Origin of the sequence: Pararhizobium capsulatum DSM 1112, assembly GCF_030814475.1 — a bacterium.
Classification (GTDB): Bacteria; Pseudomonadota; Alphaproteobacteria; order Rhizobiales; family Rhizobiaceae; genus Pararhizobium; species Pararhizobium capsulatum.
Map to the genome: position 1 here is coordinate 1418533 of NZ_JAUSVF010000001.1, position 55746 is coordinate 1474278.

A 55746-nucleotide genomic window follows, 5' to 3' on the forward strand; every position below is an offset into this window, starting at 1 on the left:
CTTAACGCACGCAATGCGAGTTTAGCTTGCGTCTGACGATAAGCAACTGCTTCACGGGTTGAAACCAGAAGATGAATTTGGGAGAGGGCGAAGATGTGATGGGAGTGGGAGGACCGTTGTAGAGTGCCTGCAAGTTCCCCGCCTGGGCCCTGCAAGCTGGCCAGTCCTCCCGGCCCCGCGAGAAGGCTTATCGCACAGGCCGCTTTTGCCCTCTATCCGTGTACCTTGGGATTGACTTTTGATTTTCGGCGGCTGCGATTCGACATCCTCAAGGTTATGCGAATCGAAAAAGTCGTTGATAGCGCCATTAAGGCCGTTTTGAGAAGAATTTTCCAGTTGGACAAATTATCCGAGAGCCTTATTGCAAAGCCTCGCTAAATATCGTTCCATCCGGCCTTGACCGGACGCAACGTCGTTCAGCGTCAAAAAAATACGAGAACAAGAACAAAGCTGGGAAGCAAGCTCATGAAAAAGCTCTCTACTCTTCTTGCGGCAACCGCAATCGCCACGCTGATGGCCGGTTCCGCATGGTCGAAGACATTGGTTTATTGCTCTGAAGCATCGCCGGAAGGTTTCGACCCGGGCCTCTATACCGGTGGTCAGACATTCGACGCTTCGTCGCGTACCGTCTACAACCGCCTCTTCGAATTCAAGCATGGGGGAACGGAACTTGAGCCGGGCCTCGCTGAAAGCTACGAAGTTTCGGCTGATGGCACCGAGTACACCTTCAAGCTGCGTCCGGGCGTCAAGTTCCAGACCACCGAATATTTCACGCCGACCCGCGAACTGAACGCCGACGACGTGATCTTCTCGTTCGAGCGCCAGTACAAGACCGACAATCCCTGGAACAAGTATGTTGCCGGCGCATCCTGGGAATATTTCTCGGGCATGGGCTTCCCGGACCTGATCGATTCGATCACCAAGGTCGATGACCTGACCGTGAAGTTCAAGCTGAAGCGTGCTGAAGCGCCGTTCCTCGCCAACCTCGGCATGGATTTCGCTTCGATCATGTCGAAGGAATATGCCGACAAGCTGGCAGCAGACGGCAAGATGGAACTCTTGAACCAGCAGCCGCTCGGCACCGGTCCGTTCACCTTCGTCGCTTACCAGACGGACGCTGCGATCCGCTATAAGGCCAACCCGGACTATTGGGCGGGCAAGGAAAAGATCGACGACCTCGTTTTCGCGATCACGACCGATGCTGCGATCCGCGCACAGAAGCTGAAGGCCGGCGAATGCCAGGTTATGGCTTATCCGAACGCGGCCGACGTTGCCGAGCTGAAGAAGGATGAGAACCTGACAGTTTTGGAGCAGGAAGGCCTCAACGTTTCCTACCTTGCTTACAACACGCTTGTTGCACCGTTCGACAAGCCTGAAGTCCGCAAGGCGCTCAACATGGCCGTCAACAAGCAGGCGATCGTCGATGCCGTGTTCCAGGGAGCCGCTACGGTTGCCAAGAACCCGATACCGCCGACAATGTGGTCGTATAACAATGCCGTCGAAGACGACAAGTACGATCCGGAAGCAGCCAAGAAGATGCTTGCAGACGCTGGCGTCAAGGATCTCCATATGAAGATCTGGGCGATGCCGGTTGCTCGTCCGTACATGCTGAACGCCCGCCGTGCAGCTGAACTGATGCAGGCTGACCTTGCCGCCATCGGCGTCACTGTCGAAATCGTCTCCTACGAATGGGCCGAATACCTGAAGCTCTCGTCCGCCAAGGACCGTGATGGCGCAGCTATCCTCGGCTGGACCGGTGACAATGGTGATCCGGACAACTTCCTCGACACCCTGCTCGGTTGCGACGCTGTCGGCGGCAACAACCGTGCTCAGTGGTGCAACAAGGACTTCGACGACCTGATGACCAAGGCAAAGGCAACCGCTGATGTCGCAGAGCGCACGAAGTTCTATGAAGAGGCTCAGGTCATCTTCAAGAAGGAAGCGCCCTGGAACACGCTCGACCACTCGCTCGTCTTCGTACCGATGAGCAAGAAGGTCTCGGGCTTCGTCATGGATCCGCTCGGCATTCACCGCTTCAACGGCGTGGATATCGCTGAATAAGAGAGTATAAACTCTGTCTGCCGCATCCGCGGCGGCAATTCCGGCGGCCCGAATATTCGGGCCGCCGGTTTTTACTAATTGGACTAAACGCCCATGTTGCGCTTTATTTTCGGACGGCTCGCCGTCCTGATCCCCACATTCATCGGGGTTTCCATTATTGCATTCTCGTTCATCCGCCTGCTGCCCGGAGATCCGGTCATGCTGATGTCGGGCGAACGCGTGATGTCTCCCGAGCGTCATGCCCAGATCATGACCGACCTTGGCCTCGACCGTCCGATTTACGTCCAGTATTTCGACTATCTCGTGAACCTGTTGCATGGCGATTTCGGAAGCTCGATCGTCACCAAGCGGGCGGTTCTTGACGATTTCCTCCAGCTGTTCCCGGCGACCGTCGAACTCTCGCTGTGCGCCATCATCCTGGCCGTCGCGCTTGGCGTTCCGGCAGGCGTTCTGGCTGCGGTCAAGCGCGGCACATGGCTCGATCAGACCGTGATGGGAGCAGCACTTGTCGGCTATTCCATGCCGATCTTCTGGTGGGGGCTGCTGCTTGTCATCTTCTTCTCCGGTTATCTCGGCTGGACACCGGTCTCGGGACGCATCTCGCTGATGTATTTCTTCCCGCAGGTCACCGGCTTCATGTTGATCGACAGTCTGATCTCGGGACAGGCGGGGGCGTTTAAATCGGCCGTTACCTACCTGATCCTGCCGACCATCGTGCTTGCGACCATTCCGTTGGCCGTCATTGCCCGCCAGACGCGCTCGGCGATGCTGGAAGTGCTGGGCGAAGACTATGTGCGCACCGCCCGTTCGAAGGGCCTGTCGTCTTTCCGGGTCGTCGGCGTGCATGCGCTCCGCAACGCCCTCATTCCGGTCATTACCACCATCGGCCTGCAGGTCGGCGTGCTGCTGGCCGGCGCGATCCTGACCGAAACGATCTTTTCCTGGCCGGGCATCGGCAAATGGATGGTCGATTCCGTCTTCAAGCGCGACTATCAGGTCGTGCAGGGCGGATTGATGCTGATTGCTGCCGTGATCATGATCGTCAATCTCATCGTTGATGTGCTTTACGGCCTCATCAACCCCCGCATCCGGCACTAGGAGGGTCTGATGGCTGTTGTAGATACAAACTCCGTTCCTTCGTCCGGTACCGCTCCTCCATCTGGTCTGGCCGAATTCTGGTTCTATTTTTCCCGCAACAAGGGTGCTGTGATCGGCCTTGTGATCTTTACGATCATCCTGGTGCTGGCAATCTTCGCGCCGCTTGTCACGCCGCATAGCCCCAGCATTCAGAATCGCGACGTTCTCCTGTTGCCGCCGGCATTGGCCACGGGCGGTCAATGGACCTATTTCCTTGGAACCGACGCCGTCGGGCGCGACATCCTCACCCGCCTGATCTATGGCGCGCGTTTCTCGCTGTTCATCGGTCTGGTGGTCGTGACGCTGTCGGTCGTCTCCGGTGTGCTGATCGGCCTGATCGCCGGCTACTTCCGTGGGCGGGTCGATACCGTCATCATGCGCGTCATGGACATTATCCTGGCGTTTCCGTCGCTGCTTCTGGCCCTCGTGCTGGTCGCGGTTCTCGGCCCCGGCCTGCTGAACGCCATGATCGCCATCTCGCTCGTCAACCTGCCGCATTTCGTACGCCTGACGCGGGCTGCGGTCATGACCGAGCGCAGCAAGGACTACGTCGTCGCCTCCAAGGTCGCCGGCGCCGGCACCATGCGCCTGATGTTCCTGACCATCCTGCCGAACTGCCTTGCGCCGCTCATCGTCCAGGCAACGCTCGCCTTCTCGGCTGCGATCCTTGATGCGGCAGCCCTCGGCTTCCTCGGCATGGGCGCCCAGCCGCCGACACCAGAATGGGGAACGATGCTTGCCGAAGCGCGTGAATTCATCCAGCGCGCCTGGTGGGTCGTGACTTTCCCCGGCCTCGCCATCCTCGTTACCGTTCTTGCCATCAACCTTATGGGCGACGGCCTGCGCGATGCGCTTGACCCCAAGCTGAAGAGGTCGTGATGTCCCTTCTCGAAGTTGAAAACCTGGTCGTCGAATTCCAGACGGCCTCCGGTCCCTTCCGCGCCGTCGATGGCGTCTCGCTGAAAGTCAGCGCCGGCGAAGTGCTGGCGATCGTCGGCGAAAGCGGCTCCGGCAAGTCTGTCTCGATGCTTGCCGCCATGGGCCTTCTGCCCTGGACGGCGAAGGTGACGGCCGACAAGCTGACCTTTGATGGCCGTGACATGCTCTCCATGTCCGACAGCGAGCGGCGCAAGATCATCGGCAAGGATATCGCCATGATCTTCCAGGAGCCGGTTGCCAGCCTCAATCCCTGCTTTACGGTCGGCTTCCAGATCGAGGAAGTGCTGCGCTTCCACACCGATCTCGACAGGAAGGCCCGGCGCGCCCGTGCCATCGAACTGTTCGAAGCCGTCGGCATTCCGAATGCGGAAGAACGTCTCAGCCATTTCCCGCACCAGATGTCGGGTGGCCAGTGCCAGCGCGTGATGATCGCGACGGCACTCGCCTGCAACCCTAAGCTCCTGATCGCCGATGAGCCGACCACGGCACTCGACGTGACGATCCAGAAGCAGATCCTAGATCTGCTGATGCGTATACAGACAGAGCGCGGCATGGGCCTGATCATGATCACCCACAATATGGGCGTCGTGGCAGAAACCGCCGATCGCGTCATCGTGCAGTACAAGGGCCGCAAGATCGAGGAGGCCGACGTCCTGTCGCTCTTCGAAAGTCCGAAGAGCGCCTATACCAAGGCGCTTCTCTCGGCTCTGCCGGACAATGCGACGGGCGACCGCCTGCCGACCATCGCGGAATTCCTGACCGACCAGCAGATCTTCGAAGGAGCCGTGCGATGACACCCGTTCTCGAAGCGCGAAACCTCAAGCGCGATTATCAAATCCCCGGCGGTCTTTTCAAGAAGGGCCGGACCGTGCATGCGGTCAAGGGCGTGAGCTTTTCCGTCGAGCAGGGCAAGACGCTTGCAATCGTCGGCGAAAGCGGCTGCGGCAAGTCCACGCTTGCACGCATCGTCACCATGATCGACCCCGCGACATCCGGCGACATGCTGATCGACGGCCAGAAGATCGATATCGCCCACGAGGTCCTGACATCCGATATGCGCCGCAAGGTGCAGATCGTCTTCCAGAATCCGTATGGTACGCTCAATCCACGCAAGAAGATCGGCGACATCCTCAACGAGCCGCTGGTCATCAATACGGACATGAAGGCCGCCGATCGCAAGGACAAGGCGATGGCCATGCTGAAGAAGGTCGGCCTTGAAGAGAAGCATTACGGGCGCTATCCGCATATGTTCTCCGGGGGGCAGCGCCAGCGCGTGGCAATCGCCCGGGCGCTGATGCTCAACCCTCGGCTTCTGGTGCTGGATGAACCGGTTTCGGCGCTCGACCTTTCGGTGCAGGCCCAGGTCTTGAACTTGCTTGCCGACCTGCAGGACGAGTTCCAGCTGACCTACGTCTTCATCAGCCACGACCTCTCGGTGGTGCGCTACATCGCCGATGACGTGATGGTCATGTATTACGGCGAAGCCGTGGAGTATGGCAGCCGCGAGGAGGTGTTCGCAGATCCCAAGCACAGCTATACCAAGACGCTGTTTGCCGCGACGCCGCGCGCCGATGTCGAAAGCATCAAGGCGCGTCTCGCTCGCAAGAACGCGGCCTGACTGATCAGCACAGGCGCTCTTCCAAAGCGCCTGTGCATCTCTTCTGACATGTTGGCCTGCTACGGTCTTTCGTGTAAACGAACCCCGCCGCTCTGAAGTCTGCCTTTGGCGGCGGGCGTCGATCCGCAGCCGGAGCCCGTCCGGCCGTCAATCCCGAGGAATGAGATCATGGAAATCAAACGTTTCGAAACCGGTCCGCGCATGAGCCAGGCTGTTGTCCACAATGGCACCGTCTATCTGGCCGGCCAGGTCGGCAATGCCGGCGATGACGTCGCGACCCAGACCGAGCAGGCGCTGGCCGAAGTCGATCGCCTTCTGGCGCTTGCCGGCACGGACAAGACCCGCATCCTCTCGACCACCATCTGGCTAGCCGACATTGCCGACTTCCCGAAGATGAATGCCGTCTGGGACGCCTGGGCGCCGCAGGGCAACACGCCCGCTCGTGCCACCGGCGAAGCCAAGCTTGCAGCACCGGAATATCTGGTCGAAGTGATCGTCGTCGCTGCTCTTTGATACCTTTGCATCCTTGCAGGATGCAGAGCAAATGATCGCCCGGCATGCCTCGCGCTGCCGGGCTTTTCTTTGGTATTCCCGGGCTGTGAAACGGCGTTCCGTTAACCTTTGTTAAAATTCCCTCAAACCCCTGGAACAAAGGGGATGGCGTCGCGTTGTAGATTCGAATTTCCAATATGAAAATCGAATCCGATGGAGGTATGTGCCATGCTTTACTGGCTTCCCAGAATTTGCCTGTTTGCCGTGATTGGTGTCGTGCTCGCCCTCGGTGCGTTGCCCGCCACCTCCGAAGATATTGCCAATACCCTGATCGTCGTTCTTCTCGGCCTCGGCCTGTTCTCCATTACTGTTCAGGTATTTCCGCCCGAAAGGCATTGAACGGCAACGGGGTTTTACTGAATCTTGTTTTCTTTTCCCATGTAGACTGTACTCTCTTTCACAAGGGATGCCGGTACCTGAGCAGGGAAGCCCCTCGGCGGGTTATGGCCGGCGTGGAGGCTTTCTCCGTGCTGCGCAATGACTGTGCATGGGAAAGGAGGGGCGATGGCAACCGTGCCGACGGGATTTTCCCGGACCGTGCCCTTGAGCCTGTTTGCGGGAGCTCTCCTGCTTCTTGGCCTCGTGCTGGCGGCACTCGTTTTTGCCTCCATGACCCGGGAAAATTCCTCTGAGGCGCTGGATGCGGCGCAGCTCAACAACCGCACTGTTCTGCTCCTGAGCCTGCTGCAGGACGCTGAGACCAGTCAACGCGGCTACGTGCTGACTGGCAATCAAATCTATCTTCGAGATTTTCAGCGGGCGGCCGCACTGGCCAATCTTCAGTTCGTCAGCTTGCAGCACGATCTCGGTGATGTCGCGATCGGAACCGAAACTATCCGTCGTCTGGGAATGCTCGTCGCCCGCAAGCTTGATGCGATGAAGCTGACGGCAGATCTCGAGGCGGCGAAAGAGCATAACAAGGCTCTTTCCGTCGTCACCGCTGGCGATGGTGAGCGCCTGATGCTGGAAATTCGCCAGATCATTACCCGCATCGATGCGATCACCAACAATGTGGGGTTCCAGCGAAGTCGGGATTTGACCGATGCGACATGGATGCTGATTGCCACCATTGCCATCGGCGCTGTGTTGCTGGTCCTTCTCGTCGGCGGCGCCATGCGCCTGGTCATGGGGCATTCTATCCAGATCGAAGGTGCAAGAACCGCGCTTGCCGAGCACAATGACACCCTCGAAGCCAGGATCCGACAACGCACACAATATCTCGAACGTGCGAACCGGGAGCTGCAAAGCTACAGCTATATAGTCAGTCATGATCTGCGCGCCCCACTGGTCAATATCATGGGATTTACATCGGAGTTCGAGCGCGCGGCTGAAGTCTTCAAAGCCTTCCTGCATACCATCCCGCAAGGCAGTGGAGGTGAGATGGAGCGGGCGGCACGGGAGGCCGTTGAGGTCGATATCCCCGAAGCCCTTGGTTTCATCCATTCCTCGACGAAACGAATGGATGAGCTGATCACCGAAATCCTGAAACTGGCGCGGGCCGGCAGCCGGCAGTTTCACCCTCAATCGGTCGATCTCAAGGGGCTGTTTGCAGAGATCGTTGCAACGTCCAAGCACGGCGCCGATGAGACCAACGCGACAATCGAGATCGCGCAGGATTTACCGGTCGTGGAGTCCGACCGACTTGCGTTGCAGCAGGTTTTTGGCAACCTTGTCGAAAATGCCTTGAAGTATTCGGCCCCTGGACGACCCCCCATCATAAAGGTGAAGGGCAAGATTGTCGGAGAAGAGGCTATCATCGAGGTAGCCGACAATGGCCGGGGTATCGCCGAACAGGATCTCGAACGGGTTTTCGAACTCTTTCGTCGATCCGGTCAGCAGGATCGACCGGGCGACGGTGTCGGCCTTTCGCATGTCAGAGCCCTGGTTCGCCGTCTCGGCGGTGACGTGACTGTCCGCTCCACGCTGGGAACGGGGACCACCTTCACCGTCACGTTCGCGGCGAAACTTCGGCAGGAGGGGAGGGAGGAAAATGACAACGGTCCAGCAGGTCACCATCATCATGGTAGAGGATGACGAAGGCCATGCTCGCCTGATCGAGAAGAATATTCGGCGGGCAGGTGTCACCAATGAGATCCTTCCGTTTCTTGATGGTTCGTCTGCGCTTACGTATTTTCTCGGCGAGGATGGAACCGGAGCGCGTCATGAGGGCAGGCCGCTGCTTCTGCTGCTCGACCTCAATCTGCCTGATATGACCGGCATCAGCATCCTTGAGCGGCTGCGCAAAAGCGAACATCTGAAGAGGATGATGGTCATCGTGCTGACGACCACGGATGACCCTTCGGAAATTCACCGCTGCTATGATCTGGGCGCCAATGTCTATGTGGCCAAACCCATGCAATACGAAGCATTTGTCAATGCGATCCGGCAACTGGGGCTTTTCCTGTCGGTGGTAACGGTGCCCGAGGTCGCATGATGAGTGAAACCGAAACGGTTGCCGCAATGACCGTTCTCTATATCGATGACGACGAGGCGCTGGGTGTGTTGGTCCGCAGGAACCTTGGCCGTCTTGGATTGACCGTGGTGAATGCGACGGACGGCGCAAGCGGGCTGGCACGGCTCGATGAGGGGGGTATCGACGCCGTTGCGCTGGATCACTTCCTGACCACCGAGACCGGTCTCGATGTCCTGCACCAGATGACCACCCGTCCGGATCATCCCCCCGTGGTCTATGTCACCGGTGTCGGGGAAACCGCGGTCGTTGCAGAAGCCTTGCGGCGAGGGGCCGTGAACTGGATCACCAAGGACATATCATCCGAGTTTTTCGGCCGCCTTGCCGAGGCGCTGCGCGACGCTTTTCGGCGGCATCGGGCTTCCGCTGACCATTCCTGAAAAACCGGTGTTTGTGCAACGTCTTCCTGCCGATGGCACGTCCGCGGAACATTTTCGCGGCCGGGGCGTTTAGGGGGCGTCCATGTGGATGAGAGGACTGAAAACTCTGTCCTGATTCACATCTTTCGAACATCGGCAGCGGATGCAAACGGGCAGGACTTCCTGATGGAGGCCGTCGGGATCGCGTGGCTTAGGATCGGAAGAAAAGCGGGTTGCGCAAAGGAGCGGGAAGCATGGGGGCGTTGTTTTCGCCGGAACGTCAGTTCAAGACCAAGCGCAAATATGCGGAAATCGAGTCTGAGGTTCTGTCCACGGATCTTCCTCCGGTTCCACCTCCGAAAACGGGGCTTGATCTTGTCGTCGCCTGGAGTGTCGTCGGAACCTTTATCATCCTGGCATCGGCGGTCATCTACCTGATGGAGACGATCCTGATGCCGATCACACTTGCGATCGTCGTCGGCATGGTTCTGGGGCTCGCAGCGGATCGGCTTGTGAAGTTCGGGCTGCCGCCGGCCCTTGGCGGCATCCTTCTCGGTCTTGTCTTCGTCGTCGGCCTGTTCTTCCTGATCAATGCGCTGATCGAGCCGTTAAGCTCGCTCGCAGGGCAGGCCCCGGGTATGATCGAGCGCGCCATGGAGCGCATCCTTCCCTATTTCGAGCGTTTCCAATGGGTCCGCGTTGCGCTGGAAGGTACGGATGACAAAGCACTGGCGGATATGGCAATTCAGAATGCCGGTTCGATGCTCGGCATGGTCGCCTCCGGCCTGACGCCGGCCTTCGTTCAGACAATGATCTTTCTTGCGGCGCTCGGGCTCTTTCTTCTCGGCCGCGCACAGTTGCGAAAAACCATTATTCTCGCCTTTGCAACACGCGAACGCCGCCTTGCGGCCATCCGCATCATGAATGCCATCGAAAGTTCCGTCGGGTTCTATTTCTCGACCGCCAGTGTGATCTACATGGCGCTCGGCTCGATCACGGCTTTCATCGCCTTTGTGGGTGGGTTTACCATGGCGCCGCTGTGGGGCCTCTTCGCCTTCGTCTCCAGCTTCATCCCGTATCTTGGCGTGACAGCAATGACGATCGCGCTCCTCTGTGCCGGGTTGATGACCCATGACGCCCTGCTGCTGGCCATGATCCCCGCTGCCGCATTTTTCCTGCTCCATCTGGTCATGGAAAATCTCGTGACCCCGGCGATCCTCGGGCATCGGCTGGAAATCAATCCCTTCATCATCTTCATCGCGATCATCTTCTGGACATGGATGTGGGGTGCTGTCGGCGCCATGCTTGCCATGCCGCTGTCGCTGATCGCGATGACCATCTTCGAGGAGGTCCGGCCGCATCCGCCGGAACGGCAGTTGCCAGCCTGATCCTTCTCCTGTTCCGCGTGATTGAAAGTCTGTGAATGCCGCAATCGATGGACATGCCCCAGAACCAGGACCAGTCTGATCTGCATACGGGGCAAACGCCTTGGGGAGTTGCTGGTCGGCGCCCTTTCATCAAACCCCTCCCGGAAAGCACCAAGGCGGATGTCCTCATTGTCGGCGGCGGCATCACCGGGTCGATGATCGGCCAGCATCTCGCCGCCCGTGGTCTGGATGTAGTGATTGCCGATCGCGAGCGACCGGGCTTCGGCAGCACCGCCGCCAGTACCGCGATGCTTTTGTGGGAGATCGACAGGAGCCTCGGCGACCTGACGCAACTCTACGGCTTCGATCACGCCGCGGAGGTGTATAGGCATAGTTTGGCGGCGATGGCGGGCTTGAGAAACCTGGTGACCGGGCTCGAACTGGACTGCCGCTTCGTACCGCGATCTACACTCTATATCGCGGCCGAAGAAGGCGATGCTGCAAAGTTGCTCGACGAGCACCGTCTCCGTTCACGGGCAGCGCTTCCAGGCGATTATCTCGGTCATGCAACGTTGTTGTCCGGGTTCGGCATCGATCGAGCGGCCGCGATCTATTCACCCGGCGCGGCGGAGGCTGATCCGCTGCTGCTTTCCTGGGGACTTCTGGAACGCGCTATGCAATCCGGCGCCCGCCTGATCGATGCCGAGATTACGGCCTATGATCACGGGCCGAAGTGCGTAGTTGTACAGGCCGACGATGGCAACGTCATCGAAGCCCGCCATGTGGTCCTCGCGACCGGTTATGTCATGCCCGATTTCCTGAAGAGCGACCTGCACAAGACAGTTTCAAGCTACGCAATCGCCACCGTTCCGCAGGCAAAAGACAAGCTTTGGCCGGCCGAAGCATTGATCTGGGAAGCGTCAGAGGATTACCTCTACGCGCGCACGACGACCGATGGTCGGATCATCATCGGTGGCGGCGACGACGATACGACGGATCCTGAAAAGCGAGCGAAAAAGCTCGTCGCAAAGACCGATCTCCTCGTCGAGAAACTTTCGCGGCTTTGGCCGCGGGCGCTTCCCTCGGTCGATTACAGTTGGTCGGGCGCCTTTGGCCAGACAGTCGATGGCCTGCCGCTGATCGGGCCGGTGCCGTCGATGCCACGCATTCTTGCCGCCTATGGATATGGCGGCAATGGCATCACCTTCAGCTATATGGCCTCGCGCATGCTCGCAGCGCTGATCGCCGGCGAACGTCAGGGATGGTTCGAAGCTTTCGCCCTCGACCGTCCGCCAGGTTGATCTCAAGCCTTGTGGTGTGGTGCGTTGGCGTTCTCGTCGAAGAACAGCGCCTGGCTGATCAGTGCCTTCACCATCTCGGGATTGAACGGCTTGGTGACCAGGAATGCCGGTTCCGGCTTCGTGCCCGTCAGCAGTCTTTCCGGGAATGCCGTGATGAAGATGACGGGAACGGTCGCGTCGGCAAGGATTTCGTTGACCGCGTCGATGCCCGAACTGCCATCAGCGAGCTGGATATCGGCAAGGATCATCTTCGGCTTGGCCCGGTTGAAAAGAGCGACCGCTTCGGCGTGGGTTCGGGCGACACCCGCAACGCGGTGGCCAAGGCTCGAGATCATGTCTTCGATATCCATGGCGATCAGCGGCTCATCCTCGATGATCATGATGTCGGTTGCGACCTGCCTGGAAATGTCCTGAGAGGCGCGTTCCAGCAGAGCCTCGGCTTCGCCTTCCGAGATGTCGAGAATTTCGGCGGTTTCGCCGGTGGAAAATCCCTCGACGGAAGCCAGAAGGAAAGCCTTGCGGGCAGCGGGTGAAATCTTCGCCAGATTGGCGGCAGCCCGGGTTTCCCAACGGAAAGGCGACGGCGTTTCCGGAAGTGTGATGGTCATCTTGTCGAGCTGGCCGCAGAACAGCTTGAACACGCTCACGCGATCGTTCGGACCCTCGGGGAAGAGCGAGATATCGGCGATCAAGGCTTCGAGCATGGCGGCAACATAGGCATCTCCGGATGCCTGGGACCCGGTGATCGCACGCGAGAACCGGCGCAGATACGGGAGATGGGCGGCGATGCGCATTGAAAGTGACATTCAAGACTTCCTTCAGTATGATGCCGGAGAATTTCCGAGGCCGGCGTCCAAGAATTGCTTCTTGCAATGGTTTGAACATGTTTTCTGGTTTATGGGAAGTTTTGAAGCATAGGTAAACGCTGAAAGGGCGCTGCCGCTCCCCATTTGCATATGGAATCATACAATGCCGAAATGGGTGTGTGGAAGTGAGCTTGGTCTATGAGTGACGTTCCAAAACAACAGCGCATGACAGCCGGTGGCGCCCGCGGCCCACGGTCTGATTCCAACACCCAGATCGCCTCCAAGCTCAAAGCCCTTTATAGCGCCGTCGAGCAGGAACCTATCCCTGACATGTTCCTTGATCTTCTCGAACAGCTGGACCGTGCGGAACGGCTTACCAAGCGCTGACCGCGCGTCCCTGTTACGTCCCGATTTCAACCATAAAAAAACGGGCCGAAGCCCGTTTTGTGTTTTGTTGTGCGTGAGATCAGCAAGCTGCCTCATAGCGGCGTCCATACCGGTCGCGGTAGAGGCAGCGGCCCGGCTCGTTTGCATTGCCGATCAAGGCGCCAGCGACGCCGCCGACAGCGGCACCAACTGCCGCACCGCGGACATTTCCGGTGGCGACGCCACCGATGATGGCGCCGGAGGCTGCACCAATGCCCGCGCCCTTTTCGGTCTGCGTGCAGGCGGCAAGCGGCAGAATGAGCGCGACGGCGAGAATGATCTTCTTCATGACGGGTTTCCTTTACTGGGTCACAAATCGCTGGGGTAGGTAGAGGCCGTAGCCGTGAGATCAGATGCGTCCCATAAGGACAAGAATGAGCAGGATGATCAGGACGAGACCGAGGCCTCCGGATGGTCCGTAGCCCCACGAGCGGCTGTAGCCCCAGTTCGGCAGGGCGCCGACGAGCAGCAGGATCAGGACGATCAGGAGAATGGTGCCTAGCATGGTGTTTCCTCTTCGGGGTTCAAGGCCTTAGCGGCGGTCTTTCTGTCACGAAAACGCTGTCGGTGCGGTTTTGTTCCCGAGGTCGTTAGGCGGATAGGGAAGACTTACGGAGGAGGGTGCGGGCGTGAGGTTTCCGCGCAGAACTGTCCGGGATGTGAGCGGCCCGAAAAGCATGAAATTGGCAATCAGCCGGTCCACCTTTTCGCGGGCTTCCGCCATCGGCAGATGGCCGACCTTCCCGAGGATGACCGTCTGCACGCGGCGCAGACCGCCCGAGAGGTGCAACTGATGTGCCGGCGGCACGATCCTGTCGTGAGCGCCGATGATATTCAGCACGGGAACGTCGATATCCTGCACCTCTGAAAGAACGGATGTCGACGACATCCACGAGACGAAGGCGGCGATCTCATCGGGATGGGAACTGAGAAGACCCGTCCTCACCTGTTCCATCGCAGCCAGCGTCTCCTCGGTTTCCCAGGACAAGGCGGGATCGAAAACGCATTCCAGTGAACCCCAGCGGAAACTCTCGCGGGTGGAAATCCATCGTGTGAAAAGCCTGGCGAACAGCACGCGCCCCAGCAACGGTAATCGCAAAATCTTTGCCGCGATCCGCTCCTGTCCTTCGAAACGCCCACACGCAAAAGCGCCCATGAGAATGAGATTGGAAACAAGATCCGGACGATGGCGTGCGAGAAGCAGCGACACGAAGCCGCCGGTCGAGTGGCCGATCAGCGTCACCGGTTCACCGTCGAAGTCGCGCTCGATCGCGCGGGCATAGGCATCAACGATGTCGCTGGTTCGCAAGGGCGCCGTCCTGCCCTCGAGTGACCAGGGGCTGTGTCCCGGCAGCGGATAGGCAGCGGCTCGTCCTTCGCGAACGATGGTTGGAGCAAAGCAACTCCAGAAGGAGGGCGACATAACCATCCCGTGGATCAGCACGGTCTTCATGCCTGCGTCTTTGGAAAGCCATAGGGTCGGGGGTTCACGCAACATGGAAAACGCTCTCTAAAAAAGCGCCCGGTTCAAAGACGGTTCTGCTGTGGTGAACATGCGAAGGCAGGTCATTCCGGCAGGAGGACATTCTGCGCGATACGCGGATTGCCCCTACGCGTAACTATGGATCGGACGTGCGAGCGAAACGCATTAAATTGTCAAAAGTTCCCGGTCGCGACACCGCGAAATTTCCGGAACCTAAGCGGTCCATCTCCGTTTTCTGATCAAGAAATGCGCCATCAACCCAAGCTGCCGGTTCGATTGTCGATCCGGCGAGGGACCCGGAAAATGGAACATGTTGCAGCAATCCTGATGCTCGTTGGCTGTGGTTATGGAAACGTCGATTGCCGCGAGCTTCCCGCCTCGAGGGTGGGATACGAGACTGCCGAGGAATGCCAGTCAGACCTGAAACCGGTCGTCGCCGGGGTTCATAGCGCGGCACCCGTTATCTACGCAAAATGCGCTGCCGTCGACCCGGCCCTTTTCATCGAGGATTCCGAAAATGCGCGGGTCCTCTGGACGGTAACACCGCAGGACGAGCTCCGCGTGAGCATCAAAGTTGAGGAACCGGAAGTGCCGCTCATGATCGCAACAGCTGAGCATTGATGGGGAACCAAACGACTTTGCACCGCGTTTTACACGCATCAACCAAGGAGAAAAGACATGAACTGGGATATGATCGAAGGCAAGTGGACGGAATATCGCGGCAAGGCACAGGCCCAGTGGGGCAAGTTGACTGACGATGACCTGGATGTCGTGAAGGGTCGCCGCAAGGAGCTGGCTGGCCGGATTCAGGTTCGCTACGGCGTCGAAAAGGAAGAAGCCGAGCGCCAGATCGACGAATGGTCTTCACGCCATTAACGCATGTCGCGCAAAAGTGTGCAGCGGTTTTGCGATAACAACATGCGCAAAAACAAGAGTTGGATCGTGGGAAGCGCATCTGAAAGATCGCGAAACGCTTGAACGCCGATTTCGGCTCGATAGATCCCTTTTTAAGAGGGCATGTGACGGCGTCCGGATTTCGTCCGGACGCCGCTCGCTTTTTGAAGGAAGCTTTCCCGGCTTCAGCCGGTCAGTGACGGGAACAAAATCCAGCACCTGCCGTTAGAAATTTGAAGGACGGGCGCTCTGTCGCCCGTTGAACCCGCCGCGTGTGTACATGCGGCTCTTGTGCATGAAGGAGTTTCCCATGTTTCGCACACTGCTCGCGACAACCGGCCTCACTTTGGTTCTTGCCGCTTCTCCACTCACATTCACTTTTGCGCAGGAAGCAACTGCTCCCGCTGCCGCTGTTTCAGACCCAGGCACTCCCGAGGATAATGCGGCCACGTTCCCCGGCCAGTTGCTCGCGTCGTCGCTTCTCGGCAAGACCGTTTATACGGGCGTCGATGAGGAAGGCGAGGCAATCGGCGACGTCAATGATGTCATCATCAACCCCACCGGAGGAACCGAGGCGTTGGTGATCGGCGTCGGCGGATTTCTCGGCATCGGAGAGAAGGACGTCGCGATCGGGTTCGACCGGATGAGCTGGTCGGATAAGGAAGGACACCGCATCCTCGTCGTGACCGCGACCAAGGAGCAGCTGATGGCCGAGCCCGCCTTCGAGCGCAAGCCTATCATGGATGCCATGGTCTCAACGCCGGCGTCCGATCAGACGGCTGAAAATCCGGCGGCGACAACCCCGGATCCATCGCAGACGGTCATGACGGAACAACCGGCGAGCGGGACGACGCCACAGATGACGGATCCAGACCTTGTTCCCGGAGTTGATCCTTCCACCACCGCCAGTGCAACGCCTGCACCGGAACTCTCGCCGGTCGATCCCGCGCTCTTGAGTGCGGAGAAGCTGATCGGCACCGAAGTGAAGGTGGCGGATGATACCAAGGTCGGCGAGATCGGCGATGTGATCCTGGGCAAGAACGGCCAGGTCGAAGCGTATATCGTCGATGTCGGAGGCTTCCTGGGCATGGGAGCAAAGCCTATGGCGATGAGTGCCCAAAGCGTTCAGGTGATGGCGGATGCAGATGGTGCCATGACCATCTATTCGCCTTTCACCAAGGCTCAGCTCGAAAGCCAACCGGCCTATGATGAACAGGCATACAAGGCCAATCCCTCCTCGGTGTTGCTTGCCACACCGGCCCAGTAAGACGCCGCCACAACGAGGAAAGCCCGGCCGCCGCCGGGCTTTTTTGCAAGAGGGTTTCAGGCAAAGAAAAAGGGCAGCCCGGGCTGCCCTTTTCTGCTGGAATGCGAAAAATGCGCTTAGCGGCGAAACCGCTCTTTTGACGTATTTTCCACCATTTCCAGTTCTTCGAGAAGTTGCGCGAAAGTCCCATCTGTCTTCGGAATGCTATCGTCGAAGTACATATCACGTAACGTATTGCCGATATGCAGGTTCTTTTCACGCATCCTGGCAGGTTGGCGCAAAGAGGCCGACGCTGACTTCCAGATGTTGGATGTGGATACGGTCATTTTCCTGTCTTTCATTTTGCGGTTCGCTTTCACAACGCGCCTGCAATGCCGAGGTTCCGAAAAACTCATGGCCAATCCGTGTCAAACTGGGGCACTTTTTCTGGTCATGGTTAACCAATACTTACCGGCCGTGGACCGGGATCGGGGCTTCTTGGTCGTCCCGCGAGGCGGATATGGAACAAACGGGGCGTCGGGGCGTTGTCTGTCAGAATGATAACCAAGGAGAACCTCAATGCTTTATTACGCTCTCGTCTTCCTCGTCGTCGCGATCATTGCCGGTGTTCTCGGCTTCGGTGGTATTGCCGGCGCCTCTGCTGGTATCGCGCAGATTTTGTTCTTTCTGTTCCTGGCCTTCCTGGTCATCTCGCTCGTTGCGGGCCTGATGCGCCGGACTTAAAGTCTTCGGGAACTGGGGAAAACCTAAAATCTCAAAAGGAAGCGATGGTCGCCATCGCTTCCTTTTTTTGTTGTCCAAACGCTTCCCGGTTGCGACTTGATGAAGGAGATCGGCTTGGCTATGGATTGAGGGAATATCGTCCGTGGAGACGTGTCGGCCGTGCTGCTCGGTTTCCTCGATCGGATAATCAACACGTTGAAGAAATAGTCCTTGCGGATGCAAAGATCAGGATGGTCTCGATGAAGGCGGATATCGTCGTACTGGGTGCAGGTATTGTCGGGCTTTCAACGGCCATTCATCTTGCCCGGCGCGGCAAATCGGTCGTTCTTCTGGACCGGCGCGGCGCAGGCGAGGAAACGTCCTTCGGCAATGCCGGCCTCATCCAGCGCGAGGGTGTCTTCCCCTACGGTTTCCCGCATGATTTCGGGGCCTTGTTCCGCTACGCGCTGAACAACACGATCGATGCGCACTATCATTTCCGAGCTCTGCCCGGCCTTGTTCCTTTCCTCGCGCGCTACTGGTGGCATTCCGGCTTTACCCAGCACAGCCGCATCGCGCGATTGTACGCACCGCTGATCGAGAATTCTATCGCCGAGCACGAAGACCTGATCAATGCATCTGGCGCCGGCGAACTCATCCGCAAGGACGGCTGGATGAAGGTGTTTCGCACCGAGAAGGCCCGCGACGCGGCCTACAAGGAAGCGGAATCGCTCTCGATCGCCTTTGGCGTCAATCACCAGAAGCTTTCGGCCAGCGAGTTGAAAGTCCTGGAGCCCTCGATCAAGGTTGATCTTGCCGGTGGCTTGCGCTGGACAGATCCGTGGTCGATTCGTGATCCGCATAGTCTGAACAAGGCCTATCTCGCCTATTTTCAATCGCTGGGCGGGCGGCTGGTGTCGGGGGATGCGGCGACTTTGGAACATGTGCTGGAAGGTCCGGGCTGGCGCGTGGCGACACCGGAAGGTCCGCTTGAAGCTCGTGAGGTGGTCGTTGCGCTCGGTCCCTGGGCCGATACCGTGACCCGCAAGCTGGGCTATCACTTTCCGCTCGCCGTCAAGCGCGGCTATCACATGCATTATGGTACGCAGGAAGGCGCGCACCTCAACAACTGGGTGCTCGATGCCGAGAGAGGATATTTTCTCGCACCGATGCTCCGCGGCATCCGACTGACGACAGGCGCGGAATTCGCCTTCCGGGATTCGCCGAAGACGCCCGTTCAGCTCACCCGGGCCGAGCCCGTCGCACGCGAATTCTTCCCGCTTGCCGAACGGCGTGATGAAGAGCCGTGGATGGGCGCGCGCCCCTGCACGCCGGACATGATGCCGATCATAGGCAAGGCGCCGCGTCACCAGGGCCTATGGCTCGCCTTCGGGCACGCTCATCACGGCATGACGCTCGGCCCCGTAACCGGCCGTGCGCTCGCCGAAGCGATGCTTGGAGAAAAGACGGTTGTCGATCTGAAGCCTTATCGGCCGGATCGTTTCCTGGCCTGATCCGGGTCGCGCCTGCGCCCCGTACAATCGATCCTATTAGAGTTTGTCAGGGAAAAGTGGAAACCGGTTTTCCCGAAAAGAAAAATGAAAACAAAAGAATCTAGAGGATGTCCGGTTCAATCTGAACCGGACATCCTCTAAAAAACGATTTTTCTCAAAATCGCAGGAACCTTTCCTGTTCTGGCCCGTTTAAGGCGTTGGCTCGTGACGAGATGCGGGCGTGTTGCCATGGGCGGCAACCAGAGGAAATGACCGGGATACCCGGTGGCGGGAGCAGTATTTCATGAAAAGGCAAGCAATGGTTCACGGTGGCGAAGCCGTGGGCGCGCTGATTCCGGATGCGGGTCGTTTTCGGTTTGTCGCCGTGAAGTTCAGCGTATGGGCTCTGGACGGCCGCTTCTACGATAGCCCCGAAATGGCGCAGCGTGCAGTAAGCGCGCATTTTGCCGGCGATCTGCCGGGATTGGCCGCAGTCGAATCCCTGTCGGAAGACGCAGTGGCATGATCCTCCTGCCGGAAAACATCATGGATCTTCGTAACCTGAGGCGCTGATTTCGAGACTGTGCTGCCCGGGATCGGTGTTGAAAAGCAGTGCGCCCGAGACGTTCGACTGTGCCGGCACATAATCGAGTGTCACTTCCCGTTCTTCGACCAGCTGTGTACCGTCGAGAAGACGCCCTGTTACCGGAACGGCGGCGGCAGTACGTCGACCGTCATTGTAAATCGTAAACGCGAGGCGATAGCCGTTTCCCGTCTTGTGGGTATTCGCGACTTGCACACGAAGTTCCGGCAGACCGTCCTGTTCTCCCGGTGCCTGAAAGGCGATCCAGGCAATCATTGCCAGAACGATCAGTGCCGAAACGGCGCCGGTCGCCCACTCGATCCAATGGGCGTCCCGGTCAACGACCCGCCTCGATCGCGTCCTGTCGTTGGAGTCATTTGTATCGCTCATCACATTCCTTTCAGGCTGCGGGCCAGATTGCGGGCGTGATGCCATCAGATGATCAACCGGGCTGCCGATGCGCCGATCGCGCCCGGAAATGCCAGGACGACCATGGCCATGATCGCCGGAGTCAAATTGCTTCCATCCAGCCGTTCAAAGGTCCAAAGCGAATACAGGCTGATGAGAAGTGCGATCGTGTAGCCCGGCAGCGTGAAGCGAAAGAAGGCGTGCCATTTGGGCGTGTCATCCGAGATTTCATGACCGCCCTTGAAGGAGACCGCATAGACAAAAGCGTGCATGATGATGAGCGACGCGGCGATGACAGCCAAAGCGTGCCACGTTGTCATCTTGTAGGAGATCAGGATCATCTCCTCCGTCGGCGCCATGTTCAGATTGAGAAACAAGGCCCCGACGGCCATCAGGAACAACTCGCCGCCATAGGTCGCCTTGTCGTCGTCGCCGCTTTCATGGGCGCTGCCAAGCTGGCTGCGGCCGAGCAGGGCACCCATGCTGGCCGGTATCGATTGCACGGCAATCTTGCCGATCACCTCCGACCAGGGCATGCCCGGTTCGAGAAGCCGGAAAAGACACAGGATGAACCCGCTTGTAAGAATACCAAGTGCATAGGCGATCACGGCGTCGCGAAAGTCGTCCTTCCATCCGAAGGTCTGTTCGAAACCAACCTTGTGGGCAATGCCGACCAGCAGGGGCAAGGCAACGAGGAGAAGCAAGACGAGCCGCCAGCGCTCCATGGTAAAGCCCAGCGCCCACATCTCCATCGTCATCTGCATAGGCAGCGCAAAGAGAAGGGCGCCGCCGATGCCGCGCCCCAATCCGATGACAAAATGCCGGGGTTTAAAGGCCTGTGGGGCTTCCGGCTGTCGAGGAGGAGTGTTTACCTCCCCGTTTTCGACTTCAGCGGCACGCGGGCGCTTTTTCCCGCGTTTTGCCTTTGCCGCTTTCTTGCTTGTCGTGCTGTCCTCAATCCTCGGCACGATTCCCCCTTCCGCCCGATTCTTCTCCTTTTGAAGGGAGAGACGTATCAATCGTCCCAATCCGACGGCAGATTGGCGTCCGCAGCGCGCAAGCCCAACCGGTTGTGAACAGCCTTGACACCAGCGATCCGCTGGATTGTAACACCAACAAGCCGGCGATCCTCGGCAGCATCGACCTCCCCTTCAAGGGTCACGACACCTTCGTCGATGCGGATCTCGAAGCCCGACATATCGACGTCGCCGGCCTCGAGGATATCGGTAATCTTCTGCTCCAGAACATCGTCGTCGATATCCTGCTCCGGATCGTCCTTCAGCAGATCTGGCCCTCCGCTGGAGCGGATGCGCGTTTCACTACCGGTCTGGTAACCGGGATTGCCGCTCTCATCGAAATTTTCCCGGGACGCGCCATAAGCGCCGTTGCCCGTCAAGGTATCGGAACCCGTACGGGCATCCGCATAGGGCCAGCCATCATCGATATCGCGCTCTTCATAGTCGCGATAATCCTCTTCCCGACTGGTCGGTTCATTGTCGCTGTTTTCGCGGGCGGCATGCTTCATTCTGTCCATGAGGGAACCTCCTGTAATGGCGATCGGTGAAATCTTTTAAGAAACGGATCAGACGGCGATTGGTTCATTCCGGAAAAAATTGAGATGAACGAGTTCTGCACGAGAAAGAGCGGAAGCCGTGGCTCCCGCTCCGTTCCTTTTTGGTGGGTAACCCGTGCTTTCGCGCGGATTAGTTGGCCGGAGCCGGCTCTGTCGTCTGCGGAGCGGCACCGGTAGCGGGCTGCTGAGCCGTGCCAGTGGCCGGAGCAGGCTGTGTGCCCGTACCTGTCGTGGCCGGAGCGGTGCCAGTGGCGTCAGGCGTGGTTGCCGGGGCCGTGTTATTCGTGGCCGGGGGCGTCGCACTGTTATCCGTTGCCGGCGGGGTTGCTGTGTCAGTCGTTGCCGGCGGTGTTGCTGTGTCAGTGGCTGCAGGCGGGGTAGCCGTATCTGTAGCCTTCTGTTCGCCGGGCAGCCAGAAAAGCAGGGCAAGAACAACACCGGCAAGAAGTACGATGAGCAGCGGCCACATGCTGCGGGACTGACGCGGCGGTTCTACGGCGGCATTGAGCTCACGTTGCCGCTGTTCAGCCGCAGTACGGTCGATCAAAGGATCGGTCACGGGCGCACCCGTCACCGGGTCAATACGCGGGGACGCCTGTTCGGCCGGCCACGAGGCCGGATTGATCGGGCGGCTGTCATTTGGGTCAAAACGCTGGTTCATGATGTTCACATCCTTTCGAAGCCTGAGTGTCGTGCCGGATAGGAAGGCAACTGGGGGATGAACGTGCGCGAACGGGGAAAGTTCCGACGCGCGGGAACTCGACCGTTTGGGGAATAAACTGTGTGAAGAGACGGACTTAAAAACGGGGCATCAATCGCCATCCGAAACAAAGCGGTAGCCGACGCCGGGCTCCGTGCGCAGGATGGTGGGATGCGTCGGATCGCGCTCGATCTTCTGCCGCAATTGACCGATGAAAACGCGCAGGTAATGCAGGTCTTCGCCATGGGCAGGTCCCCAGACGGACGTCAGCAACGTCCGATGGGTGACGACGCGGCCGGCATGGCGGGCAAGAAGCACGAGCAGGTCGTGCTCCTTCGGGGTCAACCGGATCGGCTGCTCGTCACGCGAGACCAATCTGCGCACGGTATCGATGACGAGCCCATCGACCTGGTAGATCGGAGTGGTGGTTTCCGCTCGCCCGCGATGGCGCAGCGCGTTGCGGATACGCGCGGTAAGTTCGCCGATGCCGAAAGGCTTTTCGATGTAATCGTCAGCTCCAAGATCGAGGGCCGCGATCTTTTCGCTTTCGCGATCCCTTGCAGACAGGATGAGGATCGGAATATCCGACCACCCGCGCAGGCTCGACACCACATCCTTCCCATCCATGTCGGGCAAGCCGAGATCGAGAATGACGAGATCGGGTGCAGTCGTGGCGACGGCCTTCAGGGCTTCGGCGCCGGTCGCCGCTTCCACCACCTCGTAGCCGGCTGCGCCGAGCGCAGGTTTGAGGAAACGTTGAATCTGCGGTTCGTCATCGACGACCAGAATGCGGGCGAGCGTCATGGTTTCTCCTGGGTCGTCACCGGAAGGCGTATCACCATGCGAGTTCCGCGCTTCTTGACGGCAGGGCTTTCGGCGTGAATGCGTCCCCCCATGGCCTCGATGAAGCTCCGCGCGATGGACAGGCCAAGGCCGGTGCCGGCCGCGCGCCCGTCGGTCTTGCCTCTGCGGTAGAACTTTTCGAAAATCCGGTCGAGGTCTTCGGGGGGAATGCCGCGACCGGAATCGGTTACGGAAACGAGAACGTCTCGCCCATCCCGCCTCGCAAATACCTGGATCGGTTCCTGACCTCCATATTTCACCGCGTTGTCCAGCAGATTGAACAGGACCTGGCCAAGCAGGACACTGTCGCCGGAAACGAGCGGCAGATCCTGGGCAATGCTTGTTTCGATCGCACGGTCGGGAAAATATTTGCGTGTCCGTTCCGCCGCCATCTGCACCACGTCGGACACATCCACCCAGTCCCGCTTCGGCTGGATGTTGCCGGCCTCGATGCGGGTCATGTCCAGAAGATTGGCGACGAAGCGGCTCATCCGGCTGCCTTCCTCCTCGATCGACTGCAGGAGATCGTCGCGGCTTTCGCCGCTCATCTTGTCGCCGAACTGGCGAAGGCTGGTAACGGCGCCCGTGATCGTAGCAAGGGGTGTCTTCAGGTCGTGCGAAATAGAAGACAGCAGGGCTTCCCGATAACGCTCCCCTTCCAGTTGGGCCGCGTGCGTCACGTTCGCCTCCGACAGCCGTGCCCGATCCATGGCAATCGCCGTCTGGTCGAGAATGGCGGACAAGGCGCGTTCCTCGCTGGTGTCGAGCCGCTCGGCTGTCTGTTCGATGCCGCAGACGCCGACTGCGCCATGCGGGCTGAGGAGCGGGCGAAATTCAAACCGGCTGTTGGGCAGGGTGCCTGTGCCGTTGCCGGCCCGCTCTTGCTTGTCGTAAGCCCAGCGTGCCGCCGTCGTGTCGGCAACATCGAGGTCCGTATCCGGAGGCCAGGCCGCCGCCACCGTCAGCTCCCCATTTTCCGGCATCAGAAGCACCACATTGCGTTTCAGGCTCGTCTGGAGTTGCGAAACCGTGGCCCAGATTGCGTCCTCGGCTTTTTCCGTGCCGGACAGCTTGCGGGAAAAATCATAGAGCCCCTGCAATGCGCTTGCCCGCACACGCGCGATCTTCGCCTGTTCGCGGATGCGCGACGCAAATCCGCCGGCAATCATGGCGACGGCGAAAAAGACGAAAAGTGCAAAAACCTCGTGTGGCGCGGCAATGGTGAAGGTGTAGCGGGGTTCGATGAAGAGGAAATTGTAGCACAGCGCCGACAGCACCACCGCCAGAAGTGCTGCCAGATAACCTGACGTCACCGCAGCTCCAAGGACGGCGAGCAGGAAGAGCAGCGAGATATTCGGCAGCCGGATGAAGATATTCATCAACACGCCGAGAAGCGCGGTTGCTGCAACGAAGGAGCCTGCGGTTATCGCGGCCTCCGGTAGGCGGTGACGATCGAGAAGAGGGGTGAGGCTCGTCTTCTTCTTCGCCTGTTTGCGGTCCGGGGTCACGAGATGAACGCCGATGCCCGCCGCGCGGCGGGTCAGCGCATCGGGCAAGGAGCGGGAGAGAAATCGCGACAGACCGCGGCGGTTTTCTGCACCGATGACGATCTGGGTCGCGTGTTCCCGCCGCGCGAATTTCAGGATCTCGTCGACGAAGTCATTGCCGATGATGCGACGCGTTTCCGCGCCGAGCTGTTCGGCCAGGCGGAAGATCTGGTCAAGCTGGCCGATGCCTGACCGCGTATGGGCTTCGCGGTCTGCCCGCTCGACGGATACAACCGTCCACGGCGCATTCAGCCCAGTGGCGAGGCGGCTTGCCACGCGCACGACCTTTTCGGAAAGCGCGTCAGGCCCGACGCAGACAAGCAGGCGTTCGCCCGTCGCCCACAGCCCCTCTATTGCGTTCTGCTTCAGATAATCGACGACCTGATCGTCGACGCGATCGGCTGTGCGCCTCAGCGCCAGTTCCCGCAGCGCAGTCAGGTTGCCGAGCCGGAAAAACCGATCGACGGCGCGGCTGGCGCTTTCCGGCAGATAGACCTTGCCCTCCTTCAGCCGCTCGATCAGCTCGGTTGGCGGCAGATCGACAAGCAGAACCTCGTCGGCCCGGTTGAGGACAACATCAGGCACCCGCTCGCGCACGGTAACGCCGGTGATCTGGGCGACGAGATCCGATTGGCTTTCCAGATGCTGGATGTTGAGCGCGGTCCAGACATCGATCCCGGCATTGATCAATTCCTCGATATCCTGGTAGCGCTTGGGGTGGCGGCTGCCATCGGCGTTGGAATGGGCCAGTTCATCGACGATAACGATGCGCGGATGGCGGGCGAGCGCCGCATCGAGATCGAACTCTTCGAGCATCCGCCCACGATGGGCGACGCGTATCCGCGGCAATTCCTCAAGGCCTTCGAGCAGGGCTGCCGTCTCGCTGCGGCCATGGGTCTCGACCAAGCCGATGACGATATCGACGCCGTCGGTTTTCAGGCGCCGCGCGCGAGACAGCATCGCATAGGTCTTGCCGACCCCAGGGGCCGCCCCCAGAAAAACGGTCAGCTTGCCCCGGTGGTTCTTATCCATCAGGGCAAGCAATGCATCCGGGTCCGGCCTGCGGTTTCGTTCGCGGTCCTCGTCCGCCATGCGGTCTCTCACGTCTTCAGGGCATCAAGTGTCAGGTTGAGGTCTAGCACGTTCACGCGCGGCTCGCCGATGAAACCGAAGCTGCGGTCCTCGATTTTTTGTTCGACAAGCTTGGTGACGTCGCTTTCGCTCAGCCCGCGCGCCTTGGCGACGCGGGTGATCTGGGCGCGGGCGAATTCCGGCGAGATATGCGGGTCGAGACCCGAGCCCGAGGTCGTCGCGGCGTCGGTGGGGACAGGGGTTGCGATGCCGGTTGTCTTCAACCGTTCGACATCGGCGGCAACCCGGTCGCGCAGCTTGACCGAGGTCGTGCCGAGATTGGAGCCGGAGGAGGCGGCTGCGTTATACGGATCAGGACCCGTGGCCGAGGGGCGGGGCCAGAAATATCGGTCCGTGGTGAAATTCTGTCCGATGAGCGATGAGCCGACAACGACGCCATCCCTTTCGATCAGGCTGCCGTTTGCCTGGGCCGGCATGACGGCTTCGGCGATCCCGGTCACGGCCAGTGGATAGCCGATGCCCGTCAGGGCGGTGAGGGCAAGGGTGAGAACGATGGCTGGGCGAAGATGGTTGAGCATGATTACACCAGATGAAGAGCGCTGACGGCGATGTCGATGATCTTGATGCCCGCAAAGGGCAGGATAAGACCGCCGACGCCGTAGACGAGAAGGTTGCGGCGAAGCAGGGCAGCGGCACTCGAGGGACGATAGGCGACGCCCTTCAACGCCAGCGGAATGAGCGCCACGATGATCAGCGCGTTGAAGATGACGGCCGAGAGGATGGCCGATTGCGGCGAGGCTAGCCCCATGAGGTTCAGGGCGTCGAGAGCCGGATAGGTGGCGACGAACAGCGCCGGGATGATCGCAAAGTACTTCGCCACGTCGTTGGCGATCGAGAAGGTCGTCAGCGAACCGCGGGTCATCAGCAGCTGCTTGCCAATACCGACGATCTCGATGAGCTTGGTCGGGCTGGAGTCGAGATCGACCATGTTGGCCGCTTCGCGCGCAGCCTGGGTCCCGGTCTGCATCGCGACACCGACATCAGCCTGCGCAAGGGCTGGCGCGTCGTTGGTGCCGTCGCCGCACATGGCGATCAGGCGGCCGCCCTGCTGTTCGCGGCGGATATAGGCAAGCTTGTCTTCCGGTGTCGCCTGCGCCAGGAAGTCGTCAACCCCGGCTTCGGAGGCAATCGCCGCCGCCGTCACCGGATTGTCGCCGGTCACCATCACGGTGCGGATGCCCATGGCGCGCAGTTCGGCAAAACGTTCCTTGATACCGGGCTTGACTACATCCTTCAGATGGATTGCTCCGAGCACGCGCGAACCGTCGGCAACCGCAAGCGGCGTGCCGCCGCTGCGCGCGATCATGTCCACGGCGCGCCGGAACTCTTCCGGTGCCTGCTGTTCGCCCCGGCCGGCGAAGGCAAGCACGGCATCAACTGCCCCTTTGCGCAGCCGGCGGTCTCCTTGGTCCACGCCCGAAAGACGTGTTTCTGCGGTAAAATCGATGACGGCGTCGAAGCGGCGTTCCGGCATTGGAATACCGAACTCGCCCGTTGCAAGCGCCACGATCGAACGGCCTTCGGGTGTTTCGTCCGAAAGGCTGGCGAGCAGCGCCGCCTCGGCCAGTTCCGCCTGTGTCACGCCGGGAGCGGGCACAAAATTGCTGGCCATCCGGTTGCCGAAAGTGATCGTGCCTGTCTTGTCGAGAAGCAGCGTATCAACATCGCCGGCTGCCTCGACCGCACGGCCCGATGTGGCGATGACGTTGAACCGCACGAGCCTGTCCATGCCGGCAATGCCGATGGCAGAGAGAAGGCCGCCAATGGTTGTCGGGATAAGGGTAACGAGCAGGGCGGCGAGAACGGTAACGGAGATGACCGTGCCGGAGTAACCCGCAAGCCCCCAGATGGCGACGCAGACGAAGAGAAAGATCAGCGTCAGGCCGGAGAGCAGGATTGACAATGCGATCTCGTTCGGGGTCTTCTGTCGCTGTGCACCTTCGATGAGGGCAATCATCCGGTCGACGAAGCTCGATCCCGGCGCAACCGTGATCCTGATGCGGATCTCGTCGGAAAGGACCTGGGTGCCGCCGGTCACGGCAGACCGGTCGCCGCCGGATTCACGGATGACGGGGGCGGATTCGCCGGTGATGGCGCTTTCGTTGACCGACGCGACGCCTTCGATGACTTCGCCATCGCCGGGAATGATGTCACCGGCGGCAACAAGCACGATATCGCCGACCTTGAGACCGGTGGCCGGCACCGTTTCCGTTACACCGCCCGCGACAAGCCGACGGGCGACGAGTTCCGATTTGGTGCGCTTCAGGCTTTCGGCCTGGGCGCGGCCGCGGCCCTCCGCAACGGCTTCGGCGAAGGTTGCAAAGACGACCGTAAACCAGAGCCAGGCCGCAATCTGGCTGGAGAATACCGCGTCTGCCGAACCGGTGGCGAGATCGCGCAGGAAGAGCAGGGTGACGAGAGCCGCCACCGCTTCCGTGACGAAGATGACCGGATTGCGCAGCAGTTGGCGCGGATCGAGTTTGCGGATCGCGTTGCGCATCGCCTGCAGGAGGAGGGCTGGGTCCGAAATGCCCGGCGCTTTATGGTCTTTGGACATTGGGTTTCCTTCAGTAGGTTTGGCCGGCAAGCATCGCGAAATGTTCGACGATGGGGCCAAGGGCGAGCGCCGGGAAGAATTGCAGCCCACCAAGGATGAGGATGATGCCGATCAGCAGGCCGACGAACAGCGGGCCGTCGGTCGGGAAGGTGCCGGAGGAGGCGGGCGACTTGACCTTGGCGGCAAGCGAGCCGGCAATCGCCATCACGGGCACGACATAAGCGAAGCGGCCAAGCAGCATGGAGATGCCGAGCGTCGTGTTGTACCAGACGGTATTGCCGGCGAGGCCGCCGAAGGCCGAACCGTTGTTGCCCGCAGCCGACGTATAGGCATAGAGGATTTCGGAGAAGCCATGCGGGCCTGCCGTGCCGACACTTGCAAACGCGAAAGGAAGCATGGCCGAGACGGCGGTGAAACCGAGGATCACGAGTGGCAGGATCAGAACCGCGAGCATGGCGTATTTCATCTCGCGGCCCTCGATCTTCTTGCCGAGGAATTCCGGGGTGCGGCCGACCATCAGGCCCGCCACGAATACGGAGAGCAGCGCAAAGACCAGCATGCCGTAGAGCCCGGAACCGACGCCGCCCGGCAGAACCTCGCCAAGCTGTATCAGGAACATCGGCACGAGGCCGCCCAGTCCCGTAAAGGACCCGTGCATGCCGTTGACGCCGCCATCGGAAAGCCCGGTGGTCACGGCAGCATAAAGCGCCGTCATCGCCTGGCCAAAGCGAACGTCCTTGCCTTCCATGTTGCCGAGCGCCGGATCGACACCGATTGCGGTCAGGATCGGGTTGCCCTGGGCTTCCGCCCAGTAGGTGACGCCGACGCCTGCAACGAGCAGGACGGTCATCGCAGCAAGCAAAGCCCAGCCCTGGCGACGGCTGCCGACCATCTGGCCGAAGGCGTAGATCATGGCCGCCGAAATCGACAGCATGGCGAAGATGTTGAGATAATTCGAGAAAGCGGTCGGGTTTTCGAAGGGATGGGCCGCGTTGACGTTGAAGAAGCCGCCGCCATTGGTGCCGAGCTGCTTGATGGCTTCCTGACTTGCGACCGGCCCGAGCGAGATCACCTGCTGTGTTCCTTCAAGCGTGGTCGCCGTGACCGATGGAGACAATGTCTGGGGCAGGCCCGTGGCGACGAAGGCAAGCGCCACGACCAGCGAGAGCGGAAGCAGGATGAAGAGTGTCGAGCGGGTCATGTCGACCCAGAAGTTGCCGAGCGTGGAAACCTTCGAACGGGCAAGCCCGCGGGTAAAGGCCGCCGCCAGCGCCATGCCGGTCGCCGCAGAGAGGAAATTCTGCACGGTCAGCCCTGCCATCTGGCTGAAATGGCTCATCGTCATCTCACCGGCATAGTTCTGCCAGTTGGTATTGGTGACGAAGGAGACGGCCGTATTGAAGGCGAGATCCGAAGGCACGCCGGCAAAGCCTTGCGGGTTCAACGGCAGGAATGCCTGCAACCGCAGGATCGCAAAGAGCAAGACAAAGCCTACGAGCGAGAAGGCCAGCATGGCGATCGTATAGCCCAGCCAACCCTGTTCCTTGTTCGGGTCGATGCCTGAGGCACGGTAAAAGCCGTGCTCGATCGGGCCGAGAACGGCGGAAAGAAATGTGCGCTCGCCGGAAAAGACCTTGGCCATGAAGAGGCCGAGAGGTTTGACACCGACAAGCACGGCGAGAAAGAGGAGGCTGATCTGCAGCCATCCGATAATGGTCATCGATGGTACTCCGATCGATCAGAAACGTTCGGGCCGCAGCAGCGTGACCACGAGATAGACGCCGAGGCTGACGGCTACGGCAAGGCCGAGGAGGGGTTCAAGCATGATGCTGCCTCCTCAGAGCCGGTCGAGGGCGCGGGCATAGAAGGCGAGCACGATCAACGTGCCGCTGCCGAGCGCCAGAAAGATGAAATCAGACATATCCGTGTCTCCTGTTGTGCAGGAGGCTAATTAGGGGCGGATAAGGTCAGGTTTCGATTGGGAAGGTGTTCGATCGATGTAAGGAAAGTATAAGGACCGTTGGCCAACAGCACCGATCGCGGTAACGCGCAGGCCAGACCCAGGATATTCGACGACGTCAACGGCTCGTTTCAGTTGCGCGCGGTACCCAAAAACATACGCGGGCCCACCGCGTTGAAGCAGCAGGCCCGCTCGTCGATGCGTCTGGATCAGACCGAACGCGTCAAACCGCCATCAACCTTGAGGTTCTGTCCGGTGATGTAGCCGGCGCCCTCGGAAGCAAGAAACGCCACCGTTGCCGCGATCTCGGCGCTCGTGCCGTAACGCTTCATGGGCACGCTGTCGCGACGCTCGTCGGTGGAGGGAAGGCTGTCGATCCAGCCCGGAAGCACGTTGTTCATGCGCACATTGTCGGCGGCATAGGTGTCGGCGAAAATTTTGGTGTAGGAGGCAAGGCCTGCCCGGAAAACGGCTGAGGTCGGGAACATCGCCGCGGGCTCGAAGGCCCAGGCCGTGGAAATATTGACGATTGCGCCGGATTTCTGCGCCTGCATGATGGGAGCCACCAGGCGAACAGGGCGAATGACATTCATCAGGTAAACGTCGAGGCCGGTGTGCCATTGCTCGTCGGTGATCTCGATGATCTGGGCGCGTGGACCGTGGCCGGCGCTGTTGACCAGCACATCGATCCGGCCCCACTTTTCCATCGTTGCTGCGACAAGGCGCTTCAGGTCATCGTTCGACTGGTTGGAGCCTGTGACGCCAATGCCGCCAAGCTCGGCGGCAAGCGCCTCACCCTTGCCGGAGGATGAGAGGATCGCGACCTTGTAGCCGTCCGCAGCAAGACGCTTGGCCGTCTCCGCGCCCATTCCGCTGCCGCCTGCCGTTATGATAGCCACTTTTTCTACTGACATCTTGAAAGCCTTTCGTCATAGCTCGGACCCGTGCACCATTGAGGGCGCGATGCAGGCTGACATAGCACTGCGCTCGCGCAGGTGCGAGCCAGTTGCTTTTTCATCTGAATGTAGAAAAACTATCGCATGAACGATTTCTCCCCTGCAAAATTTCCTCCCCTCAATGGCCTGCGCGTCTTCGAAGTTGCCGCACGTCACCTCAACTTCCGTCTTGCTGCTGAAGAGCTGGGGGTTACCCAGGGCGCCGTCGCGCAGCAGATCCGGGGTCTCGAAGCTGCCCTGGGCGTGAAGCTTTTTGATCGCCTGCCGCGCACGCTGGCCCTGACCGGCGAGGGGCGGGTGTATATAGCCGATATCAGCCGCGCCCTGGAAATCATCGCGCTGGCAACTGAAAAGCTGCGGCCGCAGCCGATCCGGCTGACGATCAGCGTCACCCCGACATTCGCCTCGAAGTGGTTGATTCCGAGATTGCCGGACTTTACCGGCCGCTACCCCAATCTCGACATCCACATTCAGGCGACGGATCGCATCTCCAGTTTCCAGGCGGACGGGATCGATCTGGCTGTCCGCTATGGCCAGCCGCCCTTCGGCGCCGGCCTGTCCGTCGATCTTCTCTTCGAGCAGGAGATCATCGCCGTGTGCAGCCCCAGGCTGGTGCAGGGTCGAAAGGCGCCGGAGACGGCGGGAGAACTGGCAAAGTTTCGGCTGCTTCATGACGCCCACAATTTCTGGCCAGAGTTCATCGAGACATATCTGGGCGGAAGCCCGGATGCTTCGTTCAAGGGTGTCAGCTTCAATCAGACGGCCCACGCGATAGAAGCCGCCATCGCGGGGCAGGGCATCGTCCTCGCCAACCGACGTTTTGTCGCAGCGGATATCAAGGAAGGACGCCTGGACAGGCTCTATGACAGATCGCTCCGCGGACGAGCTGATTTCTTCCTCATCCGGCCACGCTACAGAAAGTCGGAAGCGGTGGAGACCGTGATCGCCTGGATGCTGCAGGAGGCATCAGGGGACTGAGATAAGTTACCCGGTTCCCGACGGACAGAATTCTACGCCATCGATGCGCCCAAAAATCTGCTAGATCAGGAAAGATCAAATGTTTGGCTGGGGAACCTGGATTCGAACCAGGACTAACGGAGTCAGAGTCCGTGGGTCTACCGTTAACCTATTCCCCAAAAGGGCCATGCAAACAGCTTGAGTTTGCAATCAACGAATCTGCAGGCATTTGCCGCCTTGTCTCGGTTAGACAAGCTTGGTCTCGTTTCGTGGCGCCTTCTAACATATTCGCGCGGTCAGGCAAGAGGCTTTTTCGTGCAATGTTGAAAATCGACATTCGTGCAATGGTGTGAATGGCAAAGGCAGTTCTGCATACGAAAAAGATAATGCGGCATTTTCCCCCGTGGGACGCCGGTTGTTTCGTAGCGGCACAAATCCCCTGAAAAAGTATTGCATCTTCCGCTGACAAGGCGATCCGTCTATTGCGGATGCAAAAACGCCCAAAAATGAACCAGTTCTCGGTCTTGCGAATTAACCAATTCCCGCAAGATGGGTGTTGCGCAATCTTGTCAAAGACGCTTATATTTAATAAGTAGTTAAAAAAGCGCAAAAGGCCACAAGGCCAGCGTATTCCAGGGCAGTGGAGCACTTCGATTAGGGAAACTGGCCGTGGCGGTTTGTGTATTCATCCGCAAATCGAGAGAGTTTTTTTGAATTAAGATTTTTTGGGGTCGGGCGATCGAACTTTCCGCTTCTTGGAAGAGGTAAGCACCGGTCTGATAGTCAAAAATTCCAGAGGTATTGGAAGCTATGACGGAAAATATTGTATTGCATCATTCGTCTGCCATGGCGCTAGATGGTTCTGTTCTTGCGCCGACGTCATCAGGACGTGGAGAGGTTTCGGTTTTGCGTAAAATGCGCGGTGCCGAGGAAAGTAATTTCTACATAAACCCGGCAGACGCGCCGACCAAGGCTGGTCAGCTTGCCGTGAAGCGCATGATGGATATTGTCGGTTCGTTTGCAGGGATCGTTCTGCTTGCGCCGCTTCTTCTCCTGGTCGCAGCGCTGATCAAGCTTGAAAGTCGCGGTCCGGTCTTCTTCCGTCAGATTCGCACGGGATTGAACGACGTTCCGTTCGAAATTCTAAAGTTCCGCTCCATGTATACCGAGCAGTGCGACCATTCCGGCGTTGCACAGACGACGGACAACGATCCACGCATCACCCGGCTCGGCAAGATCCTTCGCAAGACCAATCTCGATGAAATTCCCCAGCTCTGGAACGTCCTGATCGGCGATATGTCGCTGGTTGGTCCGCGCCCGCATGTTCCCGACATGCTGGCAGCCGGTCGGAACTACTCCGATCTGGTGCAGGGTTATGAGTACCGTCACCTGATGCGGCCGGGTCTCACCGGCCTTGCTCAGGCCCGTGGCCTGCGGGGGCCGACGACGCATCGTTGGCTCGCGATCCGCCGGATCGTTTGCGATGTCGAATACATCCGCAATTTCTCGCTGATACTCGATATCAAGATCGTTATCCGCACCATTATTAGCGAACTGCGAGGCGGCACGGGCTTCTAAAGCATGTCGCGCAAAAGTGCGCAGCAGTTTTGCGATAACGATATGCGCAAACAGAAAGAGCTGAAGCGTGGGAAGCGAATCTGAAGGATCGTGACACGCTTTAAGCAGCGTATATTGGGCGAAATTTGAAAAGCCGCGTGTCAGAAGTGACATGCGGCTTTTCTTTGTGGAGAAGTCTTAAATATCCAGATCGGCAGGTCAGCTCTTGTACGTCATGTACCACTCCACAAACCTGCGCACGCCGTTCTCGACGGTGATGGCGGGCGTGAAGCTGGTGAGTGCTTTGAGCAGGTCCGGGGAGGCAAAGGTGCGGGGAACGTCCCCCTGCTGCATCGGCAACATGTTGCGTATAGCAGACTTTCCAACGGCCTGCTCGACGATCTCGACGAAGGTCATCAGCTCGACCGGTTCGCCGCCGCCGATATTGACCACCCGGAATGGCGCGTGTTTCGACAGCGTGTCTGTGACGCCTGGCGCGGTCACGCGATTTGCCTCGGCCGGCGCATTTGCCGAGAGCCTGATGATCCCCTCGACAATGTCGTCGATATAGGTGAAATCGCGGCTCATCTTGCCTTCGCCATAGATGTCGATCGGCTGGTCCTTGAGGATCGCATCGACGAACTTGAACAATGCCATGTCAGGCCGGCCCCAGGGGCCGTAGACGGTAAAGAAGCGAAAGGCCGTCGTCGGCACCTTGTAGAGATGCGCGTAGGAATGCGCCATCAGCTCGCTGGATTTCTTGGTCGCCGCGTAGAGCGTCATCGGCTCGTCGGCCCGGTCGCTTTCGCTGAAGGGTATTTTTTCGTTGGCGCCATAGACGGAGGATGTCGAGGCAAGCAGCAGGTGCCGCGGCGCGACCTGCTTGGCGAGCTCCAGCATGTTCCAGGAGCCGACAAGGTTGGCATCGACATAGGCCTTGGGATTTTCCAGGCTGTAGCGCACGCCGGCCTGGGCAGCGAGATGAATGATGATCTCCGGCTCGGCGATCTCGGCGGCGCGCTTCAACGCGTCCGCATCTTCGAGCATGCCGATCACCGGCTTGAAGCCATTGGAACGCGCCAGAATGGCGTGGCGTTTTTCCTTCAGGCTGACATCATAATATGGCGTCATGCCATCGAAGCCGACGACAAAGTGACCTTCGTCCAGAAGTCGCTTGGCAAGATGAAAGCCGATGAAGCCGGCGGTGCCGGTGATCAGGTAACGCAAGAAAATCTCCGAACGCGAAATTCAAGGCCTCAGAAGCGGATCATCGGATCAGACTAATTGTAGCGTTTGGAATGATCCTCAGGTGCCGCGGGGCGACGCTTCCGATATTCCTCTTGCCGGAAAAATCATTCCATATCAACCGAACTCTAGGGGGGTATTCAACCGTCTTAGTGGTCGCGGCCTCTCTCGTGACGCTTTGAAATAAAAAGAATTTGGCGAAAGCGGCATGCGCTGGTAAAGTCTGCCTAACGAAGATCAAGAGAGCACCTTGAGCGGCATCAGTTCCGCGCGGTGCGATGGACAGTTAAGTGAGAGACCCCGACAACGGCGAAAAGCCGTCAGTTTCCGGGGCGTCGGCAGCAGGACGGACCGAGGGGCAAAATGTGCCCCGTTCCGGCAAGGGCAAGCGTAGGCGCGGAAAACCGTCACGTGGGCCTTCTGCGAATGTCAGCCTTTCCGGTACTTCCGGCGAGGCAGGGCGTCCCGAATTGAAAGATGCGATCGGCGACGAGCCGGTTCGCAAGCGCAAGCGCAGGCGCCGTTCCAAATCCGCCACAGCTGCGAATGCAGGTGCGATCGGAAGGGATGTTGCGGAAAATGCGCAGCAGCCTCAGGGTGGCCAGAAGAATCCTTCCCCGAAGGATCATCAAGGGCGAAAGAATCGCAACCGGCGCGGTCTGCAGGGACGTCCTCTGGCCACGGCCGAGAAGCCGCGTGCTGCCGCGCAGGTGATGCGTGCCAATGCTTCGCCGGCGCCCGAGCCGCAGCGAGAATGGTCAACTGAGCGCTCGGCGGGCTTCCCGCCCCATGACAGGCGGCTTCATCGCCAGCCGGAGAGCGGGGCGAGTGACCATGGCGCACCCCTCTATGCGGCGCTTGATCTCGGCACCAACAATTGCCGGCTGCTGATTGCCCAGCCGACCCGGCCCGGGCAGTTTCGCGTCGTCGATGCCTTCTCGAGAATCGTCCGGCTTGGCGAGGGGCTGGGTGCGTCCGGTCGCCTGTCACCAGAGGCGATGGATCGCTCGATCGAAGCCTTGAAGATTTGCGCCGCCAAGCTGAAAAGCCGCAACATTCGCCGTAGCCGGTTGATTGCAACCGAGGCGGCGCGGGCTGCAGAAAATGGCGAAAGCTTCCTTGAGCGCGTTCTGGAAGAGACTGGCCTCGAACTGGAGATCATCAATCGCGAAACGGAGGCCCGGCTTGCCGTTTCCGGTTGCTCGTCGCTGGTCGGCCGTGAGACTAAGTCCGTCGTTCTCTTTGACATCGGCGGAGGATCCTCGGAAATTGCGGTTATCCGCATCGGCGAGAACCGCTCCAGCCGCCTTGCCAATCACATCACCCATTGGACATCGCTGCCTGTTGGCGTCGTGACGCTGTCGGAACGCCATGGTGGACAGGATGTGACGCCGGAAAACTTCGAGACGATGGTACGCGAAGTCGAAGGCATGCTGGCAAAGTTCGATTGCCCGGAAATTCACCTGCTCGATAATCCCGGTGATGAAAATGGATTTCATCTGATCGGCACCTCCGGCACGGTCACGACGCTGGCGGGTGTGCATCTCGATTTGCCGCGCTACGATCGCCGCAAGGTCGACGGTCTATGGCTTTCCGACAATGAGGTGTCGGCCATGCAGGCCAGGTTGTTGTCGTGGGATTTCACCGCTCGCGCGGCCAATCCCTGCATCGGGCCGGATCGCGCCGATCTCGTCCTGGCGGGCTGCGCCATTCTGGAAGCGATCCGTCGTCGCTGGCCGTCGGAACGCATGCGCGTTGCCGACAGGGGGCTGCGCGAAGGCCTGCTCACCGATATGATGGCCGATGACGGTATCTGGCGCCGTGGCCGTGGACGCCGTCATCCCCGCGGCGGCGCGCCGCTTGGTTCGCGCGAAGGAAACGCAACATGACAAAACCCCCGATCGGCGGAAACCGCACCGGGCGAAAACTCAGCCAGAAGGTCAAGAAGGGCAAGCTGAAGGCCTCTTCGCGTCGCTGGATCGAGCGTCATATCAATGATCCCTATGTGCAGCGTGCGCAGCTCGAGGGTTATCGCGCCCGTGCGGCCTTCAAGCTTCTGGAGATCGACGAGAAGCACAAGATTTTGTCGGGTGCCCGACGCGTCATAGACCTCGGTGCCGCCCCCGGCAGCTGGTCGCAGATCGCCGCCAATGTCACGCGTTCCACGGACGCCGATCCGCAGGTCGTGGCGATCGATTTCCTCAAGATGGACCCGCTTCCGGGCGTGCATATCTTCCAGCTCGACTTCCTCGATCCGACCGCCCCCGACCAGTTGATGGAGGCGCTCGGCGGCGCGCCGGATCTCGTCTTGTCCGACATGGCCGCGCCCACGACGGGCCATCGCCAGACCGACCATATCCGTACGATGCACCTCTGCGAGGTTGCCGCCCATTTTGCAATCGACGTTCTGGCCACCGGCGGCCATTTCCTCGCCAAGACCTTCCAGGGCGGAACGGAACGTGAGTTGCTGACGCTGCTCAAGCAGAATTTCAAGCAGGTCATCCATGTGAAGCCGGCATCGTCGCGGGCCGAATCGGTCGAGATGTTCCTGCTCGCCAAGGGCTTCAAAGGGCGATCTGGTGTTCAGAAGTCGGCGGAGGACGACGGACACGAAGATGACGCCGACGATTTCTACGCCGATCGGGATATTGCCGACGACGTCGAAGCGAACTGATACCGTGCTGCTCTATGTGACGATCGGTACCAATGATTTGCTGCGTGCCGGGCGCTTCTACGATGCTGCGCTTCGTCCACTCGGCTTTGAGCGGCGCAAAGAGGATGATGTGGAGATCGGGTATGCGATGCCGGGCGATAGCCGTTGTCGGCTTTGGATCGTAACACCCCATGACCGAAAGCTCGCCACGATTGGCAATGGCTCGATGGTCGCATTCGAGGCTGAAGCCCGGACCGCTGTCGACGAGTTCTATCGGGCCGCACTGGCGGCGGGCGGTACGGATGAAGGTGAGCCGGGACTACGGCCCTTCCACGCGCATTTCTACGCTGCCTACGTCCGCGATCCTGACGGAAACAAGCTCTCGGCGGTTTGCGAGAGGCCGCAAGCATAAGCATGCGAGCCACAGACTTCGACTCGATCAGCCGATGAAACGGATTTCACCGGCTGGTGCCTTGGCCTCTGTCAGTTCCCGACGATGCCTTTGTCGTCGCGGGTGATCACGATCAGCGAGGGGCGCGCCGGCATATCCGCGGCGAAATCCGGCCATGCCGTACCTGCATCGGCAATCGCGGTTGCATCTTCGTTGTCGGAGAGGCGCAGTTCGCCCGGATGCTGGATAGAAACGAAGACATTCGTTCCGTCTGGCGTGAAGGTGGGCGAGCAGCATTCCGAACCGACCGGCGCGATGTAGAACAGCTTTGGCAAGGCTCGTCCCGGGCCTTCCGTGTCCATCACATACATGGAGTCGGCGATGCCTTCCGGCGGCGGACCGTCGGTGGTAACCCAGAGGCGACCGGCGGGATCGACACCCAGATTATCGGGATCGGTAAACCAGCCCGATGCCGAGGTGCCCGGGTTGAACATCGCTTCGTCCTCCGCTTTGGCAGGATCGCCGCACAGCACGAAAACATCCCACTTGAACGTATCGGCGGCATGATCCGGCTTGTCCGGCGCGCCGGGCGGCACGAGTTCGAGCAGGTGGCCGTGCGGATTGGGGCCGCGCGGATTGGCGACATTGACGGTTTCGCGTTCATCGCCTCCGCCAGCCACCAGCCGGTCTTCGTTCTCGGTCATCGCGACATAAAGCTTGCCCGTACCGTGATGGGGAACGAAGCCTTCCGGCGCGTCCATCGGTGTGGCCCCGACAAGATCGGCAGCGGCGCGGGTATTCAGGGCCACGTCTGCCTGGGTCGCGAAGCCGGCTTCCGCCGTCAACGGACCGCTACCCGCAACCAGCGGCAACCATGTCATGGTGCCGTCACTGGAAAACTTGGCCACGGACAGGGTGCCTTCATCCAGCAGGTTCTTGTTGGCCGCACGATCATTCGGGTTCCACGGATCGCGGGTAACGAACCGATAGAGATATTCAAAATCATCGTCGTCACCCATGAAAACCACGACGCGACCGTCGGGCGCGACTGTCACCTGCGCACCTTCATGCGTCATGCGACCGAGCGATGTGCGCTTCACCGGTTTGGCTTCGGGGTCAAACGGGTCAATCTCAACCACCCAGTCGAAACGCATCCATTCGTTCGGCTCTTCCTCGAACTTGAAGCGTGGCTCGACGCGGCTGACGGAATAGATGTCGTTCTCGTCCTCGTCCCAGCCTTGACGCTCGACCAGTTCCTGGTTCGGAAGCGTCTTGTAGTCGCCGGCAAAGACATCCATTGCGCCTTCTTCGCCGGACAGCATCGTGCCCCAGGGCGTGATGCCGCCATTGCAGTTGGAGATCGTGCCGAAGACTTTCCGGCCTGTCGGGTCGGCCTTGGTCTTCAGGCGGTCATCGCCGGCAGCCGGACCGGAAATGTCCATCTCCGTGCTCATATGAACGCGCCGGTTGTATTGACTGTCGAGGACCTTCCATTCTTTGCCCGTTTTCTTGACCTCGAAAACGCTGACGCCAAGACAGCCCATCAGTGCGCGGATCTGGTTTTCGCTCAGCTTTTCGCGGTAGTCCTCGACGGTGAGGCCGGGAAACATCAGGTAGGGCGTCGCATATTCGTGGCTGACGACCATCAGCCCGTGGTCGGCTGTCATTGAGCCCTGTGGCAGCGGCAGAAATTGGGTGAAGTCGTTGTTGTAGCCGAACTGGCGTTCTGCTGCCTTGCCGTCGAGACTGGCGATATCAAAGGCGGGGCTATCCGTGAACAAGGCATCGCCCCAGCGCGCGACGATCTGGCGGCTATAGCCCTTCGGCCAGTGATCGGCGGTATCGCGAACCCGTTGCAATTCCTCGAAGGTCAGCGTCGATGTCGTTGCCGCCTCTGCACGAACGGTGGACAAACCATGCCCGAAAGCGGCTATCGCTGCTGATCCGAAAAGACCCTTGAGGACGGTACGGCGATTAACGCCTTCAGCGAGGATTTCGCCATAGGATGAGGAAAAGGCACGTCGTGGATTTGGTCGGGCGCGGGTCTTCTGACGGTCTGACATATTCACCTCCGGTTGATCTGACGAAGGCGATATGGCACGCGGCCATGAACGTGCTGTGACGCGAAACAGCCCCTTGAAAAATAAGGAATGGCAAGCGGGTCGGTATGCCGTCAGGTCGGCTGCGCTAAAACCCTATTTGACGCCCAGGGTTTCCGCGTCGAGCTCATCTTTACCCGTAATACGATGCCCGGAGACGGAAGCGCCGGCGGTTTTCGACATGCGGATGAACGGTATGATCGCGGTTAGCGTGATTGCTGAAATCACCATGAAGGCAATCTGAAAGTCCTGCAATTCCAGCTTCGAACCGCTCAGGGTCGATTCGATCTCGAGAATGCCGCCAGCGATCGCAACGCCCATGGCAAGGCTCATCTGCTGCAGCACGGCGCTCATCGAGGTCGCCTTGCTGGCGTCCCGGTCGGGGATGTCGGCAAAGGAAAGTGCATTGACGCTGGTGAAGAAGAATGAGCGTGCAAAGCCGGCGAGGAGCAGCACGCCGGTAATCATCAGTGATGGCGTTGCGGGCGTGAAACGACCATTGATGAAGGTGAAGGCCGCACCGAACAGGCCGGCGATGATCAATGTAGTACGGAAGCCGGCGAAGGTCAGCACCCGCTTGGCTATGACCTTGGTCGAGATGGCGCCGATTGCGCCGGAAAAGGTGATGAGGCCGGACTGGAACGGTGTCAATCCGAAGCCAACCTGCAGCATCAGCGGCATCAGGAAGGGCGTTGCACCGATCGAGATGCGAAACAGCGTGCCGCCAATTGCCGCCGCACGAAAGGCGCTATCCCGGAAAAGCTTGAGGTCCAGAAGTGGTGCGGGATGAGAGCGGGCATGCCGGACGTAGATAAATCCGGCGACGATACCGATCACAACGGAGATTGCCCCAATCACGGGTGGTAGCGCGGGTAGGCTCATCACCGAAAGGCCGAACATCGTTCCGGAAGCGGCGATGGCACTGAGGATAAAGCCGATGATGTCGAGCGGCGGCGGTACGTCGCTGCGGACTTCCGGCAAGTATATGCCGGACAAAATGAAGCCGATAATGCCGACTGGCACGTTGATCAGGAAGATCCAGTGCCAGGAAAAATAGGTGGTGATGAAGCCACCGAGCGGCGGACCGGCCAGCGGGCCGACCAGCGCCGGTATGGTCAGCAATGCCATGGCGCTGACCAGTTCGCTCCGCGGCGTGCTGCGGACCAGGACGAGGCGGGCCACCGGCGTCATCATTGCCCCGCCCATGCCTTGTAGGAAGCGCGAGATAACGAAAGCAAGGATGCTGTCTGCCACGGCGCAGAAGATCGAGCCGATGACGAAGACGACGATCGCCGCCCGGAAGATGCGCTTTGCGCCGAATCGATCCGCCATCCAACCGCTCAGCGGAATGAAAATTGCCAACGATACCATGTAGGCGGTGAGCGCAAGCTTCAACGTAATTGGCCCGACGCCGAGATCGTGGGCGATCGCTGGCAGCGATGTCGAAATGACGGTGGAATCCATCTGCTCCATGAACAGAGCGACGGCAAGGATCATCGGGACGATGCGATTCATGCGGGGCAGGCCTGGACGATTTGGGACACGTGTGTGGGAAGATAGGCTTTCTGAGATGAAAACGGCGGATGTGCAGTCACTTTGCCATCACTTCCCTGTGAGGGCCGCGGCAGGAACCTGTCTCGGCGCTATGTTCGTCGCTGCGTATAGTCGCAAAGGGCATTTTCGACAACGACGAACTCTGGAGGCATTTCGATGACGTCTTTTTCATCCGGCCGGCGTGATCTATTTAAGGTCACGGCAGGCAGCGCGCTTGCTGCTCCCTTCATTCTGTCCGGCGCGGTTCACGCGCAGGAACAACAAGCGGAAACGTCCATGAAACCCACTCCCGCCCAAACCAGCGGTTTCAACATCGGCGCCTTCAAGGTCACCGTCATCAGCGACGGCACGCGCCTCTTCGGCAATCCTCACGAGACTTACGGTACGAACCAGCCGAAAGAGGCCGTTGAGGAGCTTTTGCATGCCAACTTCCTGCCCACGGATAAATTCCTCAACGGCTTCTCGCCGACCGTCGTCGAGACAGGCTCGGATGTCGTGCTCTTCGATACAGGCATGGGCGAGGGCGGCCGCGAGGCGGGTGCCGGACATCTTCTGGAAGGCCTGAAGCAGGCCGGATATTCACCGGATCAGGTGAGTGTCGTTGTGCTGACCCACATGCACGGCGATCACATCGGCGGCCTGATGGAAGGCGGTGCACCCGCCTTCAAGAATGCCCGCTATGTCGCAGGTCAGGTCGAATATGATTTCTGGAAGGATCCCGCTCGGGTTGGGACGCCGGCGGAGGGTGGTCACAAGGGGGTCGTCTCCAAGGTCGTTCCGCTTGCGGAAAAGACGACCTTCATCAAGGAGGGTAGCGAGGTCGTTCCCGGTATCGTCGGCGTGGAAGCCTTCGGCCATTCTCCCGGCCACATGATCTTCCGCGTCGAATCGGAGGGCAAGCAGCTCGTGCTGACGGCGGATACCGCCAACCACTTCGTGCTGTCGCTTCAGAAGCCGGATTGGGAAGTGCGGTTCGACATGGACAAGGCAAAGGCGGCTGCGTCGCGCAGGAAAGTCTTCGACATGATCGCTACGGAACGCCTGCCCTTTGTCGGCTATCACATGCCGTTCCCTGCGGTAGGCTTCGTCGAGGTTTTCGACGGTGGCTATCGCTTTGTGCCGGAAACCTACCAATTCCAGATTTGATGTCGCATGAAACGAAATGGCCCGCCTGGCAATAGGCGGGCCGTTTTCCTGAGGAAGCAGCTCAGCAGCCGCGCAGTTCTCTGGCGACGTCCTTCAGCATGGCCACCATGCGATCGCGCAATTCATCGTCCGGACAGATGACGCCCGCCGCTATGAGGTCGGAACGGATGCGATTGAAGGCGCCATCGGGCGTGCTGACATCGGCCATCGCCAGTTCGCGGGCGTATTGTTCGCCATCTGGCCGATGCATCGTATTGGCAGCCCAAAGACCCAGCATTGCGTTGCGACGGGCTGTCGCCTTGAACATGAATTCCTGCTGATAGACGAATTCGTTTTCGAGAGCTTGTGCCCTCTTCTTCAGAGCAGACATTATCAATCCCCGTTTTGCTTCGTTTCTTGGTGCGTGACCCCTTTTTGTCCTGATCACGGTGGTGCTTATACATATGAAGCTTTAACAGGATGCGGAAAAAGGCGCTTGCTGCGAGCGGACTGGCGTGATTCCCTGCCCGAGTGATTGGCCGGCAGGAGCAGGACATGCGGGGCAGTGATATCCAGACGGCGGGTCTGTTTTCTTATGTGAGCTGCGAAGCACGCGTTCCGACAAGCCATCCGCTGCGGGCAATCCGCGCGATTGTCGACGAGGCACTGGAAGTTCTGTCGCCTGATTTCGAGGCGATGTATTCAGCGATCGGCCGCCCGTCGATCCCGCCGGAGAAGCTTCTGCGCGCCCTGTTGTTGCAGGCTTTCTACACGATCCGCTCGGAGCGCCAGCTCATGGAGCAGATGGACTACAATCTGTTGTTCCGATGGTTCGTCGGCTTGTCGATGGACGCGCCGATCTGGGACGTCACCGTGTTCACCAAGAACCGTGAGCGACTCCTGGCTGGCGACATCGCCGCCAAGTTCCTGGCCGCATTGCTGAGCCAGCCGCGAGTTAAGGCTCTCTTGTCAGACGAGCACTTCTCGGTGGACGGCACCTTGATCGAAGCCTGGGCCAGCATGAAGAGCTTCAAGCCCAAGGACGAGACTGATGGTGACGGTGATGACAACAACGGCTCCGGCGCTGACGCGAACAAGCCCGCAAAGGCTACGGCACGCAACCCTGAGCGGGATTTCCACGGCGAGAAGCGCAGCAACGCAACTCACGCGTCGACCACCGACCCGGATGCCAGGCTTTACAAGAAGGCCCGTGGGCAGGCGGCCAAGCTTTGCCACATGGGCCACGTCACCCTGGAAAACCGCAACGGGCTGGTTGTCGACGCCACGCTGACCCATGCGACAGGAACCGCAGAGCGCGAGGCTGCACTGGATATGGTGGGCCGCATGGATGGTCGTCATCGCATCACATTGGCTGCAGACAAAGCCTACGATACGGCAGACTTCGTTGCCGCCTTGCGGGATATCAAGGTGACGCCACACGTTGCTCAGAACACGGCGAACCGACGCTCAGCCATCGATGGTCGTACCACCCATCACCCCGGCTACGCTGTCAGTCAGCGCATCCGAAAACGCATCGAAGAGGTATTCGGCTGGGCCAAGACCAGCGGCGGAATGCGCAAGACCCGCCATCGCGGAAAGGATCGCGTCGGTTGGATGTTCACCCTGACAGCGACGGCTTATAATCTGGTGAGGCTGCCAAAGCTGCTGACGACGGCATAATCGCGCCCGCAATCCGCCGAGACAGGGCGGATGACGACAAAAGGACCGAAAAGGCCGCTGAAAAAGCCTCATCCCCGCTCGTCTTCGAACCGTCTAGCGAGGATCGGTAGAAAAATTAGCGCTATTTCCGCAACCTGTTAAAAGACATCCAGCGGACACGGATAAGAAACCGTGAAAGCAGGGGCGTGGCGGCGATAAGGGGCGGCATCCGGTTTTTGCTATTCCTTTCTTGTCAAACTCGTGTTACGAGCCCTCGCCAACTTCCAAGAATTTCTTGCAAGCGATCAAGGTGGACCACTCCCAATGTTCCCCTTGGATAGCCCGTTTTTACCCTGAAGGAACTTGGCCCATGGCGCGCATCATCGAAACGGCAACCGGTCTCGAAGCTTTGACCTTCGACGACGTCCTTCTGCAGCCCGGACATTCCGAGGTCATGCCTGGACAGACGAACATCGCCACCCGCATTGCCCAGGACATCGACCTCAACCTGCCGATCCTCTCATCCGCGATGGACACGGTGACCGAAGGTCGTCTCGCCATCGCCATGGCCCAGGCAGGCGGCATCGGCGTCATCCACCGCAACCTGACACCGATCGAGCAGGCCGAGCAGGTTCGCCAGGTCAAGAAGTTCGAAAGCGGCATGGTCGTCAATCCTGTGACAATCGGCCCGGATGCGACGCTTGCCGATGCCCTCAACCTGATGAAGCTCTACAGCATCTCGGGCATCCCCGTCGTCGAGAATGCAGGGGCCGCCGGCAAGCCCGGTCGCCTCGTCGGCATCCTGACCAATCGTGATGTGCGCTTCGCCTCCGATCCGAACCAGAAGATTTACGAACTCATGACCCGTGAAAACCTGATCACGGTCAAGGAGAACGTCGATCAGCAGGAAGCCAAGCGCCTGCTTCACAGCCACCGTATCGAAAAGCTGCTTGTCATTGACGGCGACGGCCGTTGCGTCGGTCTGATCACCGTCAAGGACATCGAGAAGTCGCAGCTCAATCCGAACGCTTCCAAGGATGCGCAGGGTCGCCTCCGGGCAGCCGCCGCCATCAGCGTCGGCGATGACGGCATCGAGCGCGCCGAACGTCTCATCGAAGCCGGCGTCGACCTGATCGTCGTCGATACCGCCCATGGTCACTCGCAGCGTGTTCTCGATGCGGTGACCAAGGTCAAAACCATGTCGAACTCGGTTCGCATCATGGCCGGCAACGTCGCGACGTCAGATGGCACCAAGGCCCTGATCGATGCCGGCGCCGATGCCGTCAAGGTCGGTATCGGTCCGGGTTCCATCTGCACCACCCGTATCGTCGCCGGTGTCGGCGTACCGCAGCTTGCGGCAATCATGTCGGCTGTAGAAGCTGCCCATGACGCCGGTATTCCGGTTATCGCCGATGGTGGCATCAAGTTCTCGGGCGATCTTGCCAAGGCGATTGCCGCCGGTGCGTCCGCCTGCATGATCGGTTCCCTGCTGGCCGGTACCGACGAAAGCCCGGGCGAAGTGTTCCTCTACCAGGGGCGCTCCTTCAAGGCTTATCGTGGCATGGGCTCCGTCGGCGCCATGGCCCGCGGCTCGGCAGACCGCTACTTCCAGGCGGAAGTGCGCGATACGCTGAAGCTCGTGCCGGAAGGCATCGAAGGCCAGGTTCCCTACAAAGGCCCGGTATCGGGCGTGCTGCACCAGCTGGCCGGCGGTCTCAAGGCCTCCATGGGTTATGTCGGCGGTGCGACCATCAAGGATTTCCAGGAGCGCGCCACCTTCGTGCGCATCTCGGGTGCGGGCCTGCGTGAAAGCCACGCCCACGACGTGACGATCACCCGCGAAAGCCCGAATTATCCGGGCGCCGTATAAGCGGATTTCTCATCGGGATGAAGTGTGAACGGCGGGCCATGGCCCGCCGTTTTGCTGTCTACCGCGATGTCGTCAGTCGTCGTTCAAAGGCGCGCCTGCGTTGATCGCAGATGCCGGAATTTCCGCCCGCTTACGAAGTGTCAAGCCATACAAGGACTTGCTGCTGCAGCAGGCAATGCCAACAGCGTTTTTTGTCCCTCGCTTCTTTTGTGTCCGGCGCTATATAAATTCCGCGAAAACAACGGGAGCATCCATGAACGGCAACACCGCAATCTTCTGGCCAATGATCGGGCAGACGGCGCTGATCTTCTCGATCTATTTTCTGATGGCGCGGCGCCGCTTCGGCGCGGTTCGTGCCGGCGCCGCCAAGCCGCACGACTACAAGATCCCGACGATCGAGCCAACGCCGAGCGCGACGGTGGCGCGCAATCTCATCAACCAGTTCGAACTGCCGATGCTGTTTTACATAGTTTGCATCCTGCTCAATATTACAGCCGGCGCGACTTATCTGGCTCTCGCCGTTGCATGGCTGTTCGTCGCTAGCCGCTGTTTCCATGCTTTCGTTCATGTCACCTCCAATCGCTTAATGGTACGCCAGCGCCTGTTCCTCCTCGGCTTCGTTTGTGTCGTCGTGCTTTGGGTACTGTTTGCGATCCATATCGCTTTTCCGTGAGATAGGTCGTCCGTGTTTGCGCGCTGCACAAAAGTGAACTATCGTGGCGGATAGGCTGTGCTCGGTCGTTCACGATGTTCAACCTTCCACCGATAAGGGTTTGACAATCATGCTTTTGCGTACGCTTCGCCAGCATGCCTCCAGCCGCAACCTTTCCACGATTTAATGTTCAATCCGGGAACCGTCTGTCGACGCGGTTCGTTGTTTGTGTGCGATGCAGCATTCATTGGGGTGGCGTAGATGGCTGACGTGGATTGTAAAAGGCTGGCCCGGTTCCAACCGTCGTCGCCCGCCTGTCGTGAAAGGGAGTAAACCATGAAACTCAAGGACAAGGTCTGCATCGTCACCGGCTCGGCAAGCGGCATCGGCGAGGCGATTGCCAAGCGTTACGTCAGCGAAGGTGCAAAGGTCGTCATTGCGGACCTCAAGCTGGATGCGGCCGAGAAGACGGCAGCAGAACTCACCGCCGCCGGTCCCGGCGAGGCGATCGGTATCGAGATGGATGTGACCAGCGAAGATGCTGTCAACAACGGGGTTGCCGCTGTGATCGCCAAATGGGGCAGGGTGGATGTGCTGGTCTCCAATGCCGGCATCCAGATCGTTCACAAGATCGAGGATTTCCCCTTTGCCGACTGGAAGAAGATGTTGTCGATCCATCTTGACGGCGCCTTCCTCACCACAAAGGCCTGCATTCCGCACATGAAGGCGCAGAAGGGCGGCGCGATCATCTATATGGGCTCGGTGCATTCGCACGAAGCCTCACCGCTGAAGTCCGCCTATGTCACGGCCAAGCACGGATTGCTCGGTCTTGCCCGTGTCGTCGCCAAGGAAGGTGGGCCAGATGGCGTTCGCGCCAATGTCATCTGCCCCGGCTTCGTGCGCACGCCACTGGTCGAGAAGCAGATCCCGGAGCAAGCCAAGGCGCTGGGCATTTCCGAAGACGAGGTGGTCAAGAAGATGATGCTCTCGGGCACGGTCGATACGCAGTTCACGACAGTCGAGGACGTCGCGGAAGTAGCCTTGCTGTTTGCGGGTTTCGAGACCAATGCGCTCACGGGCCAGTCGCTGGTTGTCAGCCACGGCTGGTACATGCAGTAAACCTGACCTGAAAGACAACTCACGGTCTCATCACGCAATTTTGTGATGTGGGAGCGCATTCGGCTTTCTCCGCCTCTGGTTCTGTTTTCCGCTTGGGCTACTCTACGCTCCGCGGCGGCAGGACCGACTGTTGCGCGGGAAATGGCCGTAAGAGCCGGTGGAGGATTTTGGCATGGACAAACCTGTGATTACCCAGGCGATGATCAACGCCTATGATGAATACACCCACCTGACGCTCGATCGCCGACGCTTCATGGAGAAGCTGACCGGGCTTGCCGGCACCGCGGCGGCCGCAGCAGCGATTGCGCCGATGCTGGCTGCAAACAGCGCCAAGGCGGAAATCATTGCGGAAAACGATGAACGGGTGAAGGGAGAGGACATCACCTATCCGGGCGCTGGCGGCGAGATGAAAGGCTATCTCGTGACGCCGGCAAACGCGTCCGGAAAATTGCCGGCCGTCATCGTCATCCATGAAAACCGGGGTCTCAACCCGCACATCCGCGATATTGCGCGGCGCATGGCGCTCGAAGGCTTTGTCGCGCTCGCGCCGGATTTCCTGTCACCCGCTGGCGGAACTCCCGCCGACGAGGATAAGGCGCGCGAAATGATCGGCGCGCTTGATGCCGGCGCAACCGTTCAGAATGGTGCGGCAACGGTGGCCTATCTCGAAGGCAATGACATCACCAACGGCAAAGCCGGTGCGATCGGCTTCTGCTGGGGCGGCGGTCTGGTCAATCGCCTGGCGGTCAACGCGCCGGATCTCAAGGCCGGTGTTGCCTATTACGGTGCCCAGCCGCCGGCCGAAGACGTACCGAAGATCAAGGCCGCGCTGCTGCTGCACTATGCCGGGCTCGACGACCGCATCAATGCCGGCATTGATGCCTACAAAAAAGCACTGACGGACAACGGCAAGGATTTCGAAATCTTCGTCTATGACGGCGTCAACCACGCCTTCAACAACGATACCTCGTCGGCCCGTTATGACAAGGCGGCGGCTGATCTTGCCTGGGGCCGCACGGTCACGTTCCTGCAAGCGAAGCTGGCCTGAGGCCTTACAAGACTTTCCAAGCAGATGGGCCGGGTTTCAAAGATCCCAGCCTTTTGCTTAACCATATGTGAGAGATTTTTCACCTCTGCCCCAAAAATGGTCACATCGGCCATCTTCGGTTTGTCATCCGGCTCGGCTATGGATGCGACACCGCTGGCCACGAAGGCGGTTATTGTTACCTGATCCTATTGCAGACACTTTGGCCCCGCGGCCGATATGTATACTAGAGCCATAATGCAAAGGCCGCGCCTTCTTTCGAAGGTGGCGGCCTTTTTATTGAGCTATCGCATGGTGTTACCAACCGGGCAGCATATGGCTCTGGCGCAGGCGCGGATAGCGTGGGAAGTTTTTGACGTCACCATCCAGATCGTCTGCGGCCGCTGGCGGCGTGATGTTGTCGAGGCAGGCGGTGATGTGGTTTGTGATCGCATTCGACAGCGACGGCGACAGGCCCGGCCGCTTCATGATGCCGATCTGTACCGGTGCAAGCGCCGGGAAACCATCCGCCTGGGTCAATACCTTCATGCCGGTGCGCAACGCCGATTCGGGCAGCACCGATACAGCCATGCCAGCCAGAACGGCCGCCGCAACAACCGTCGAAGACCAGCTGGTGAACAGGATCTGATATTCCTTGCCGGTCGCATCGAGTGCGGAACAGGCCGCCTGCCGCCACTGGCAGTCGCGCTTGCCGACGGCAAGCGGCACAGGCGCATTTTCCGGCAGGGGATGGTTGATCGAGCTCACCCAGCAGAGCGGCTCGGTTCGCACGACATCGGAGGCCCGCGCCCGTGGATTGTGGGTGACGAGCGCGATGTCGAGATCGCCCTTGGCCATCTTCTCGGCAAGGTCCACCGACGGTTCGCAGACGATGTAAAGCTCGACGTTCGGATGTGTCTTGGCGAAACGGACGATGATCTCGGGCATGTAGCGGTCGGCATAGTCATCGGGTGTGCCGATCCTGAGCGTTCCTTCCAGCCGGTTGTCATCGAATGAGGCGATTGCCTCGTTGTTGAGGCGGATCATCCGGCGGGCAAAGTTCAAAAGCCGGTCGCCTTCGGAGGTCAACCGGTTTCCTCGGCCGTCCTTGGCGAAGAGCTGTTTGCCGATCCGCTCCTCCAGCCGGCGCATCTGCATGGAGACTGCCGACTGGGTCTTGAACACCCGCTCGGCCGCTTTCGTGAAGCTGCCCGTATCGGCAATGGCAACGAAGGTTTGCAGCTGATCGATATCGAGCGGTGCGGACATGGCCGGATTACCCATAAGATTGTTTGATGGATATCATTAGAAACATTCGTTGGACTGATCAATATGGATTTGCGAATTTGGGGATGCAAACAACAGCATTCGCCGTTCCGGCCGAACCCCATTCTTCCGGATCAACCAGTTCGACCCGTCCTTTCATTGACCTCCCCGAGAGGACGGGTCTCTTCGTGCCTGCTGAAGAGGAGTTTCCTATGCGCACGACCGATTACGCCCTTGGCCCAACCCATGCAGGCAAGGGCATCCCCGCCCGCCGCAACGGTCTGGTTGCCGTGATGACGTCGGTCTGGCGCCTGCTCCAGAACCGTCGCGCGCTGGTGCACCTCGACGAACTCGACGATCGGCAGCTCCTGGATCTGGGTTTGTCCCGCGAAGACGTTCGCGATGCGATGACCTCGACTTTCTTCGAGGACACGGGGGTTCATCTGACCCAGGCTGCCCGAACGCGCGCCCGGTCATTCTACAAGGACGCGCTCTTCAAGGAGCAGTCCCGCCGTTGATGTTTTGGCCTCTACAACGTCTCCTTACATGCGCTGCATGTGAGGAGACGCCGGCCTGAGCCTTTCGATTTGCCTTGTCCGCACACGTCCCCGTGCGCTGGCCGGGCAGACGCGCAGCCGCCTCTGCGCGTCATCCTTCCCCGCAGGGTTAGAGCCAATATACCCTGCTGCTTGCCCGGTGCCCTGATCTGAGGATCGGCACCGGGCTTTTTCTTTCCGGGATTGATCGTAGGCAAGAGGCTTTGTGACGCACTATTCCTGCGTTTTGGTCCGATAGGTCTCGAACAGCCCGTCGATGGCCTTCTGGTATTCCTTCTGCGCCTCAATGCCGCTATCGAACATGCTGCCGACCATTTCAGTGAACGGCGCCATGACGCTTTTCTCTACCGGCTTTTCCTTCTGCGCAGGTGCGCCACTGGCAGCCATCATGTCCTGAAAAGCCTTCATGAAGGGATTGCTGGCGAAGATCTCGGCAGCTTCCGGCTTCTTCTCGGCGGGCTTGGGCTGCAAAAAGGCCTGCATCGCTTGGGTAAACGGATTATCGAAGGGGTTGAGTGTGGGTTCTGGCTTGCGCGTGAAGCCGGCCGCCTCCAGCCAGGATTGCATCATCGGCGCGAAGGCATTGTTTGCAAATGGATTGCTCTTGCCGGTCATCTGGTCCGTCGCCTGCTTGAACAGGCCGCCCATCAGCGCACTCGCCATCACCGGCAGCATCTGCTTGTAGATCTCCTGTCCGATGCCGGTCATCTGGGCCGCTTGCGCGGCGATTGCCCGCGACATTTCCTTCGAGCCAAAAAGCTGGCCGAGAATGCCGTTGCCATCGGCCATCCCCTGAGGCGTGAAGGCCTTCGACATGTCCTCGAAATATTGCGCGTGATTGCCGCTCGTCATCGCAGTGAGAAACGCACCGAAATCGTAGGGGTTGGCCGCGTTGCGCTTGAGCGCTGTGGAGAACGCCGGCATCAGCGCGGCGGTCGCTTTCGCCATCTGCTCCTGCGCGAGGCCAAACTGCCGGGCCATGACCTCCATGGCCTGGCCGTTATGCGCCTGCATCATCATATCAAAAAGCGGAAGCATTTTCGGACCTCTCCTGTAGAGGTGTTCCATCTTCGATGGAACACTCCGGGCACATCGACGTATGTCGTTGCACTATAACGGGAAAAAGTCCGCCGCAAACCGCTTTCTGCGCTGTCGCAATTACCGGGTCGTGATCTCAGTATTGATAGTCTGCAAACACCGGCTCGACGGAGCCGTTCCAGCGCCCGTTGTAGAGCGCCAGCATGTCTTCGGCGAGCGTCGCCTTCTTGGCGATTACCTCGTCCAGCGGGGCGAGGAAAATGCTTTCGTCGACGCCATCGCCGTTCAACCGCTTGCGGTTCTTCAATCCGAGACGGGAGATTCCGATTGTTTCACGGCCAATGTCATAGAGCGAAATACCATTGAGCTTGGCATTCAGCCCTTCCACCGGCACAGCGTTGCGCATGGCGAGCGTGTCGTCATAGGTCCAGTCGCGCGTCAGCTCTTCAGCGGCATCGAGCGCCGCGTCATCATAGAGCAGGCCGACCCAGAAGGCGGGCAGGGCGCAGATGCGCCGCCACGGGCCACCATCGGCGCCGCGCATTTCGAGGAACCGCTTCAGGCGGACATCCGGGAACAGGGTGGAAAGATGGTTGGTCCAGTCGCCCATGTTCGGCTCCCAGTCGGCGATCTCGCCCTTCAGCGCACCGTTCAGGAACTGGCGGAAGGTGACATGGGTACAGTCATAGTAGCGGCCATCGCGCACGACGAAGTACATCGGCACGTCGAGTGCCCATTCCACATAATCCCCAAAGCCGAAATCCGGCTTGAAAACGGCGGGCAGCACACCGGCGCGCTGGTTGTCGGTGTCGCGCCAGATATCGCCGCGCCAGGAAACCAGGCCATTCAGCTTGCCGTCGGTGAAGGGCGAACTCGCGAAAAGTGCCGTCGAGAGCGGCTGCAGCTTCAGCGAAACCTGCATCTTGCGGCGCATGTCCTCTTCCGAGGAGAAATCGAGGTTCACCTGGATTGTGCAGGTGCGGTACATCATGTCGAGGCCCTGGGTGCCGACCTTCGGCATGTAGCGGCTCATGATGTCGTAGCGGGACTTCGGCATGCGCGGAGTTTCAGCGAGAGACCATTTCGGGCTGCCGCCCATGCCCAGAAAACGGATGCCGAGCGGCTCGGCGATCTCGCGCAGGTCCGCCAGATGCCGGTTCGATTCCTTGCAGGTCTCGTGGATGTTTTCGAGCGGTGCGCCGGAAAGCTCGAACTGGCCACCGGGTTCCAGCGAAATCGCGCCACGGCCGGATTGCTCGACGAGACCGATGATCTTGCCGGCGTCAATGATCGGCTCCCAGCCGCTCTTCTTCGCCATTCCGTTGAGCAGCGCCGAGATGCTGGCTTCGCCGTCATAGGGAACGGGGCTGTTATCGGCCTTGAAGAAGGCGAATTTTTCATGCTCGGTGCCGATGCGGAACCGTTCCGCCGGCTTGGACCCTTCCGCCAGGTATTCGGTCAGGTCTGCGATCGAGGCAATCGGTGTCTGATCGGTGGTATCGCGAGCCATGGGCGTCTTCTTCTGAATGGATTGGATAGGCGGAAAGGCAGAGGCTCCGGCTGCTTGAACCGGATTGGGCCACCACGCAAGTGAAATTCTTTCAAGGCGTGTTCAAAAAATCAACAGCATGGCGTGAGGTGTCGCAAACAGGCGAGGATGCTATTTCCAATCGCCGATCGCGGCCTGAATGACGGCCATGGCAGCAACAGCCGCCGTATCCGCGCGCAGGATACGAGGTCCCAGCGGAATGGCTGTCACGAAGTCGAGACTGCGCAGGAGCTTGCGCTCCTCATCGGAAAAGCCGCCTTCCGGGCCGATCAGCAGCGCGTGCTGGGTTTCCGTGATCCCGGCAAGAATCGGCAGCGGATTTTGACTTTCGTTGCCTTCGTCGCAGAAGATGATGCGGCGATCTTTCGGCCAGCTGGCGAGTAGCTCGTCCAATTTTTTCGGCTCAACCACGTCCGGAATACCAAGCACGCCGCATTGCTCGGCCGCTTCGATGACATTGGAGCGCACGCGGTCGAGGCTACCGAGCTTGCCTTGCACATGCTGGGTCATGACGGGCTGCAGGATCCCCGCGCCCATCTCCACCGCCTTCTGGACGAGATAATCCAGCCGGCCAACCTTCAGCGGTGCGAAAAGATAGTGGAGGTCGCAAGGGGCCGGCTGCGGCCGCGTCTGTTCCGTCGCGGTGAGGATCAGACGCTTGCGTGTGGGGAATGAAAGTTCGGCCCGCCACTCGCCATCGCGTCCGTTGAAGACGAGAACGGCGGCGCCTTCCTCGAAGCGCAGAACATTGACGAGGTAATTGTATTGTTCCTTCGACGCCTCGTAGGTGGCGCCTTGAGAAAGCGGCGTGTCGATGAACTGCCGCTGCATCCGGAAATTGGCCCGCATGAAAGCCTCTTACATAAAAATCAGGTGGAACAGACCGTAGACCGCTGCCGAAAGCAACGCCGAAATCGGCACGGTAATGACCCAGGCGCCGATGATCGTCAAGAAATGGGAGCGGCGAACGAGGCGCCGCCGATGCAACTCATCCGGATTACGGGGTGCGCGTCTTTCGAAATTGTCATGCCCGGTCTTCTTGCGCACATACTCCAGGCGTCGTTGCGAATTGCGGGTATACCATTCGCGGAAAAAGCCGATGCCGAAGACGGCGCCGACGGCCGTATGGGTGGTGGAGACCGGCAAGCCCATCATCGAGGCAATGAGAACCGTGATCGCGGTGGCAAGCGCGACGCAAAAGGCCCGCATCGGATTAAGCCGCGTAATCTCTTCGCCGACAACGCGGATGAGCTTCGGCCCGAAAAGCAGCAACCCGCACGAAATACCAAGTGCGCCGATCAGCATGACCCAAAGGGGGATTGCGGAATAGGGGCCAACTCCCGCCGTCGTCAGCTGCGTGACAATGGCCGATAGCGGCCCGACGGCGTTCGAAACGTCATTTGCGCCATGTGCGAAAGACAGAAGCGCCGCAGAGAGTATCAGCGGCACAGCAAAGAGCTTGCGCAGCGATTGGTTTCGGTTCTCGATCCCGACTGCCTGACGCCGGATGAAGGGGTGCATCGCGGCGTATGTCGCCACTCCCACGGCTATGCCAACTGCCAAACCTTTGAGCGTTTCGATCTCCATCACTCTGTCGATGGCAATCAGCAAGAAATAGATGGTGAAAATACCCGTCATCAAGGCAACGAGGATAGGCATCCAGAAGACCGCTGCTGCGATCTTGTCTTCGCGATAAATGACAAAGGTTTTGATGGAGGCGAGGAGAAGAGCTGCAATCCCGCCGCCAAGAATGGGGGAAATCATCCAGCTGAGTGTGATGCCGAGGAGGGGAAGCCAAAAAACGGCCGAAACTCCGGCGGCGGAGATCCCGGCTCCGAGGATGCCGCCAATGATGGAATGCGTGGTCGAAATAGGTGCCCCAAACCAGGTCGCAAGATTGATCCAGATCGCGGACGACAGAAGCGCCGCCATCATCACCCAGACGAACGCCATGCCTGTGGGCATGTAGGTCGAGGACACGATGCCGGATTCGACCGTCTGGACGACCGTCCCGCCGGCAAACAGGGCGCCGAGAATCTCGAATACAGCTGCGATCGCGAGCGCCACCGGCATGCTGATGGCGCGCGACCCGACGGCCGCGCCGACGTTGTTGGTAACGTCGTTGGCGCCGATGTTCATCGCCATGTAGCCGGCGATCACGGCCGCAAAAACGATGATCAGGAAGCCCGGTTGATCGAGAACGTAGAGTGCCGCGAACATGCCGCTGGTCAGCATGAAGATCAGGCCAAGCCCAAGGCCTGCCCATGGCCTCAGCAC

Annotated in this window: 56 protein-coding genes and 1 tRNA gene (1 of these 57 only partly in view); 31 read left to right on the forward strand and 26 right to left on the reverse strand. The window is 59.6% G+C overall.

The window, feature by feature from the left end; all coding sequences use genetic code 11:
* The first annotated feature begins 465 nt into the window (after positions 1-465).
* The 12 genes from QO002_RS06750 (at position 466) to QO002_RS06805 (ending at position 11804) form a co-directional block, all read left to right on the forward strand.
* Positions 466-2061 carry an ABC transporter substrate-binding protein gene (locus tag QO002_RS06750; RefSeq protein ID WP_307227945.1) on the forward strand — a complete coding sequence of 532 codons (1596 nt, stop codon included), beginning with the start codon at positions 466-468 and terminating at the stop codon, positions 2059-2061.
* Between the two features lie 93 nt (positions 2062-2154).
* A complete protein-coding gene (locus QO002_RS06755) occupies positions 2155-3159 on the forward strand; it encodes an ABC transporter permease subunit (protein ID WP_307227948.1) in 1005 nt (334 codons plus the stop codon).
* 9 nt (positions 3160-3168) lie between these two features.
* A complete protein-coding gene (locus QO002_RS06760; protein WP_307227950.1) occupies positions 3169-4077 on the forward strand; it encodes an ABC transporter permease subunit in 909 nt (302 codons plus the stop codon).
* Complete coding sequence (locus QO002_RS06765) at positions 4077-4931, forward strand: ABC transporter ATP-binding protein (RefSeq protein WP_307227952.1); 855 nt, start codon at positions 4077-4079, stop codon at positions 4929-4931. Before QO002_RS06760 ends, QO002_RS06765 begins: the two co-directional genes overlap by 1 nt.
* Complete coding sequence (locus QO002_RS06770; protein WP_307227954.1) at positions 4928-5755, forward strand: dipeptide ABC transporter ATP-binding protein; 828 nt, start codon at positions 4928-4930, stop codon at positions 5753-5755. The genes QO002_RS06765 and QO002_RS06770 overlap by 4 nt, the downstream gene beginning before the upstream one ends.
* Before the next feature lie 168 nt (positions 5756-5923).
* Entirely contained in the window at positions 5924-6268 is a 345-nt protein-coding gene (locus QO002_RS06775; RefSeq protein WP_307227956.1) for a RidA family protein, read from the forward strand.
* Positions 6269-6475: 207 nt separating this feature from the next.
* The gene (locus QO002_RS06780) at positions 6476-6646 is read left to right on the forward strand and encodes a hypothetical protein (RefSeq protein ID WP_307227958.1); all 171 of its coding nucleotides are present in this window, start codon (positions 6476-6478) and stop codon (positions 6644-6646) included.
* A 165-nt stretch (positions 6647-6811) separates the two neighbouring features.
* Positions 6812-8341, forward strand: coding sequence for a sensor histidine kinase (locus QO002_RS06785; RefSeq protein ID WP_307227960.1), 1530 nt, complete (start codon positions 6812-6814; stop codon positions 8339-8341).
* A complete protein-coding gene (locus tag QO002_RS06790; protein WP_307227962.1) occupies positions 8298-8741 on the forward strand; it encodes a response regulator in 444 nt (147 codons plus the stop codon). Before QO002_RS06785 ends, QO002_RS06790 begins: the two co-directional genes overlap by 44 nt.
* A complete protein-coding gene (locus QO002_RS06795) occupies positions 8738-9157 on the forward strand; it encodes a response regulator (RefSeq protein WP_307227964.1) in 420 nt (139 codons plus the stop codon). Before QO002_RS06790 ends, QO002_RS06795 begins: the two co-directional genes overlap by 4 nt.
* A 233-nt stretch (positions 9158-9390) precedes the next feature.
* A complete protein-coding gene (locus QO002_RS06800) occupies positions 9391-10524 on the forward strand; it encodes an AI-2E family transporter (protein WP_307227966.1) in 1134 nt (377 codons plus the stop codon).
* A gap of 35 nt (positions 10525-10559) precedes the next feature.
* A complete protein-coding gene (locus tag QO002_RS06805) occupies positions 10560-11804 on the forward strand; it encodes an NAD(P)/FAD-dependent oxidoreductase (protein ID WP_307227969.1) in 1245 nt (414 codons plus the stop codon).
* Between the two features lie 2 nt (positions 11805-11806).
* Here the strand turns inward: QO002_RS06805 and QO002_RS06810 are convergent, their stop codons facing one another.
* Entirely contained in the window at positions 11807-12610 is an 804-nt protein-coding gene (locus QO002_RS06810) for a response regulator (RefSeq protein WP_307227971.1), read from the reverse strand.
* A gap of 198 nt (positions 12611-12808) precedes the next feature.
* Here QO002_RS06810 and QO002_RS06815 point away from each other — a divergent pair, with 198 nt between their 5' ends.
* Positions 12809-12997 (forward strand): NepR family anti-sigma factor, encoded by a 189-nt coding sequence (locus tag QO002_RS06815; protein WP_370878459.1) that lies wholly within the window; start codon positions 12809-12811, stop codon positions 12995-12997.
* 79 nt (positions 12998-13076) lie between these two features.
* Here the strand turns inward: QO002_RS06815 and QO002_RS06820 are convergent, their stop codons facing one another.
* Genes QO002_RS06820 through QO002_RS06830 form a run of 3 tightly spaced genes read right to left on the reverse strand, consistent with a single transcriptional unit; the run spans position 13077 to position 14534 of the window.
* Positions 13077-13325: a YMGG-like glycine zipper-containing protein gene (locus QO002_RS06820; protein ID WP_307227974.1), complete on the reverse strand. Its 249-nt coding sequence runs from the start codon at positions 13323-13325 to the stop codon at positions 13077-13079.
* A 60-nt stretch (positions 13326-13385) separates the two neighbouring features.
* A complete protein-coding gene (locus QO002_RS06825) occupies positions 13386-13541 on the reverse strand; it encodes a DUF3309 family protein (RefSeq protein WP_307227976.1) in 156 nt (51 codons plus the stop codon).
* Positions 13542-13586: 45 nt separating this feature from the next.
* Complete coding sequence (locus tag QO002_RS06830) at positions 13587-14534, reverse strand: alpha/beta fold hydrolase (RefSeq protein WP_307227978.1); 948 nt, start codon at positions 14532-14534, stop codon at positions 13587-13589.
* Positions 14535-14822: 288 nt separating this feature from the next.
* On the opposite strand from QO002_RS06830, the gene QO002_RS06835 reads away from it, so the two are divergent.
* From QO002_RS06835 to QO002_RS06845, 3 genes are all read left to right on the forward strand, one after another.
* Positions 14823-15140, forward strand: a complete 318-nt coding sequence (locus QO002_RS06835) for a hypothetical protein (protein ID WP_307227980.1) — start codon at positions 14823-14825, stop codon at positions 15138-15140.
* 57 nt (positions 15141-15197) lie between these two features.
* A complete protein-coding gene (locus QO002_RS06840; protein WP_307227982.1) occupies positions 15198-15395 on the forward strand; it encodes a CsbD family protein in 198 nt (65 codons plus the stop codon).
* A 328-nt stretch (positions 15396-15723) separates the two neighbouring features.
* Positions 15724-16680 carry a PRC-barrel domain-containing protein gene (locus tag QO002_RS06845; RefSeq protein WP_307227984.1) on the forward strand — a complete coding sequence of 319 codons (957 nt, stop codon included), beginning with the start codon at positions 15724-15726 and terminating at the stop codon, positions 16678-16680.
* A 116-nt stretch (positions 16681-16796) separates the two neighbouring features.
* Here the strand turns inward: QO002_RS06845 and QO002_RS06850 are convergent, their stop codons facing one another.
* Complete coding sequence (locus QO002_RS06850) at positions 16797-17006, reverse strand: hypothetical protein (RefSeq protein WP_307227986.1); 210 nt, start codon at positions 17004-17006, stop codon at positions 16797-16799.
* Positions 17007-17238: 232 nt separating this feature from the next.
* On the opposite strand from QO002_RS06850, the gene QO002_RS06855 reads away from it, so the two are divergent.
* From QO002_RS06855 to QO002_RS06865, 3 genes are all read left to right on the forward strand, one after another.
* Positions 17239-17403 carry a DUF1328 domain-containing protein gene (locus QO002_RS06855; protein WP_037105882.1) on the forward strand — a complete coding sequence of 55 codons (165 nt, stop codon included), beginning with the start codon at positions 17239-17241 and terminating at the stop codon, positions 17401-17403.
* Between the two features lie 239 nt (positions 17404-17642).
* A complete protein-coding gene (locus QO002_RS06860) occupies positions 17643-18896 on the forward strand; it encodes an NAD(P)/FAD-dependent oxidoreductase (RefSeq protein ID WP_307227990.1) in 1254 nt (417 codons plus the stop codon).
* A 283-nt stretch (positions 18897-19179) separates the two neighbouring features.
* Complete coding sequence (locus tag QO002_RS06865; protein WP_307227992.1) at positions 19180-19401, forward strand: hypothetical protein; 222 nt, start codon at positions 19180-19182, stop codon at positions 19399-19401.
* An 18-nt stretch (positions 19402-19419) separates the two neighbouring features.
* Here the strand turns inward: QO002_RS06865 and QO002_RS06870 are convergent, their stop codons facing one another.
* The 11 genes from QO002_RS06870 to QO002_RS06915 form a co-directional block, all read right to left on the reverse strand.
* Positions 19420-19848 carry a TIGR02588 family protein gene (locus QO002_RS06870; protein ID WP_307227994.1) on the reverse strand — a complete coding sequence of 143 codons (429 nt, stop codon included), beginning with the start codon at positions 19846-19848 and terminating at the stop codon, positions 19420-19422.
* A 44-nt stretch (positions 19849-19892) separates the two neighbouring features.
* A complete protein-coding gene (locus QO002_RS06875; RefSeq protein ID WP_307233206.1) occupies positions 19893-20678 on the reverse strand; it encodes a TIGR02587 family membrane protein in 786 nt (261 codons plus the stop codon).
* A 203-nt stretch (positions 20679-20881) separates the two neighbouring features.
* Complete coding sequence (locus QO002_RS06880) at positions 20882-21400, reverse strand: BON domain-containing protein (protein WP_307227996.1); 519 nt, start codon at positions 21398-21400, stop codon at positions 20882-20884.
* A gap of 169 nt (positions 21401-21569) precedes the next feature.
* A complete protein-coding gene (locus QO002_RS06885; RefSeq protein WP_307227998.1) occupies positions 21570-22100 on the reverse strand; it encodes a hypothetical protein in 531 nt (176 codons plus the stop codon).
* Positions 22101-22250: 150 nt separating this feature from the next.
* Positions 22251-22943, reverse strand: coding sequence for a response regulator (locus QO002_RS06890; RefSeq protein WP_307228000.1), 693 nt, complete (start codon positions 22941-22943; stop codon positions 22251-22253).
* Entirely contained in the window at positions 22940-25621 is a 2682-nt protein-coding gene (locus QO002_RS06895; protein WP_307228001.1) for an ATP-binding protein, read from the reverse strand. The genes QO002_RS06890 and QO002_RS06895 overlap by 4 nt, the downstream gene beginning before the upstream one ends.
* 8 nt (positions 25622-25629) lie before the next feature.
* Positions 25630-26199, reverse strand: a complete 570-nt coding sequence (gene kdpC, locus QO002_RS06900) for a potassium-transporting ATPase subunit KdpC (RefSeq protein WP_307228003.1) — start codon at positions 26197-26199, stop codon at positions 25630-25632.
* 2 nt (positions 26200-26201) lie between these two features.
* Positions 26202-28238 carry a potassium-transporting ATPase subunit KdpB gene (gene kdpB, locus QO002_RS06905; protein WP_307228006.1) on the reverse strand — a complete coding sequence of 679 codons (2037 nt, stop codon included), beginning with the start codon at positions 28236-28238 and terminating at the stop codon, positions 26202-26204.
* A gap of 10 nt (positions 28239-28248) precedes the next feature.
* Complete coding sequence (gene kdpA, locus QO002_RS06910; protein WP_307228008.1) at positions 28249-29958, reverse strand: potassium-transporting ATPase subunit KdpA; 1710 nt, start codon at positions 29956-29958, stop codon at positions 28249-28251.
* Positions 29959-29976: 18 nt separating this feature from the next.
* Positions 29977-30063, reverse strand: a complete 87-nt coding sequence (gene kdpF, locus QO002_RS30875; RefSeq protein ID WP_370878543.1) for a K(+)-transporting ATPase subunit F — start codon at positions 30061-30063, stop codon at positions 29977-29979.
* A gap of 344 nt (positions 30064-30407) precedes the next feature.
* Positions 30408-31112, reverse strand: coding sequence for an SDR family oxidoreductase (locus QO002_RS06915; RefSeq protein WP_307228010.1), 705 nt, complete (start codon positions 31110-31112; stop codon positions 30408-30410).
* Positions 31113-31238: 126 nt separating this feature from the next.
* Here QO002_RS06915 and QO002_RS06920 point away from each other — a divergent pair, with 126 nt between their 5' ends.
* Positions 31239-32132 (forward strand): LysR substrate-binding domain-containing protein, encoded by an 894-nt coding sequence (locus tag QO002_RS06920; protein WP_307228012.1) that lies wholly within the window; start codon positions 31239-31241, stop codon positions 32130-32132.
* Positions 32133-32216: 84 nt separating this feature from the next.
* On the opposite strand, the gene QO002_RS06925 is transcribed toward QO002_RS06920, so the two are convergent.
* Positions 32217-32290 (reverse strand) — tRNA-Gln (locus tag QO002_RS06925).
* A 736-nt stretch (positions 32291-33026) separates the two neighbouring features.
* On the opposite strand from QO002_RS06925, the gene QO002_RS06930 reads away from it, so the two are divergent.
* A complete protein-coding gene (locus tag QO002_RS06930; RefSeq protein WP_307233208.1) occupies positions 33027-33689 on the forward strand; it encodes a sugar transferase in 663 nt (220 codons plus the stop codon).
* 198 nt (positions 33690-33887) lie between these two features.
* Here QO002_RS06930 and QO002_RS06935 read toward each other — a convergent pair whose 3' ends face one another.
* The gene (locus QO002_RS06935; protein WP_307228014.1) at positions 33888-34895 is read right to left on the reverse strand and encodes an NAD-dependent epimerase; all 1008 of its coding nucleotides are present in this window, start codon (positions 34893-34895) and stop codon (positions 33888-33890) included.
* A 308-nt stretch (positions 34896-35203) separates the two neighbouring features.
* On the opposite strand from QO002_RS06935, the gene QO002_RS06940 reads away from it, so the two are divergent.
* Genes QO002_RS06940 through QO002_RS06950 form a run of 3 tightly spaced genes read left to right on the forward strand, consistent with a single transcriptional unit; the run spans position 35204 to position 37978 of the window.
* Positions 35204-36802: a Ppx/GppA phosphatase family protein gene (locus QO002_RS06940; RefSeq protein ID WP_307228016.1), complete on the forward strand. Its 1599-nt coding sequence runs from the start codon at positions 35204-35206 to the stop codon at positions 36800-36802.
* Positions 36799-37587, forward strand: a complete 789-nt coding sequence (locus QO002_RS06945) for an RlmE family RNA methyltransferase (protein ID WP_307228018.1) — start codon at positions 36799-36801, stop codon at positions 37585-37587. The genes QO002_RS06940 and QO002_RS06945 overlap by 4 nt, the downstream gene beginning before the upstream one ends.
* Before the next feature lie 4 nt (positions 37588-37591).
* Entirely contained in the window at positions 37592-37978 is a 387-nt protein-coding gene (locus tag QO002_RS06950; protein ID WP_307233210.1) for a VOC family protein, read from the forward strand.
* Between the two features lie 71 nt (positions 37979-38049).
* On the opposite strand, the gene QO002_RS06955 is transcribed toward QO002_RS06950, so the two are convergent.
* Positions 38050-40020, reverse strand: a complete 1971-nt coding sequence (locus QO002_RS06955) for a PhoX family protein (protein ID WP_307228020.1) — start codon at positions 40018-40020, stop codon at positions 38050-38052.
* 132 nt (positions 40021-40152) lie between these two features.
* Positions 40153-41571 (reverse strand): DHA2 family efflux MFS transporter permease subunit, encoded by a 1419-nt coding sequence (locus QO002_RS06960; protein WP_307228022.1) that lies wholly within the window; start codon positions 41569-41571, stop codon positions 40153-40155.
* Between the two features lie 195 nt (positions 41572-41766).
* Between QO002_RS06960 and QO002_RS06965 the strand changes: the two genes are divergently transcribed.
* The gene (locus QO002_RS06965; protein WP_307228024.1) at positions 41767-42756 is read left to right on the forward strand and encodes an MBL fold metallo-hydrolase; all 990 of its coding nucleotides are present in this window, start codon (positions 41767-41769) and stop codon (positions 42754-42756) included.
* A 61-nt stretch (positions 42757-42817) separates the two neighbouring features.
* Here the strand turns inward: QO002_RS06965 and QO002_RS06970 are convergent, their stop codons facing one another.
* Positions 42818-43126 carry a DUF1476 domain-containing protein gene (locus QO002_RS06970; RefSeq protein ID WP_307228026.1) on the reverse strand — a complete coding sequence of 103 codons (309 nt, stop codon included), beginning with the start codon at positions 43124-43126 and terminating at the stop codon, positions 42818-42820.
* A 164-nt stretch (positions 43127-43290) separates the two neighbouring features.
* Here QO002_RS06970 and QO002_RS06975 point away from each other — a divergent pair, with 164 nt between their 5' ends.
* From QO002_RS06975 to QO002_RS06995, 5 genes are all read left to right on the forward strand, one after another.
* Positions 43291-44415, forward strand: a complete 1125-nt coding sequence (locus QO002_RS06975) for an IS5 family transposase (RefSeq protein ID WP_307228028.1) — start codon at positions 43291-43293, stop codon at positions 44413-44415.
* Positions 44416-44764: 349 nt separating this feature from the next.
* Entirely contained in the window at positions 44765-46264 is a 1500-nt protein-coding gene (gene guaB, locus QO002_RS06980; protein ID WP_307228030.1) for an IMP dehydrogenase, read from the forward strand.
* A gap of 253 nt (positions 46265-46517) precedes the next feature.
* Positions 46518-46937: an MAPEG family protein gene (locus QO002_RS06985; RefSeq protein ID WP_307228032.1), complete on the forward strand. Its 420-nt coding sequence runs from the start codon at positions 46518-46520 to the stop codon at positions 46935-46937.
* Positions 46938-47252: 315 nt separating this feature from the next.
* Positions 47253-48035, forward strand: coding sequence for a 3-hydroxybutyrate dehydrogenase (locus QO002_RS06990; RefSeq protein WP_307228034.1), 783 nt, complete (start codon positions 47253-47255; stop codon positions 48033-48035).
* 172 nt (positions 48036-48207) lie between these two features.
* Positions 48208-49083 carry a dienelactone hydrolase family protein gene (locus QO002_RS06995; RefSeq protein WP_307228036.1) on the forward strand — a complete coding sequence of 292 codons (876 nt, stop codon included), beginning with the start codon at positions 48208-48210 and terminating at the stop codon, positions 49081-49083.
* Between the two features lie 294 nt (positions 49084-49377).
* Here the strand turns inward: QO002_RS06995 and QO002_RS07000 are convergent, their stop codons facing one another.
* The gene (locus QO002_RS07000) at positions 49378-50328 is read right to left on the reverse strand and encodes a LysR substrate-binding domain-containing protein (RefSeq protein ID WP_307228038.1); all 951 of its coding nucleotides are present in this window, start codon (positions 50326-50328) and stop codon (positions 49378-49380) included.
* Between the two features lie 209 nt (positions 50329-50537).
* On the opposite strand from QO002_RS07000, the gene QO002_RS07005 reads away from it, so the two are divergent.
* Positions 50538-50843 (forward strand): DUF1127 domain-containing protein, encoded by a 306-nt coding sequence (locus QO002_RS07005; protein ID WP_307228040.1) that lies wholly within the window; start codon positions 50538-50540, stop codon positions 50841-50843.
* Positions 50844-51095: 252 nt separating this feature from the next.
* On the opposite strand, the gene QO002_RS07010 is transcribed toward QO002_RS07005, so the two are convergent.
* From QO002_RS07010 to QO002_RS07025, 4 genes are all read right to left on the reverse strand, one after another.
* Positions 51096-51920, reverse strand: coding sequence for a DUF937 domain-containing protein (locus QO002_RS07010; RefSeq protein ID WP_307228042.1), 825 nt, complete (start codon positions 51918-51920; stop codon positions 51096-51098).
* Between the two features lie 136 nt (positions 51921-52056).
* A complete protein-coding gene (locus tag QO002_RS07015) occupies positions 52057-53430 on the reverse strand; it encodes a glutamate--cysteine ligase (protein ID WP_307228044.1) in 1374 nt (457 codons plus the stop codon).
* A gap of 150 nt (positions 53431-53580) precedes the next feature.
* On the reverse strand, positions 53581-54318 hold the full coding sequence (locus QO002_RS07020; protein ID WP_307228046.1) for a 16S rRNA (uracil(1498)-N(3))-methyltransferase: 738 nt from the start codon (positions 54316-54318) through the stop codon (positions 53581-53583).
* Between the two features lie 9 nt (positions 54319-54327).
* Positions 54328-55746, reverse strand: the 3' portion of a protein-coding gene (locus QO002_RS07025; protein WP_307228048.1) for an inorganic phosphate transporter. Its footprint extends 87 nt past the window's final position; 1419 of the gene's 1506 nt are visible here — the last part of the coding sequence; its start codon lies beyond the right edge, outside the window; the stop codon is at positions 54328-54330.

What these genes read in the sequence shown, in the direction of transcription:
- QO002_RS06750 (WP_307227945.1), top strand. Translation starts at nt 466, where the DNA reads ATGAAAAAGCTCTCTACTCTTCTTGCGGCAACCGCAATCGCCACGCTG.
- QO002_RS06755 (WP_307227948.1), top strand. Translation starts at nt 2,155, where the DNA reads ATGTTGCGCTTTATTTTCGGACGGCTCGCCGTCCTGATCCCCACATTC.
- QO002_RS06760 (WP_307227950.1), top strand. Translation starts at nt 3,169, where the DNA reads ATGGCTGTTGTAGATACAAACTCCGTTCCTTCGTCCGGTACCGCTCCT.
- QO002_RS06765 (WP_307227952.1), top strand. Translation starts at nt 4,077, where the DNA reads ATGTCCCTTCTCGAAGTTGAAAACCTGGTCGTCGAATTCCAGACGGCC.
- QO002_RS06770 (WP_307227954.1), top strand. Translation starts at nt 4,928, where the DNA reads ATGACACCCGTTCTCGAAGCGCGAAACCTCAAGCGCGATTATCAAATC.
- QO002_RS06775 (WP_307227956.1), top strand. Translation starts at nt 5,924, where the DNA reads ATGGAAATCAAACGTTTCGAAACCGGTCCGCGCATGAGCCAGGCTGTT.
- QO002_RS06780 (WP_307227958.1), top strand. Translation starts at nt 6,476, where the DNA reads ATGCTTTACTGGCTTCCCAGAATTTGCCTGTTTGCCGTGATTGGTGTC.
- QO002_RS06785 (WP_307227960.1), top strand. Translation starts at nt 6,812, where the DNA reads ATGGCAACCGTGCCGACGGGATTTTCCCGGACCGTGCCCTTGAGCCTG.
- QO002_RS06790 (WP_307227962.1), top strand. Translation starts at nt 8,298, where the DNA reads ATGACAACGGTCCAGCAGGTCACCATCATCATGGTAGAGGATGACGAA.
- QO002_RS06795 (WP_307227964.1), top strand. Translation starts at nt 8,738, where the DNA reads ATGATGAGTGAAACCGAAACGGTTGCCGCAATGACCGTTCTCTATATC.
- QO002_RS06800 (WP_307227966.1), top strand. Translation starts at nt 9,391, where the DNA reads ATGGGGGCGTTGTTTTCGCCGGAACGTCAGTTCAAGACCAAGCGCAAA.
- QO002_RS06805 (WP_307227969.1), top strand. Translation starts at nt 10,560, where the DNA reads ATGCCGCAATCGATGGACATGCCCCAGAACCAGGACCAGTCTGATCTG.
- QO002_RS06810 (WP_307227971.1), bottom strand. Translation starts at nt 12,610, where the DNA reads ATGTCACTTTCAATGCGCATCGCCGCCCATCTCCCGTATCTGCGCCGG.
- QO002_RS06815 (WP_370878459.1), top strand. Translation starts at nt 12,809, where the DNA reads ATGAGTGACGTTCCAAAACAACAGCGCATGACAGCCGGTGGCGCCCGC.
- QO002_RS06820 (WP_307227974.1), bottom strand. Translation starts at nt 13,325, where the DNA reads ATGAAGAAGATCATTCTCGCCGTCGCGCTCATTCTGCCGCTTGCCGCC.
- QO002_RS06825 (WP_307227976.1), bottom strand. Translation starts at nt 13,541, where the DNA reads ATGCTAGGCACCATTCTCCTGATCGTCCTGATCCTGCTGCTCGTCGGC.
- QO002_RS06830 (WP_307227978.1), bottom strand. Translation starts at nt 14,534, where the DNA reads ATGTTGCGTGAACCCCCGACCCTATGGCTTTCCAAAGACGCAGGCATG.
- QO002_RS06835 (WP_307227980.1), top strand. Translation starts at nt 14,823, where the DNA reads ATGGAACATGTTGCAGCAATCCTGATGCTCGTTGGCTGTGGTTATGGA.
- QO002_RS06840 (WP_307227982.1), top strand. Translation starts at nt 15,198, where the DNA reads ATGAACTGGGATATGATCGAAGGCAAGTGGACGGAATATCGCGGCAAG.
- QO002_RS06845 (WP_307227984.1), top strand. Translation starts at nt 15,724, where the DNA reads ATGTTTCGCACACTGCTCGCGACAACCGGCCTCACTTTGGTTCTTGCC.
- QO002_RS06850 (WP_307227986.1), bottom strand. Translation starts at nt 17,006, where the DNA reads ATGACCGTATCCACATCCAACATCTGGAAGTCAGCGTCGGCCTCTTTG.
- QO002_RS06855 (WP_037105882.1), top strand. Translation starts at nt 17,239, where the DNA reads ATGCTTTATTACGCTCTCGTCTTCCTCGTCGTCGCGATCATTGCCGGT.
- QO002_RS06860 (WP_307227990.1), top strand. Translation starts at nt 17,643, where the DNA reads ATGAAGGCGGATATCGTCGTACTGGGTGCAGGTATTGTCGGGCTTTCA.
- QO002_RS06865 (WP_307227992.1), top strand. Translation starts at nt 19,180, where the DNA reads ATGAAAAGGCAAGCAATGGTTCACGGTGGCGAAGCCGTGGGCGCGCTG.
- QO002_RS06870 (WP_307227994.1), bottom strand. Translation starts at nt 19,848, where the DNA reads ATGAGCGATACAAATGACTCCAACGACAGGACGCGATCGAGGCGGGTC.
- QO002_RS06880 (WP_307227996.1), bottom strand. Translation starts at nt 21,400, where the DNA reads ATGGACAGAATGAAGCATGCCGCCCGCGAAAACAGCGACAATGAACCG.
- QO002_RS06885 (WP_307227998.1), bottom strand. Translation starts at nt 22,100, where the DNA reads ATGAACCAGCGTTTTGACCCAAATGACAGCCGCCCGATCAATCCGGCC.
- QO002_RS06890 (WP_307228000.1), bottom strand. Translation starts at nt 22,943, where the DNA reads ATGACGCTCGCCCGCATTCTGGTCGTCGATGACGAACCGCAGATTCAA.
- QO002_RS06895 (WP_307228001.1), bottom strand. Translation starts at nt 25,621, where the DNA reads ATGGCGGACGAGGACCGCGAACGAAACCGCAGGCCGGACCCGGATGCA.
- kdpC (WP_307228003.1), bottom strand. Translation starts at nt 26,199, where the DNA reads ATGCTCAACCATCTTCGCCCAGCCATCGTTCTCACCCTTGCCCTCACC.
- kdpB (WP_307228006.1), bottom strand. Translation starts at nt 28,238, where the DNA reads ATGTCCAAAGACCATAAAGCGCCGGGCATTTCGGACCCAGCCCTCCTC.
- kdpA (WP_307228008.1), bottom strand. Translation starts at nt 29,958, where the DNA reads ATGACCATTATCGGATGGCTGCAGATCAGCCTCCTCTTTCTCGCCGTG.
- kdpF (WP_370878543.1), bottom strand. Translation starts at nt 30,063, where the DNA reads ATGCTTGAACCCCTCCTCGGCCTTGCCGTAGCCGTCAGCCTCGGCGTC.
- QO002_RS06915 (WP_307228010.1), bottom strand. Translation starts at nt 31,112, where the DNA reads ATGTCAGTAGAAAAAGTGGCTATCATAACGGCAGGCGGCAGCGGAATG.
- QO002_RS06920 (WP_307228012.1), top strand. Translation starts at nt 31,239, where the DNA reads ATGAACGATTTCTCCCCTGCAAAATTTCCTCCCCTCAATGGCCTGCGC.
- QO002_RS06930 (WP_307233208.1), top strand. Translation starts at nt 33,027, where the DNA reads ATGCGCGGTGCCGAGGAAAGTAATTTCTACATAAACCCGGCAGACGCG.
- QO002_RS06945 (WP_307228018.1), top strand. Translation starts at nt 36,799, where the DNA reads ATGACAAAACCCCCGATCGGCGGAAACCGCACCGGGCGAAAACTCAGC.
- QO002_RS06955 (WP_307228020.1), bottom strand. Translation starts at nt 40,020, where the DNA reads ATGTCAGACCGTCAGAAGACCCGCGCCCGACCAAATCCACGACGTGCC.
- QO002_RS06960 (WP_307228022.1), bottom strand. Translation starts at nt 41,571, where the DNA reads ATGAATCGCATCGTCCCGATGATCCTTGCCGTCGCTCTGTTCATGGAG.
- QO002_RS06965 (WP_307228024.1), top strand. Translation starts at nt 41,767, where the DNA reads ATGACGTCTTTTTCATCCGGCCGGCGTGATCTATTTAAGGTCACGGCA.
- QO002_RS06970 (WP_307228026.1), bottom strand. Translation starts at nt 43,126, where the DNA reads ATGTCTGCTCTGAAGAAGAGGGCACAAGCTCTCGAAAACGAATTCGTC.
- QO002_RS06975 (WP_307228028.1), top strand. Translation starts at nt 43,291, where the DNA reads ATGCGGGGCAGTGATATCCAGACGGCGGGTCTGTTTTCTTATGTGAGC.
- guaB (WP_307228030.1), top strand. Translation starts at nt 44,765, where the DNA reads ATGGCGCGCATCATCGAAACGGCAACCGGTCTCGAAGCTTTGACCTTC.
- QO002_RS06985 (WP_307228032.1), top strand. Translation starts at nt 46,518, where the DNA reads ATGAACGGCAACACCGCAATCTTCTGGCCAATGATCGGGCAGACGGCG.
- QO002_RS06990 (WP_307228034.1), top strand. Translation starts at nt 47,253, where the DNA reads ATGAAACTCAAGGACAAGGTCTGCATCGTCACCGGCTCGGCAAGCGGC.
- QO002_RS06995 (WP_307228036.1), top strand. Translation starts at nt 48,208, where the DNA reads ATGGACAAACCTGTGATTACCCAGGCGATGATCAACGCCTATGATGAA.
- QO002_RS07000 (WP_307228038.1), bottom strand. Translation starts at nt 50,328, where the DNA reads ATGTCCGCACCGCTCGATATCGATCAGCTGCAAACCTTCGTTGCCATT.
- QO002_RS07005 (WP_307228040.1), top strand. Translation starts at nt 50,538, where the DNA reads ATGCGCACGACCGATTACGCCCTTGGCCCAACCCATGCAGGCAAGGGC.
- QO002_RS07010 (WP_307228042.1), bottom strand. Translation starts at nt 51,920, where the DNA reads ATGCTTCCGCTTTTTGATATGATGATGCAGGCGCATAACGGCCAGGCC.
- QO002_RS07015 (WP_307228044.1), bottom strand. Translation starts at nt 53,430, where the DNA reads ATGGCTCGCGATACCACCGATCAGACACCGATTGCCTCGATCGCAGAC.
- QO002_RS07020 (WP_307228046.1), bottom strand. Translation starts at nt 54,318, where the DNA reads ATGCGGGCCAATTTCCGGATGCAGCGGCAGTTCATCGACACGCCGCTT.